58 protein-coding genes and 1 tRNA gene (2 of these 59 cut by a window edge) are annotated in these 54,913 nt (G+C 76.3%); 31 read left to right on the top strand and 28 right to left on the bottom strand.

Features of this window, described 5'->3' with window-relative positions; all coding sequences use genetic code 11:
• Positions 1 to 1,442, bottom strand: the 5' portion of a protein-coding gene (locus ACI79Z_RS13050; RefSeq protein WP_387985971.1) for a mannitol dehydrogenase family protein. 112 nt of this gene lie to the left of the window's left edge; 1,442 of the gene's 1,554 nt are visible here — the first part of the coding sequence; its start codon is at positions 1,440 to 1,442; the stop codon falls past the left edge of the window.
• A gap of 504 nt (positions 1,443 to 1,946) precedes the next feature.
• Between ACI79Z_RS13050 and ACI79Z_RS13045 the strand changes: the two genes are divergently transcribed.
• From ACI79Z_RS13045 to ACI79Z_RS13035, 3 genes are all read left to right on the top strand, one after another.
• Positions 1,947 to 2,852 carry a M23 family metallopeptidase gene (locus ACI79Z_RS13045; protein ID WP_456902867.1) on the top strand — a complete coding sequence of 302 codons (906 nt, stop codon included), beginning with the start codon at positions 1,947 to 1,949 and terminating at the stop codon, positions 2,850 to 2,852.
• A 95-nt stretch (positions 2,853 to 2,947) separates the two neighbouring features.
• Positions 2,948 to 3,020: transfer RNA gene (locus ACI79Z_RS13040), tRNA-Ala, on the top strand.
• A 484-nt stretch (positions 3,021 to 3,504) separates the two neighbouring features.
• The gene (locus ACI79Z_RS13035; protein ID WP_456902866.1) at positions 3,505 to 4,356 is read left to right on the top strand and encodes an ANTAR domain-containing protein; all 852 of its coding nucleotides are present in this window, start codon (positions 3,505 to 3,507) and stop codon (positions 4,354 to 4,356) included.
• 317 nt (positions 4,357 to 4,673) lie between these two features.
• On the opposite strand, the gene ACI79Z_RS13030 is transcribed toward ACI79Z_RS13035, so the two are convergent.
• The gene (locus ACI79Z_RS13030) at positions 4,674 to 5,369 is read right to left on the bottom strand and encodes an ANTAR domain-containing protein (protein WP_456902865.1); all 696 of its coding nucleotides are present in this window, start codon (positions 5,367 to 5,369) and stop codon (positions 4,674 to 4,676) included.
• A 445-nt stretch (positions 5,370 to 5,814) separates the two neighbouring features.
• On the opposite strand from ACI79Z_RS13030, the gene ACI79Z_RS13025 reads away from it, so the two are divergent.
• Positions 5,815 to 7,086, top strand: a complete 1,272-nt coding sequence (locus ACI79Z_RS13025) for a PP2C family protein-serine/threonine phosphatase (protein WP_456902864.1) — start codon at positions 5,815 to 5,817, stop codon at positions 7,084 to 7,086.
• Positions 7,087 to 7,101: 15 nt separating this feature from the next.
• On the opposite strand, the gene ACI79Z_RS13020 is transcribed toward ACI79Z_RS13025, so the two are convergent.
• Positions 7,102 to 7,533, bottom strand: coding sequence for an ATP-binding protein (locus ACI79Z_RS13020; protein WP_387985948.1), 432 nt, complete (start codon positions 7,531 to 7,533; stop codon positions 7,102 to 7,104).
• A 102-nt stretch (positions 7,534 to 7,635) separates the two neighbouring features.
• Positions 7,636 to 7,953: a hypothetical protein gene (locus tag ACI79Z_RS13015; RefSeq protein WP_387985945.1), complete on the bottom strand. Its 318-nt coding sequence runs from the start codon at positions 7,951 to 7,953 to the stop codon at positions 7,636 to 7,638.
• A gap of 286 nt (positions 7,954 to 8,239) precedes the next feature.
• On the opposite strand from ACI79Z_RS13015, the gene ACI79Z_RS13010 reads away from it, so the two are divergent.
• The gene (locus ACI79Z_RS13010) at positions 8,240 to 9,790 is read left to right on the top strand and encodes a phospholipase D-like domain-containing protein (RefSeq protein ID WP_387985942.1); all 1,551 of its coding nucleotides are present in this window, start codon (positions 8,240 to 8,242) and stop codon (positions 9,788 to 9,790) included.
• 11 nt (positions 9,791 to 9,801) lie between these two features.
• Here the strand turns inward: ACI79Z_RS13010 and ACI79Z_RS13005 are convergent, their stop codons facing one another.
• From ACI79Z_RS13005 to ACI79Z_RS12995, 3 genes are read right to left on the bottom strand one after another with little or no spacing between them, the layout of a single operon-like run.
• Positions 9,802 to 11,103 (bottom strand): hypothetical protein, encoded by a 1,302-nt coding sequence (locus tag ACI79Z_RS13005; RefSeq protein WP_456902863.1) that lies wholly within the window; start codon positions 11,101 to 11,103, stop codon positions 9,802 to 9,804.
• Positions 11,100 to 11,513 (bottom strand): cupredoxin domain-containing protein, encoded by a 414-nt coding sequence (locus ACI79Z_RS13000; protein ID WP_387985936.1) that lies wholly within the window; start codon positions 11,511 to 11,513, stop codon positions 11,100 to 11,102. Before ACI79Z_RS13000 ends, ACI79Z_RS13005 begins: the two co-directional genes overlap by 4 nt.
• Complete coding sequence (locus ACI79Z_RS12995) at positions 11,510 to 13,411, bottom strand: hypothetical protein (RefSeq protein ID WP_456902862.1); 1,902 nt, start codon at positions 13,409 to 13,411, stop codon at positions 11,510 to 11,512. The genes ACI79Z_RS13000 and ACI79Z_RS12995 overlap by 4 nt, the downstream gene beginning before the upstream one ends.
• A 72-nt stretch (positions 13,412 to 13,483) precedes the next feature.
• Here ACI79Z_RS12995 and ACI79Z_RS12990 point away from each other — a divergent pair, with 72 nt between their 5' ends.
• A complete protein-coding gene (locus ACI79Z_RS12990; protein ID WP_456902861.1) occupies positions 13,484 to 14,248 on the top strand; it encodes a MerR family transcriptional regulator in 765 nt (254 codons plus the stop codon).
• 10 nt (positions 14,249 to 14,258) lie between these two features.
• Here ACI79Z_RS12990 and ACI79Z_RS12985 read toward each other — a convergent pair whose 3' ends face one another.
• A complete protein-coding gene (locus ACI79Z_RS12985; protein ID WP_387985928.1) occupies positions 14,259 to 14,456 on the bottom strand; it encodes a hypothetical protein in 198 nt (65 codons plus the stop codon).
• A 77-nt stretch (positions 14,457 to 14,533) separates the two neighbouring features.
• On the opposite strand from ACI79Z_RS12985, the gene ACI79Z_RS12980 reads away from it, so the two are divergent.
• From ACI79Z_RS12980 to ACI79Z_RS12960, 5 genes are all read left to right on the top strand, one after another.
• The gene (locus ACI79Z_RS12980; RefSeq protein ID WP_456902860.1) at positions 14,534 to 15,424 is read left to right on the top strand and encodes an arginase family protein; all 891 of its coding nucleotides are present in this window, start codon (positions 14,534 to 14,536) and stop codon (positions 15,422 to 15,424) included.
• Positions 15,425 to 15,464: 40 nt separating this feature from the next.
• Complete coding sequence (locus ACI79Z_RS12975; RefSeq protein ID WP_456902859.1) at positions 15,465 to 16,241, top strand: SDR family NAD(P)-dependent oxidoreductase; 777 nt, start codon at positions 15,465 to 15,467, stop codon at positions 16,239 to 16,241.
• 12 nt (positions 16,242 to 16,253) lie between these two features.
• Positions 16,254 to 16,781 (top strand): methyltransferase domain-containing protein, encoded by a 528-nt coding sequence (locus ACI79Z_RS12970; protein WP_456902858.1) that lies wholly within the window; start codon positions 16,254 to 16,256, stop codon positions 16,779 to 16,781.
• A 33-nt stretch (positions 16,782 to 16,814) separates the two neighbouring features.
• On the top strand, positions 16,815 to 17,990 hold the full coding sequence (locus ACI79Z_RS12965; RefSeq protein WP_387985917.1) for an acyl-CoA dehydrogenase family protein: 1,176 nt from the start codon (positions 16,815 to 16,817) through the stop codon (positions 17,988 to 17,990).
• 115 nt (positions 17,991 to 18,105) lie between these two features.
• A complete protein-coding gene (locus ACI79Z_RS12960) occupies positions 18,106 to 18,801 on the top strand; it encodes a response regulator (RefSeq protein WP_387985915.1) in 696 nt (231 codons plus the stop codon).
• Here the strand turns inward: ACI79Z_RS12960 and ACI79Z_RS12955 are convergent.
• From ACI79Z_RS12955 to ACI79Z_RS12935, 5 genes are all read right to left on the bottom strand, one after another.
• Positions 18,783 to 19,004: a hypothetical protein gene (locus ACI79Z_RS12955; protein ID WP_456902857.1), complete on the bottom strand. Its 222-nt coding sequence runs from the start codon at positions 19,002 to 19,004 to the stop codon at positions 18,783 to 18,785. The genes ACI79Z_RS12960 and ACI79Z_RS12955 overlap by 19 nt on opposite strands.
• 73 nt (positions 19,005 to 19,077) lie before the next feature.
• Positions 19,078 to 20,256 carry a sensor histidine kinase gene (locus ACI79Z_RS12950; RefSeq protein ID WP_456902856.1) on the bottom strand — a complete coding sequence of 393 codons (1,179 nt, stop codon included), beginning with the start codon at positions 20,254 to 20,256 and terminating at the stop codon, positions 19,078 to 19,080.
• 188 nt (positions 20,257 to 20,444) lie between these two features.
• Entirely contained in the window at positions 20,445 to 21,173 is a 729-nt protein-coding gene (locus ACI79Z_RS12945; RefSeq protein ID WP_387985907.1) for a DUF3618 domain-containing protein, read from the bottom strand.
• Positions 21,174 to 21,224: 51 nt separating this feature from the next.
• Complete coding sequence (locus ACI79Z_RS12940) at positions 21,225 to 21,812, bottom strand: phage holin family protein (protein WP_387985905.1); 588 nt, start codon at positions 21,810 to 21,812, stop codon at positions 21,225 to 21,227.
• A 2-nt stretch (positions 21,813 to 21,814) separates the two neighbouring features.
• On the bottom strand, positions 21,815 to 22,669 hold the full coding sequence (locus ACI79Z_RS12935) for an ATP synthase subunit B family protein (RefSeq protein ID WP_387985903.1): 855 nt from the start codon (positions 22,667 to 22,669) through the stop codon (positions 21,815 to 21,817).
• Positions 22,670 to 22,970: 301 nt separating this feature from the next.
• On the opposite strand from ACI79Z_RS12935, the gene ACI79Z_RS12930 reads away from it, so the two are divergent.
• A complete protein-coding gene (locus tag ACI79Z_RS12930; protein ID WP_456902855.1) occupies positions 22,971 to 23,813 on the top strand; it encodes a siderophore-interacting protein in 843 nt (280 codons plus the stop codon).
• Positions 23,814 to 23,819: 6 nt separating this feature from the next.
• Here the strand turns inward: ACI79Z_RS12930 and ACI79Z_RS12925 are convergent, their stop codons facing one another.
• From ACI79Z_RS12925 to ACI79Z_RS12915, 3 genes are all read right to left on the bottom strand, one after another.
• Positions 23,820 to 24,614, bottom strand: coding sequence for an enoyl-CoA hydratase/isomerase family protein (locus ACI79Z_RS12925; protein WP_387985898.1), 795 nt, complete (start codon positions 24,612 to 24,614; stop codon positions 23,820 to 23,822).
• A 4-nt stretch (positions 24,615 to 24,618) separates the two neighbouring features.
• The gene (gene ypfJ / locus ACI79Z_RS12920; protein WP_387985895.1) at positions 24,619 to 25,542 is read right to left on the bottom strand and encodes a KPN_02809 family neutral zinc metallopeptidase; all 924 of its coding nucleotides are present in this window, start codon (positions 25,540 to 25,542) and stop codon (positions 24,619 to 24,621) included.
• Between the two features lie 97 nt (positions 25,543 to 25,639).
• Complete coding sequence (locus ACI79Z_RS12915; RefSeq protein WP_387985892.1) at positions 25,640 to 26,485, bottom strand: formate/nitrite transporter family protein; 846 nt, start codon at positions 26,483 to 26,485, stop codon at positions 25,640 to 25,642.
• Positions 26,486 to 26,611: 126 nt separating this feature from the next.
• Here ACI79Z_RS12915 and ACI79Z_RS12910 point away from each other — a divergent pair, with 126 nt between their 5' ends.
• Together ACI79Z_RS12910 and ACI79Z_RS12905 are read left to right on the top strand one after the other, a co-directional pair.
• Positions 26,612 to 26,992, top strand: a complete 381-nt coding sequence (locus ACI79Z_RS12910; protein ID WP_387985890.1) for a hypothetical protein — start codon at positions 26,612 to 26,614, stop codon at positions 26,990 to 26,992.
• Positions 26,993 to 28,216 carry a glutathionylspermidine synthase family protein gene (locus ACI79Z_RS12905; protein ID WP_387985888.1) on the top strand — a complete coding sequence of 408 codons (1,224 nt, stop codon included), beginning with the start codon at positions 26,993 to 26,995 and terminating at the stop codon, positions 28,214 to 28,216.
• A 3-nt stretch (positions 28,217 to 28,219) separates the two neighbouring features.
• Here ACI79Z_RS12905 and ACI79Z_RS12900 read toward each other — a convergent pair whose 3' ends face one another.
• The gene (locus ACI79Z_RS12900) at positions 28,220 to 28,801 is read right to left on the bottom strand and encodes a dihydrofolate reductase family protein (RefSeq protein ID WP_456902854.1); all 582 of its coding nucleotides are present in this window, start codon (positions 28,799 to 28,801) and stop codon (positions 28,220 to 28,222) included.
• 50 nt (positions 28,802 to 28,851) lie between these two features.
• Here ACI79Z_RS12900 and ACI79Z_RS12895 point away from each other — a divergent pair, with 50 nt between their 5' ends.
• A complete protein-coding gene (locus ACI79Z_RS12895; protein ID WP_456902853.1) occupies positions 28,852 to 29,298 on the top strand; it encodes a nitroreductase family deazaflavin-dependent oxidoreductase in 447 nt (148 codons plus the stop codon).
• An 88-nt stretch (positions 29,299 to 29,386) separates the two neighbouring features.
• Positions 29,387 to 30,349 (top strand): ABC transporter substrate-binding protein, encoded by a 963-nt coding sequence (locus ACI79Z_RS12890; protein ID WP_456902852.1) that lies wholly within the window; start codon positions 29,387 to 29,389, stop codon positions 30,347 to 30,349.
• On the opposite strand, the gene ACI79Z_RS12885 is transcribed toward ACI79Z_RS12890, so the two are convergent.
• Entirely contained in the window at positions 30,346 to 31,824 is a 1,479-nt protein-coding gene (locus tag ACI79Z_RS12885; protein WP_456902851.1) for an FUSC family protein, read from the bottom strand. The genes ACI79Z_RS12890 and ACI79Z_RS12885 overlap by 4 nt on opposite strands.
• 89 nt (positions 31,825 to 31,913) lie before the next feature.
• Between ACI79Z_RS12885 and ACI79Z_RS12880 the strand changes: the two genes are divergently transcribed.
• Complete coding sequence (locus ACI79Z_RS12880) at positions 31,914 to 32,429, top strand: DUF2127 domain-containing protein (RefSeq protein ID WP_456902850.1); 516 nt, start codon at positions 31,914 to 31,916, stop codon at positions 32,427 to 32,429.
• Here ACI79Z_RS12880 and ACI79Z_RS12875 read toward each other — a convergent pair.
• Genes ACI79Z_RS12875 through ACI79Z_RS12860 form a run of 4 tightly spaced genes read right to left on the bottom strand, consistent with a single transcriptional unit; the run spans position 32,365 to position 35,677 of the window.
• Positions 32,365 to 33,336, bottom strand: a complete 972-nt coding sequence (locus ACI79Z_RS12875; protein ID WP_456902849.1) for an aldo/keto reductase — start codon at positions 33,334 to 33,336, stop codon at positions 32,365 to 32,367. The genes ACI79Z_RS12880 and ACI79Z_RS12875 overlap by 65 nt on opposite strands.
• Before the next feature lie 42 nt (positions 33,337 to 33,378).
• On the bottom strand, positions 33,379 to 34,446 hold the full coding sequence (locus tag ACI79Z_RS12870) for a winged helix DNA-binding domain-containing protein (RefSeq protein WP_456902848.1): 1,068 nt from the start codon (positions 34,444 to 34,446) through the stop codon (positions 33,379 to 33,381).
• Between the two features lie 29 nt (positions 34,447 to 34,475).
• Positions 34,476 to 35,114, bottom strand: coding sequence for a hypothetical protein (locus tag ACI79Z_RS12865; RefSeq protein ID WP_456902847.1), 639 nt, complete (start codon positions 35,112 to 35,114; stop codon positions 34,476 to 34,478).
• Positions 35,115 to 35,146: 32 nt separating this feature from the next.
• Positions 35,147 to 35,677: a GNAT family N-acetyltransferase gene (locus ACI79Z_RS12860; protein ID WP_387985837.1), complete on the bottom strand. Its 531-nt coding sequence runs from the start codon at positions 35,675 to 35,677 to the stop codon at positions 35,147 to 35,149.
• Between the two features lie 59 nt (positions 35,678 to 35,736).
• On the opposite strand from ACI79Z_RS12860, the gene ACI79Z_RS12855 reads away from it, so the two are divergent.
• The 4 genes from ACI79Z_RS12855 (at position 35,737) to ACI79Z_RS12840 (ending at position 38,813) form a co-directional block, all read left to right on the top strand.
• Complete coding sequence (locus ACI79Z_RS12855) at positions 35,737 to 36,315, top strand: class I SAM-dependent methyltransferase (protein WP_387985835.1); 579 nt, start codon at positions 35,737 to 35,739, stop codon at positions 36,313 to 36,315.
• Between the two features lie 83 nt (positions 36,316 to 36,398).
• Positions 36,399 to 36,824 (top strand): DUF1801 domain-containing protein, encoded by a 426-nt coding sequence (locus ACI79Z_RS12850; protein WP_456902846.1) that lies wholly within the window; start codon positions 36,399 to 36,401, stop codon positions 36,822 to 36,824.
• Positions 36,825 to 36,940: 116 nt separating this feature from the next.
• Entirely contained in the window at positions 36,941 to 37,147 is a 207-nt protein-coding gene (locus ACI79Z_RS12845) for a three-helix bundle dimerization domain-containing protein (RefSeq protein WP_387985830.1), read from the top strand.
• Positions 37,148 to 37,193: 46 nt separating this feature from the next.
• Entirely contained in the window at positions 37,194 to 38,813 is a 1,620-nt protein-coding gene (locus ACI79Z_RS12840) for an ABC-F family ATP-binding cassette domain-containing protein (protein ID WP_456902845.1), read from the top strand.
• Positions 38,814 to 38,870: 57 nt separating this feature from the next.
• Here ACI79Z_RS12840 and ACI79Z_RS12835 read toward each other — a convergent pair whose 3' ends face one another.
• Entirely contained in the window at positions 38,871 to 39,728 is an 858-nt protein-coding gene (locus ACI79Z_RS12835) for a DUF4190 domain-containing protein (protein ID WP_387985824.1), read from the bottom strand.
• Positions 39,729 to 39,916: 188 nt separating this feature from the next.
• Between ACI79Z_RS12835 and ACI79Z_RS12830 the strand changes: the two genes are divergently transcribed.
• The gene (locus ACI79Z_RS12830) at positions 39,917 to 40,306 is read left to right on the top strand and encodes a hypothetical protein (RefSeq protein ID WP_387985822.1); all 390 of its coding nucleotides are present in this window, start codon (positions 39,917 to 39,919) and stop codon (positions 40,304 to 40,306) included.
• 105 nt (positions 40,307 to 40,411) lie between these two features.
• Here ACI79Z_RS12830 and ACI79Z_RS12825 read toward each other — a convergent pair whose 3' ends face one another.
• Complete coding sequence (locus ACI79Z_RS12825) at positions 40,412 to 41,617, bottom strand: amino acid deaminase/aldolase (protein ID WP_456902844.1); 1,206 nt, start codon at positions 41,615 to 41,617, stop codon at positions 40,412 to 40,414.
• Positions 41,618 to 41,721: 104 nt separating this feature from the next.
• Between ACI79Z_RS12825 and ACI79Z_RS12820 the strand changes: the two genes are divergently transcribed.
• Both ACI79Z_RS12820 and ACI79Z_RS12815 read left to right on the top strand, forming a co-directional pair.
• Positions 41,722 to 43,041 (top strand): D-arabinono-1,4-lactone oxidase, encoded by a 1,320-nt coding sequence (locus tag ACI79Z_RS12820; RefSeq protein ID WP_456902843.1) that lies wholly within the window; start codon positions 41,722 to 41,724, stop codon positions 43,039 to 43,041.
• A 1-nt stretch (position 43,042) separates the two neighbouring features.
• Positions 43,043 to 43,633 carry a TetR/AcrR family transcriptional regulator gene (locus tag ACI79Z_RS12815; RefSeq protein ID WP_456902842.1) on the top strand — a complete coding sequence of 197 codons (591 nt, stop codon included), beginning with the start codon at positions 43,043 to 43,045 and terminating at the stop codon, positions 43,631 to 43,633.
• Between the two features lies 1 nt (position 43,634).
• Here the strand turns inward: ACI79Z_RS12815 and ACI79Z_RS12810 are convergent, their stop codons facing one another.
• From ACI79Z_RS12810 to ACI79Z_RS12800, 3 genes are all read right to left on the bottom strand, one after another.
• Positions 43,635 to 44,525 (bottom strand): aldo/keto reductase family oxidoreductase, encoded by an 891-nt coding sequence (locus ACI79Z_RS12810; RefSeq protein ID WP_387985812.1) that lies wholly within the window; start codon positions 44,523 to 44,525, stop codon positions 43,635 to 43,637.
• 35 nt (positions 44,526 to 44,560) lie between these two features.
• Positions 44,561 to 45,769: an MFS transporter gene (locus ACI79Z_RS12805; protein WP_387985809.1), complete on the bottom strand. Its 1,209-nt coding sequence runs from the start codon at positions 45,767 to 45,769 to the stop codon at positions 44,561 to 44,563.
• A 181-nt stretch (positions 45,770 to 45,950) separates the two neighbouring features.
• Positions 45,951 to 47,132 (bottom strand): alcohol dehydrogenase catalytic domain-containing protein, encoded by a 1,182-nt coding sequence (locus ACI79Z_RS12800; protein WP_456902841.1) that lies wholly within the window; start codon positions 47,130 to 47,132, stop codon positions 45,951 to 45,953.
• A 592-nt stretch (positions 47,133 to 47,724) separates the two neighbouring features.
• Between ACI79Z_RS12800 and ACI79Z_RS12795 the strand changes: the two genes are divergently transcribed.
• From ACI79Z_RS12795 to ACI79Z_RS12770, 6 genes are all read left to right on the top strand, one after another.
• A complete protein-coding gene (locus tag ACI79Z_RS12795; RefSeq protein WP_456902840.1) occupies positions 47,725 to 48,726 on the top strand; it encodes a M23 family metallopeptidase in 1,002 nt (333 codons plus the stop codon).
• A gap of 141 nt (positions 48,727 to 48,867) precedes the next feature.
• Positions 48,868 to 49,797 carry a cation diffusion facilitator family transporter gene (locus tag ACI79Z_RS12790; protein WP_456902839.1) on the top strand — a complete coding sequence of 310 codons (930 nt, stop codon included), beginning with the start codon at positions 48,868 to 48,870 and terminating at the stop codon, positions 49,795 to 49,797.
• Positions 49,798 to 49,865: 68 nt separating this feature from the next.
• Positions 49,866 to 50,828: a cytochrome c oxidase assembly protein gene (locus ACI79Z_RS12785; RefSeq protein WP_387985799.1), complete on the top strand. Its 963-nt coding sequence runs from the start codon at positions 49,866 to 49,868 to the stop codon at positions 50,826 to 50,828.
• Positions 50,829 to 50,907: 79 nt separating this feature from the next.
• Positions 50,908 to 51,411, top strand: a complete 504-nt coding sequence (locus ACI79Z_RS12780) for a metallophosphoesterase family protein (RefSeq protein WP_387985797.1) — start codon at positions 50,908 to 50,910, stop codon at positions 51,409 to 51,411.
• Positions 51,408 to 52,634: an MFS transporter gene (locus ACI79Z_RS12775; RefSeq protein WP_456902838.1), complete on the top strand. Its 1,227-nt coding sequence runs from the start codon at positions 51,408 to 51,410 to the stop codon at positions 52,632 to 52,634. The genes ACI79Z_RS12780 and ACI79Z_RS12775 overlap by 4 nt, the downstream gene beginning before the upstream one ends.
• Before the next feature lie 29 nt (positions 52,635 to 52,663).
• On the top strand, positions 52,664 to 53,515 hold the full coding sequence (locus tag ACI79Z_RS12770) for a putative RNA methyltransferase (RefSeq protein ID WP_456902878.1): 852 nt from the start codon (positions 52,664 to 52,666) through the stop codon (positions 53,513 to 53,515).
• 72 nt (positions 53,516 to 53,587) lie between these two features.
• Here ACI79Z_RS12770 and ACI79Z_RS12765 read toward each other — a convergent pair whose 3' ends face one another.
• Positions 53,588 to 53,866, bottom strand: a complete 279-nt coding sequence (locus ACI79Z_RS12765; protein ID WP_387985792.1) for a GlsB/YeaQ/YmgE family stress response membrane protein — start codon at positions 53,864 to 53,866, stop codon at positions 53,588 to 53,590.
• Between the two features lie 202 nt (positions 53,867 to 54,068).
• On the opposite strand from ACI79Z_RS12765, the gene ctaD reads away from it, so the two are divergent.
• Positions 54,069 to 54,913: the start of an aa3-type cytochrome oxidase subunit I gene (gene ctaD / locus ACI79Z_RS12760; protein WP_387985789.1), read on the top strand. It continues 913 nt past the right edge of the window; 845 of the gene's 1,758 nt are visible here — the first part of the coding sequence; it begins with the start codon at positions 54,069 to 54,071; its stop codon lies beyond the right edge, outside the window.

The following is a 54,913-nucleotide window of genomic DNA, read 5'->3' as shown; positions in this document are numbered from 1 at the left end:
TCGCCGAAGACCGGCTCGTCGGTCAGCAGCAGGCGCGGGTCGTCGCCGCCGGCGCGGGCCAGGGCCTGCAGGTGCGGCCCGCGGTCGTCCTCGATCGGCAGCGACCGGCCGTGCTCGTCGACCTGCTGCAGGTAGCGGACCCAGCCGGCGAGGGCCAGGGTCAGCAGCGCGTGCGGGCGGTCCTCGGCCAGGGCCTGGCGCAGCGAGGGCAGCAGGTGGTGCGGCAGCTTGGTGGACCCGCGGCGGCACAGCCGGGACAGCCGGTCGGCGATGGCCGGGTTGGCGAAGCGCTGCAGCAGCGTGGCCTTGTACTCGTCGAGGTCGATGCCCTCCGGCACGGGGATCAACGGGGTGACCTCGTCGTCCATGAGCCGGGCGGCGTACGCGGCGAACACCGGGTCGCCCATGAGCACGTCGATCCGCTCGTGCCCGGCCAGCGTGCCGAGGTAGCCGAGCGCGGAGTGGCTGGCGTTGAGCAGCCGGGTCTTCATCAGCTCGTGGTCGGTGACGTCGCGGACGAACCGGACGCCGACCGCGTCCAGCGGCGGGCGGCCGTTGCAGAAGGAGTCCTCGATCACCCACTGGGAGAACGGCTCGGTGACGACCGGCCAGCGGTCGTCGATCCCGTGCCGGCGGGCGAGCGCCTCGCGCTCCTCGGGCGTCGTCTGCGGGGTGATCCGGTCGACCATGCTGCTGGGGAAGGCGACGCGGTCGGTGATCCACCGGGCGAGGACCTCGTCGCGCAGCGCGGCGAACCCGGTGACGGCGGTGCGGGTGGCGTCGCCGTTGCGGTGCAGGTTGTCGCAGGAGACGACGGTGAACGGCGCCGTGCCGGCCCGGCGGCGGCGGTCGAGGGCCTCGACGAGGAAGCCGAAGACGGTGCGCGGGGCGCCGGGGTGCGCGAGGTCGTGCCGGACGTCGTCGTCGGGGGCGAAGACGCCGGTGGTGGGGTCGAGCAGGTACCCGGCGCCGGTGATCGTCATGGTGACCACGCGGGTGCGCGGGTCGCTGAGCCGGTCGAGGACCGCGTCCGGGGCGTCGGGGGCGAACAGGTAGTCGGTGAGGACGCCGACCACCCGGGCGCGCTCGCCGTCGGGGCTGCGCTCGACCACGGTGTAGAGGTTGTCCTGCGGCGCGAGGGCCTCCCGCAGCCGCCGGGCGCGCAGGCCGACGCCCACGACGCCCCACTCCGCGGAGATCCGCTGCTGGGCGACCTCGTCGAAGTAGATGAGCTGGTGGGCGCGGGAGAACCCGCCGACGCTCAGGTGCACGACCGACGGGATCAGCGCCGCCCGGTCGTAGGTGGGGACGGTGAGCCGGGCCCCGTGCTGCTCGAGCGTCGCCGCGGTCAGCGGCCGGACGCGGCCGACGGGGAGTGCCGTCGGCTGCGCGGCCGTGCCGGCCCGCGGGAGGTGCCGCGGGAAGCGCTCGGGCTGTGCCATCGAGGCATCGGTCCTTCCTGTCGGTGCTCGGCCGGCGCACGACCGGCCGCCCCCGCGCGCGGCACGGGACGATCATGGGACCACGCCGGCCGATCCGGGTGCACCTCCAGGGGCGGAGGGTCGCGGTGAAGCCGTCGTGCGGTGCGTCGCGCCGGTGGGTCGCGACACTGCCCGCGGAGTGTGCTCACGCGGGCACCTGGCGTGGGGGCGTCGGCCCGGCGGTCTCGTCGGACCGGCGCGGGCTGCTCCACGCCGGATGAGGTCATGTCCCCCGGAGGACCACGGCGTAAACACAGCAGCCGCGCGTGACACAGCGCACACGGCGTGTCACGCGCGGACACGCCGCACTCGGGGTCACGGCGAGGTCACGGTGTGTTTGTATCGACACGACTCGATCGGGCCCGCACGGGCCGCTTCCCACGAGCGAGCGGGGTACGCGCCTTGGCCAGTCACCGGAGTGATGCGGGTCTGCTGACCCGTCCCGCCAGCGGCTCCCTCGCGGCGGTGCCCGGTCCCCGGACCGGCGACTCCTGGACCGCGGCGGACCACCCGGTGTCCCCGCTGCGCGGCTTCCCGCCGGTCCGCCCCGCCGGCGTCCCCGTCCCGCGGTCCGCCGCCGAGGCCGCCGACGACGTCCCCGCGCCGGCCACCACCGCCCTGCCCGTCCCCGCCGCGGCCGCCGGACCGGCCACCACCGCGCTCGCCGCCCCGCGCGCCCGCCGTCGCGGCCTGCGCGACCGCCGTCCCCAGCTGCTGCTCGCCGCGCTCGTGGCCGGCGCGATCGGCGCCGGGGTCGTCGGGGTGCCCGGCGGGTCCGGGGCGGAGGCCGGGTCCACGGCGGTGCTCGGCGCGCAGATGGAGCTGGCCACCGGCGAGGAGTCCCTCGAGGTCATGCCGATGGCCTCGATCACCGAGGCGGAGGCGCAGGCGCGCCTGCAGGAGGTCGCGGCCAGCCGCGCGGAGCGGGCCGCGGCCGAGGCCGCCGCCGCGGAGGCCGCCCGCGAGGCGGCACGGCCCAAGGCCGTGCTGCCGGTCGACGGTGCGCGGTTCACCAGCGGCTACGGCTCGCGGTGGGGCACCTTCCACTACGGCATCGACCTGGCCGCCCCCATCGGGACGCCGGAGTACGCGGCCGTGGACGGCGTCGTCGTCCGGGCCGGTGCGGCCAGCGGTTTCGGCCTGGCCGTCTACGTCCTCCACGAGAACGGCGACGTCACCGTCTACGGCCACATGGAGGAGATCCTCGTCGAGCCCGGCCAGTACGTGGAGGCCGGCGAGACCATCGCGCTGCTGGGCAACCGCGGCCAGTCGACCGGGCCGCACCTGCACTTCGAGGTGCACCAGGGCGGGATGGACGGTCGCAGGATCGACCCGGTGCCGTGGCTGGCCGAGCGCGGGGTCGAGGTCTGACCCGCGACGCGCGGGACGCCCCCCCGCCGCAGGGGGCCGTGCCGGACGTCGTATAGTTCTCCGTGGCCCGAGCGAGACCGGGCGGGCCGAGGAACGGGGCTGTGGCGCAGCTGGTAGCGCACCACACTGGCAGTGTGGGGGTCAGGGGTTCGAGTCCCCTCAGCTCCACCCGTGTGACCAGGCCGTCCTCCCTCGGGAGGACGGCCTGAGTCGTCTCTGGTCGCAGTCGTGGTCGCCGTTTGATTCCACGAGCAGCGCGGCGCCCGTGCGGTCGGCGGCCTCACGGGCCGGTGCCGGCACGACGTGCTTCGTCCAGGCGTCGTGGTCCGTCCTCGCGTCGATCGGCCGGCCGTTCGGGCGTGCCCGCTCCTGGGCTCCTGGTGGACGAGCCCGCCGCCCCGGACGCGGTGCACGGCGTGCCGGACGGTGAGGGTGTCGTCGAGCAGGTCGTCGTCCTCCGACGCCGGCGGCAACGCCCCATCCGCTCGGGGACGGGACCCCGACGGGCGAGTACGTTGCCAGCGGCGCCGCATCAGCGGCCCCTGACAGGTCATGCAGGTGGCCTAGCGGATCACGGGCCACCCGTCACGGGCGACTCACTCCGGGGTCGAGGACCTCCGTCGACCAGCCGGACCTGACGGAGCGGACCGCGATGAGCCCCGACGACGATCAGCGGCCGTCCGAGCCTCTGGACGTCCACGACGCCTTCGCCGAACTCGGGCAGCTGTCCTTCAGCGACACCTCCCTGGACGCGATGCTGCAGAGGATCGCCGACCTGGCCAAGCAGGTCATCCCCGGCGTCGCGGAGGCCTCGGTCAGCCTGGTGGAGAACGACAAGGCCACCACCGCCGCCTTCACCGGCAAGCTGGCGCTCGACCTCGACGAGTCGCAGTACGGTCGCGGCTACGGTCCCTGCCTGGAGGCGGCGGTCGGTGAGGAGATCCGCGCGATCACCGACGCGCGCGAGGAGAGGCGCTGGCCGGACTACGCCCAGGTGTGCGTCGAACGCGGCTCCCTGAGCTCCATGTCGGTCCCCGTACCGGTACGACAGACCGTCCACGGTGCACTGGACCTCTACGCGGTCGAGGCTGCCGCGTTCGACGACGAGGCCAGAGACGTCGCTCGAGCGTTCGCCTCCTACGTCGCCGTGGCGGTGCACAACATGCACCTCTACGAGAGCACCCGCGAGCTCGCCGAGAACCTGGACCGGGCGATGCAGACGCGCGCTGTCATCGAACAGGCCAAGGGCATCCTGATGAGCCAGCGACGCTGCAACGCGGCCGAGGCCTTCCAGTTGCTCGCGACCGCCTCGCGGCGGTCCAACCGCAAGCTCCGCGACATCGCCCAGGCCGTCGTCGACGGTGCGAGCCGCACCCGAGCAGCGAGGCCTAGCCGGCTCGACGACGTCCCGGACGTGTCCCCGGCAGGTCGGGCTCGGAGGTGCCGCTCGCGGACAGGCGGAACCCCCGGGGGAGCAGGACCGTGTGCGTCGCCGTGCTCGTGAAGGCGTGCGAGACGCGTGCAGGCGAGCCGGCCGGTGGCGCTCCGTCAGGAGGGTCGGAGCTGCGGCGTCCGGTCTGATCCACCTGGTCCGTTCCCCGTCGGCGAAGTCGCCGGCCGTCTTCGGCGCGTGAGTCGGCGAAACGGGCGCAGCTGCATCGTCCGTCGGCCGGTCCCGTCGCTCGCGTCGGAGGCAGGCCACCGCGCCGGCGCCTCGGGTGTGCGGAGGGCGGCCCCGCCACCCCGGGTCTGGAGTGGCGGGGCCTGACCGCGGCACGCCCCCCGGGTGGCCGCCGCGGCTGCTCGGGGTGCAAGCAGACGCTATGCGTCTCGCCAGTGCACCGCCTGCCCAGTGGATCGTGGGGGCCGGGCTGGGACGAGCGGCAGTTCGCCGGTGAGGACGAGGCGCTCGGCGATCTCGCGGACCTTGACGTTCCTCCTCATGGACACCGTGGCGAGGGCTTCGAAGGCCTGATCGGGGGTCAGCCTGTGGCGCTCGATCAGGATGCCCTTGGCCTGCTCGATGACCGCTCGGGACTCGAGCGCGATCCGGAGGTCGTCGGCCGTCTGCCGGGCCCTGCGGTACGCCTGGACGGTTCCGGCGGCGACCGCCGCGTAGGGGGCGAACCCGGTGGCCACCGCTCGGCTGGCCTCGTCGAAGGCCTCCGGCCTCCGGGCGTAGACGTTCAGCGATCCCGCGACCTGCTCCTCCCCGGCGAGGACCAGGGGCACGGCCAGCAGACTGAGGACGCCGTGCTCGGCGACGTAGCGGCCGTAGTCGGGCCACCGGCTGTCCACGCGGGTGTCGCTGATCTCGACCAGGACGCCGTCGTGGGCGGTGTGCAGGCACGGCCCGTCCCCGCGGCGGTACTGGGCCTCGTCGAGGCCGAGGGCCAGTGGCCCGGTGTCGACGACCGTTCGCGGCTCGTCCCCGATCAGCAGCGTGACCGATGCCTCCGGGTCACCGGGCATGACCCTCTTGGTGAGGTCCGCCATCGACTGCAGCAGGCTCTCCATGGAGAGTTCCTGCAAGGACCTCTGGCCCAGGTGCTCCAGGGCCTCCGCTGCTCTCGTGGACCGTTGCTTCCCGCTGTGGGCCACCGCAGGCCTCCGGTCTGATCGATACCGGGGCACGACCTCGGCGGCGAACCCCACGGTGGGCTCCGCATCTGGGCTACGCCGCTGCCTGACGCAACATCGACGCCCGACGCCGGGCGCTGGAGGTGACCCTATCCGACTGCCTGGCCGGCACAGTGGCGGTCTCGGACGTCGTCGGGCGTCCTCGAACCGCCTCGGTGACGTCGGGAGACGGCAGGGCCTCAGCCGGGCGCGGGTCCGCCGACGTGGTCGCAGTCGTGGTTGCAGCTGGGTCGGACCTGCGGCGACACAGGTCGGACCCTCGTCGTCGTACGGGGTCGGCGCGGCCGCACGGCAGCCGGGGACTCCTCCCTAGAGTTGCCCCATGTCGATGCGGCCGGTCTCCGGCCTCGACGTCGGCGTCCTGCTCGAGCGGGTCGAGGGGACGGCGCCGATCGGGGCCCTGCAGGCCGCGGCGGAGGCGCTCGCGGAGATGCTCGGGGCGCGGGACCTGACCTTCCTCATCGCCGACTTCAGCGGCCGCGCCGTCGTGCGTCTCACCACGGGGATCGCCGGAGCCGAGGGCGGTCGCTCGCAGGCGGGCGCGCACGCGGAGACCCTGCCGCTGTCCGGCACCGTCTACGACCGCGTGCTGCGGACCCAGGAGGTCGACGTGCGACCGCTCGACGACGGGGCCCTGGTGGTCGCCCCGGTCAGCGACCGGGGGGACGCGATCGGGCTGCTGGAGCTGGTCCTGCCGGCGCACCCGGACCCGGCGGTGGTCGCCGACGTCGCCGCCGCCGCGCACGCCCTGGCCTACGTGGTCATCGCCGCCCGCCGGTACACCGACGTGTTCGAGTGGGGTCAGCGCACGACCCCGTTCTCCCTGGCCGCGGAGATCCAGCGCCGGCTGCTCCCGGCGTCCTACACCTGCGAGGCCGGGCAGTTCACCCTCGCCGGCTGGCTCGAGCCGGCCGCCTCGGTGGGCGGGGACACCTTCGACTACACCCTCAACCAGGACTCGCTGCACGTGTCCGTCACCGACGCCGTCGGTCACGAGGTCCGGGCCGCCCTGCTGGCCACGCTGCTCGTGGGCGCCCTGCGCAACGCCCGCCGGAAGGGCCTGGACCTCGCCGGGCAGGCCCGCTACGCCAACGACGCCCTCGCCGACGACGCCGCGGCCGGGCAGTTCGTCACCGGGCAGCTCCTGCGCGTGGACCTGTCGTCCGGGACGGCCGTGGTCGTGAACGCCGGTCACCCGCTGCCGCTGCGGCTGCGGGACCGCAGGGTGCAGGAGATCGGCCTGGACGTCGAGCCGCCGTTCGGTGTCGTGCCCCGCGCGTCCTTCCGGCCCCAGGAGCTCCGGCTGGTACCGGGGGACCGCGTGGTCCTCCTCACCGACGGGATGCAGGAGCGCAACGCCGCCGTCCTGGACGTCGCGGCGGCCCTCCGCGACACCGCGGACCTCCACCCCCGGCAGGTCGTCCAGGAACTGGGGGCCGCGGTCCTGCGCGCGACCGGCGGCGACCTCCGCGACGACGCCACGGTGGTGTGCCTGGACTGGTACGGAGGTCCCCCGCGCCGGCGGGACAGCGCGCACGGCGCCGACGCCGGCCGCGCCTCGTCGGCGCGGTCGCCCCGCCGCCCGGACGCCTGACCGCGGGCGCGGACCTCACCCGGCGCCGAAGCGGGCCCAGACGTGCTTGCGGTCGTCGGCGACGGTCCACCCGCGGTCGACGCTGAGGTGGGCGACCATGCGCAGGCCCATGCCGCCGAAGGCGGGATCCCGGTCGGCCGCGGGCTCGGGTGCGGTGCGCGGATCGCCGTCACTGACGTCGAGCAGCACTCCCCGCCCCGTGCGGACGGCGAGGACCCGCACGGGTGCGCGGCCGTGCCGGAGGCCGTTGGACGCCAGTTCGTCGACGGCCACCACGAGGTCGTCGACGACCGCTCCGTCCGCGTCGGACCCCTCGGCCCCGCCCGCCGCCCAGACCCGCAGCTGCGCCCGTACGGTGCGCAGGTCCGCGGCGTGGGAGATCTCGCACTCGTAGCGGGGTCCCGTGGTCTCGGGACACGGCCGCCGCGGCCAGGGCTCCAGGTCCATGGGCTCGTTCCGGTCCGGGGATGTCCCGGCAGCAGTGCCCCGTCGCCGGCGTTCCGAACCCGTCCGGGTCGTCGCGCGACCGTCCGTGCCCGTCGTCGGGTCTCAGGACGGCCGGTCCGCCCCGCGCTCGGCGGCGCGGTCGCGCTCCCGCGACGCGAACTCGCGGGCCTCGCGGGCCTCGCGGCGGAGCCGCTCGCCGTCCTCCGGGCGGGTCTCGGCGAGCTGGTCGAGGGTCTCGGCGAGCCGCGTCTCGGTGTCGGCGATGGTGCGGGAGGTCCGGGCGAGCGCGTCGGCCAGTGCCTCCTTGCGGAGCAGGAGGTCCTCGGCACGGCGCCGCACGGCCTCGGCCCGCCGGGCGAGGTGCCGGGTCCGGTCGACCTCGCCGGCGGGGGGCGCTCCGCCGTCCCCCCGGGGCTCCACGGCGGACAGCGTGACGCACCGGCGTGCGCCGCGGCACCGTCCGCTGCGTCCCGCGGCGACGATGTGGGCGTGCGCCGCCGCCGAGCAGACCGCCGAGGTGCAGCGGCTGGTGGGCCTCGGCGCCGAGCGCGTGGACGGGACGCCCACCCCGACGATCCCGACCCCGTCGTCCTCGCCGACCCCGAGCGCGACCGGTTCCGCGTGGTCGACCGGGCGCACGGCTGACCCCACCCCGGACGGGGGAGGGTGCGGCGCGGCCGCTTGCGCAGGTCGGCAGACTGCCGGGGTGATCGAGAGCGCCGACGCCGCCGGGACGACCGCACGCATCCCCTCCCTCCCGGCCGCCCGGACCGCTCCGGTCCCCGCCCCGTCCGACGACACGCTGCTCGTCCCCGGGGAGACCTGCTGGCGGATCGAGCGCGCCGACCGCCACGCCGTCTTCGTCGACGCCGCCGACTACTTCGCCACCCTCAAGCGCGCGGTGCTGCGCGCCGAGCGCCGGGTGCTGTTCATCGGCTGGGACTTCGACCCGCGCATCCGGATGGACCCGCGCACGCCCGGCCGCGCCCGCGACGACCGCCTGGGCCGCGTGCTCGAGCACGCCGTCCGCGCCAACCCGCGGCTGGAGATCGGCGTCCTGCAGTGGGACCTCGGCATGGTGGTGGCGCTCACCCGCCGCATGGCCCCCATCGTGCTGCTCGACCGGCGCACCCCCGACCGGCTGCGGTTCACCGTCGACACGCACCACCCGCTCGGCGGTGCGCACCACCAGAAGATCGTCGTCATCGACGACTGCCTGGCCTTCGCCGGCGGCATCGACGTCACCGCCGACCGCTGGGACACCTCCGAGCACCGCGACCGCCACCCGCTGCGGCACCGGCCGCACACCACCCGCCTGCGCGGGCCCTGGCACGACGTCACCAGCCTGGTCTCCGGCCCGGCCGCCCGCGCGATCGGCGACCTCGCCCGCGAGCGCTGGGAGAGCGGCACCGGGGAGCACCTGGAGCCGGTGACCGACGTCGAGGCCTGCTGGCCCGAGGAGGTCGAGACCTTCCTCACCGACGTCGACGTCGCGGTCTCGCGCACCCGCCCCGAGTACGGCGGCGCCGAGCTGGTGCACGAGATCGAGCTGCTGTGGCTGGCCGTGGTCGCGGCCGCCCGGCGCACCGTCTACGTCGAGACGCAGTACTTCGCCAACCGCCGGGTCGCCGAGGCGATCGCCGAGCGGCTGCAGGAGCCCGACGGGCCGGAGTTCGTCGTCGTCCTGCCGCGGTCGGCCGACGGCTGGCTGGAGAGCAAGGCCATGGACACCGCCCGGGTGAAGCTGTTCGACCTGGTCACCCGCGCCGACCGGTACGACCGGTTCCGGCTGCTCGTGCCGGTCACCGAGGAGCGCCGGCCGATCTACGTGCACGCCAAGGTGACCTGCCTCGACGACCGGCTGCTGCGGATCGGCTCGGCCAACCTCAACAACCGCTCGATGGGCCTGGACACCGAGTGCGACCTGTCGATCGAGGCCCGCACCGGCGACCCGCGCCACGACGAGCTGGCCGCGGCGGTCCTGGGCATGCGCCACCGCCTGCTCGGGGAGCACCTCGGGGTCGCGCCGGAGGAGGTCGCGGCCGCGGTGGAGGAGCACGGCGGGTCGCTGGTCCGCGCCGTCGACGCGCTGATGCGGCCGGCCGGGCGCTCGCTGGTCGCCTTCGAGGCGCCGGAGCTCGACCCGGTGGAGCGGCTGCTCGCCGAGACCGAGCTGCTCGACGCCGAGCACACCCCGAACCGCTGGCGCCGGGTGAAGCGGGCCTTCGCCGGCCGCCGGCGCCGCCAGCGCGGCTGAGCGCGGGCGGGTCAGAAGCCGAACAGCAGGCCCAGGCCCGCGACGGTGAACAGCACCATCACCAGCACCAGCGGCAGCTGGTCCGACGCCGGGGCCCGCGGCGCCACGCGCAGCACCTTCTCGTGGGCCAGCAGCACGCCGACGACGTGGCCCAGCACCACCGCGCCGACCTGCACCCAGGCGATGACGTCGGGGCTCACCGCGCGCAGGTCCACCACGTCGGCCGCCGTGCCGAACAGGTCGGCGCCGGTTCCGAACGGGTCGCTGGCGAGGATCCACGTCGTCTGCCCGTCGAGGGCGAGCAGCGAGAAGTAGTGCGCCACGGTGTAGCCGACCGCGATCGGCACCACCGACGCCGCGTACAGCCGGGGCTGCGGGCCCAGCGGGAGGCGGCCGAGGCGGCCCGAGAGCCGGGTGCCCAGCAGGTACAGGACCGCGACCAGCGCGGTGCACGCGACCAGTCCGACGGTGCCCGAGGCGGTGTCGCCGGCCGCCCCCGGGCCGGTCTGCCACCACGCGGTGCGGGAGAGCCCGTCGAAGCCGGTGGAGCCGAGCAGCACCACCACGACGGCGGCCAGTCCCGGGGAGTCCGGGCCGGCCATCGCGTTGGTCAGCGGCGAGCGGACGACGACCACGCCGTCGTCGCGCCGGCCGACGACCGACAGCCGGCCGAGGACGGCCGAGTACACCTCGAAGCCGTCGCCGCGGGCGAACCACCCCTCGCCGAACCAGGCCGCCGCGGCCAGGTGCACGACCGCGTGGGCGGCGAGGAAGACCGCGACCGCGACCGGCTCCGACCGGCCCGGGTACACCAGCTCCAGCCAGACGAAGGCCAGCAGCGAGCCGGCCGCCGGCCACAGCCCCAGCGCCGGCAGCCGGTCGGCGCCGCGCGGCGGTCCCGTGAGCACCCGCAGGCCGCGGGCGAGCAGCCGCAGCGGGTTGAGCACCCGCCACACCGGCCCGAGCAGCAGGCTCACCGGCACCAGCCCCACCCAGAAGGTCACGTAGAGGACCCAGGGCGCGAGGTTGTCCGCCGTGTCGTCGGGGCCGGCCAGCGCCACCGCCAGGACGAGCACGGCGACGGCGAGCGCGACCGCCTGCAGGCCCCGGCGCAGCGGAGCGCTGTCCGCGGCGCGCTGCACCCAGGCCGGCAGCGGGTGCCCGGAGGCGGCGTCGCCGAGCCTCGGCCGGCGCCAGAACAGCAGTAGGACGGTGAAGCTGACCAGGATCGCCGCGCCCGCGCCGTAGAGCGCCAGGCCGAGGGGGAGCGGCAGGTCGGTGCGCGACCCGACGCCGTGCGCGAGGACGGTCACCCGACCTGCAGCGACAGCAGCACCGTGCCCGTCCCGTGCAGCTCCACCTCGAACACCCCGGGGATGTCCGCGGTGAACCGCACCGTCGCGGGCGTGCCCGGGGCGAGCGCGGCCTCCAGGTCGTAGCCGTGCACGTGCACCTCGTCGGCGGCGTCACCGGTCACGGTGAGGGTCACCTGCTCCCCGAGGGGGACGGGGACGCGGCCGGTGTCGCCGGTGGCCCGCCCGCCGGCGACCTGCACCGCGAGCGCGCGGCCGGCCGGGGTGGGTGCGGCCGAGGACGGGGCCGGGGGCGGGGCCGAGGACGGAGCCGCCGTCGCCGACGGCGCGCCCGCGTCGGACGGTGCGGTCCCGGCACAGCCGCTCAGGGCCACGACCGCGAGAGCGGCCAGGGCCAGGCGGCGGGTCACCGGCCGGCCCCGCTCGGCGCCGGGGCCGTGCTGCCCACCGGCCGGTCGGGGGACCGCTCGCCGGCGCTGCCGCGGCGCGAGCAGCGGGCCACGCCCCAGGAGATGGCCGCGACGATCGCGATCGTGCAGGCCAGGACCACGAGGTTGGCCACGGTCCACAGCCCGCCGCCGGCGTCCTTCAGCTCCCGCTGCAGCAGGTCGACCTCCGGGACCGCCGCGCGGGTGACCCCGTCGGTGGCGGCGATCTCGCCGGCCGGGATGGCCGGGTCCTCGGGCAGGTAGACCGGCACCGCGGTGAGCACGCGGCCGTCGTGGATGCGCAGCATCGTCTTCCAGTCGTCGTGCACCGGCACCGGCTCGGTGGTCCGGTACTCACCCGGCCCGGTGCGCTCGAGGTCGGTGACGACCAGCCCCTGGCCCTGCCACGCGGTGATCTGCACCCACGCCGGGTCGTCGAGGGCGTCGGCGGGGTCCAGCCGCACGGTGACGTGCGCCGTCCGCGGGTCGGTGGTGACGTCCTCGATCGCGAGGGTGGCCTCGAGGTCGCCGGGCACGGTCGCGACCAGCCCGTTGGCCACGCCGCCGGCGAGGGCCAGCAGGCCCAGGACGAGCACGCCGCGCGCCACGGCGGGGCGCGGCAGCCGGCGGCGCAGGCCGAGCGCGAGCAGCGCGCCGATCAGCCCGCCCGCGACGCCCCCGACGACGGCCATGAGGGTGCCCTCGACCAGGACGTCGCCGTTCCACTCGAGCACCTGGGTGACCCGGGTCCACAGGCCCTCGACCGCCGTGCCGACGGTCCCGACCAGCACGCCGGCGACGGCGCCGAAGGCCAGCGGGCGGCGGGCGAGCGGCCAGGCCAGCGCGAGCAGTTCCACCAGCAGCGCGGAGCCGAGGTAGAGCGGGAACTGCGGCGTGATCTCGCCGAGGACCGGGCCGACGACGACGGCGATCGTGCCGCGGACGACGAGGAAGAACCCGGCGGCGGCCAGCGCCCCGCCCCGGCCCATCCAGAGCCGGGCGGCGACCAGCGCGGCCCCCGCGGCGCCGGCGATCATGAACGGCTCGAGCACCAGGCGGAACTGCGGGACGTCGAAGTCGAACTCGCCCTGGAACACCGACAGGCCCAGCAGCAGGCCGCCCATGGCCGAGGCCCGGCGGAGGAACCGGGCGCGGTCGCCCCCCTCGCGGCCGCCGTGCACCCGGCCACCGTGCACCCGGCCACCGTGCACCCGGTCGCCGTGCACCCGGTCGCCGTGCACCCGGTCGCCGTGGCCCTCCGTCTCCAGCACCAGCAGCCCGACGATCGACAGGCCGGCGCCGCCGATGAGCATGAGGTGGGTGGGGCCCCACAGCGTGACGTCCTGGCCGAACAGGCGGTGCCAGACGTCGTCGAGGGGGAAGCCGAGCAGGGCGTAGAAGCCCGCGGCGGTGAGCAGCACGCCGCCGACCGGGACGTCCCAGCCGCGGACGAACCGGACGGCGGCCGGGCCGGGGCGCTCGTCCAGCGGCATGGAGCAGGCCAGCACGCCACCGGCGAAGACCCCGAACAGGCCGAACAGGATGAGGTAGTGCGCGGGGTTGGCCAGCGGGCCCTCGTCGCGGCCGACGCCGACGTGCAGCGCGATGTCCCACATCATCCCGAGCAGCGCGACCAGCAGCGACGCCGTCGTCAGCACGGTCGGGAGGGCGACCCAGCCGGGGACGTGGGTGGCCCGGCCGAGGGCGCTCCCGGCGCGGGCGAGCACCGTCGTCCGGCGGGTGCGGTGGGCCCACACCAGGCCGAGCAGGACGGCGGTGAGGGCGAACCCGATGGCGGAGGCGAGCACGACCTCGCCGACGGCGGCACCGCCGGCGGGACGGTCCTCCACGGCGAGCAGCACTGGTCCCAGGGACGTCACGCCGCTATAGAACACTGATCGACGTCACATGGCAAAGTGGCACATCACCTACACCGTTACGATCGGGTCCTGATGGAGGCTGAGGAGCGGGCTGCCGAGCACGACGGCGAGCGGGAGATGACGGTCGACGAGCTCGCCGCGCGGGTGGGCATCACCGTGCGCAACGTGCGGGCGTACGCGGCCCGCGGGCTGCTGCCCCCGCCCCGGCTGGTGGGGCGCACCGGCTACTACGGCCCCGAGCACGTCGCCCGGCTGCTGCTGGTGCGCGAGATGCTCGCCGAGGGCTACTCCCTCGCCGTCATCGAGCGGACGCTGGCCACCGCCCCCGCCGTCGGCGGCTCGGCCACCCTCGCGCTGCACCGCGCGCTGCTCGCGCCCTGGCTGCCGCCGGAGCCGGAGGAGACCACCGCCGAGGAGCTCGCCGCCCGGGCGGGCGTGCCGGTGGACCCGGCCACCGTCGACGAGATGGTCCGGCTCGGCCTGGTCGAGCGGCTCGACGACGGCCGGCTGCGGGTCACCGACCCGCCGCTGCTGACCGCGGGCCTGCAGGTCGTCCGGCTCGGCGTGCCGCCGTCGGCGCTCATCGCCGCCCAGGCCCGGGTCATCGAGCTGGTGCGGGAGATCGCGGCCACCTACGTCGGCATGTACGTCGAGACCGGGTGGCGCGCGCTGTTCGCGGAGGGCTCGCCGCCGGACCAGCTCGCCCGGGTGCGGGCCGTGGTGGACCGGCTGCAGCCGGCCGCCGCGCAGGCGCTGCTGGCGAGCTTCCGCACCGAGATGGCCGCCGCGGTCGGCGCCGCGGTCGAGGCCGAGCTCGGCGCGCTCGCCGAGGAGTGAGCCGGGTCGCCTACCCGTCGCGGCCGGCCGACGGCTCGTCGATGGGCTCGTGGGAGCCGTCGAGCCCGTCGCGCTCGCGGGCGGCCAGCCGCCGGTCGCGCACCACCACGGCGACGACGACCGCGACCAGGACCGCCGCCGGCACGGAGAACCCGGCGGTGGCGATCAGGCTCAGCCCGTCGGTCGCCAGGACGCTCGTGCCGGACACGTCCTCCATGTGACACCGATCGGTGTCACGGTGTCAAACCGGCGCACCCTGTCGGCACCCGGCGGTAGGACACCGCCATGAGCCCGCGCCGCCCGCTCGACCTGCTGGCCGCCCCCTCCAGCGCCGCGGCGCACTGGCCCGGGCAGGAGCGCGCCTGGGCGGCCCTCACCGCGGCGGGCCTGGCCGGAGAGCTCGGACGGGCCCGGGAGGTCGCCGTCCGGGAGCTGTTCCCGCCGGTCCGGTGGGCCGCCGGCCCGGCCCCGGCGGGGCGGGTGCGCGACGCCGCCCGCGTCGTCGCCGGCCTGGCCGCGGTGCGGGACGCGGTCGCCACGACGCTGGACGCCGGCCGGACGCCGGTCGTGGTCGGCGGCGAGTGCACGACGACGGTGGGGCTGGTCGCCGGTGCCCGCGCCACCGGCCGGTCCCCGGGGCTGGTGTACCTCGACGGCGGGGTCGACCTGCGCACGCCGGCCGACAACCCGACCGGCGTCGCGGACTCGATGGCGCTGGCCCACGTGCTGGCGCTGCCCGGGTGCGATCCCGACCTGCTCGCGGTCGGCCCGGTCCGGCCGCTGCTGGCGGTGGACGACGTCGTGGCGGTGGGCGCCCGGGACGCCGAGCCGGACGCGACGACGGCGCGCCGGATCGGCCTCGCCGCCGTCCCGGCCGACGAGGTGGCGGCCGACCCCGACGGCGCCGCCGCGGGGGCCGCCGCGGCGGTGGACGGGCCCGACGGCTTCCTCGTGCACCTCGACGTCGACGTCGTCGAGTTCCTCGACCTGCCGCTGGCCGACGTGCCGGACCACGGGCGGGGGCTGCCGCTCGAGGTCGTCGCCGCGGTGCTGCGCCGGCTGTGCGCCGAGGACGGCTTCCGCGGCCTGTGCCTCACGGAGGTCAACCCCGACCACGCGCCGGACCCGGGGGAGGTCGCCCGGCTGGTGGCGGTCCTCACCGCCGCGCTGGCCTGAGCCACGGTTCCGCGCGGGCGCCGCGGGGGAGGAGCAGGGCATGAGCGGTTCTGCGACCTTCGACTTCACCGGCTCCGTCGTCCTCGTCACCGGCGGCGGGACCGGCATCGGCCTGGCGATCACCCGGGCCTTCCTCGACGCCGGCGCCACCGTCGCGATCACCGGCCGCCGGCGGGACCGGCTCGAGTCCGCCCTCGAGGGCGTGCCCGCCGAGCGCGGCGCGGCGCTGCCCGCGGACGTCTCCGACCCGGCCCAGGTGCGGCGGCTGGTCGCCGACGTCGTCGACCGGTTCGGCCGGCTCGACGTCGTGGTCAGCAACGCGGCCGGCTACGAGAGCGGGGAGGTCACCGACCTCGCCGACGAGGCGTGGGAGCAGATGCGCGCCACCAACGTCGACGCGTTCTTCCACCTCGCCAAGGCCGCGCTGCCGCGGCTGGCGGAGTCCGGCGGCAACCTGGTCGCCGTCTCCTCGGTGTCGGGGCTGCGCGGCGACTGGGGGCAGGCCGGCTACAACGCCACCAAGGCGGCGGTGACCAACTTCGTGCGGTCGCTGGCGCTCGACTGGGGCCCGCGCGGCGTGCGGCTCAACGCCGTCGCCCCCGCGTTCACGTTCACCGAGCTCAACGCCGACGCCCCCCGCGACGACGAGTCGCTCGCGCCCTTCCGCAACCGCATCGCCCTGGGACGGCCCGGGGAGCCGGAGGACATCGCGCCGTCGGTGCTGTTCCTCGCCTCCGAGGGTGCGCGGTACGTCACCGGCGCGGTGCTGGCCGTCGACGGCGGCACCAGCGCCTCCACCGGCCAGGCCCACGTCTGAGAGGGCGCACGGGTGACCGCCCGCGCCGCCTCCGACCGGCTGGCGTTCGTCGCCGGCGTCGTCGCGGCGGCGCCGGGGGAGCGGGTGCTCGAGGTCGGCTGCGGCGCCGGCGTGCTGGTCACGGAGCTCGCGGCCGCGGTCGGCGACGGGCGGGTGGTCGCGGTGGACCGGTCGGCGCGGATGGCCGCCGCGGCCGCCCGCCGCAACCGGGAGGCGGTCGACGCCGGCCGGGTGCGGGTCCTCGCCGCGCCGCTGCTCGACGCCGACCTGGCCGGCGAGCGCTTCGACGCCGTCGTCGCCGTCGACGTCCGGGCGTTCTGGACGCCCCCGGCGCCGGAGTGGGACGTCGTCGCGCGGGTGCTCGACCCCGGCGGCCGCGTGGTCCTCGGGTTCTCGGTCATGCGCCCGGACGACCGGGACCGGGTGCGGGCGGCCGTGGCGCGGGTGGCGGGGGAGCGCGGGTTCGCGGTGACCGCGGCCGCGGAGGCGGCCACCGCGCCGTTCCCGACCGCCGCGGTCGAGGTGCGCCGTCCCGGGTAGGGGAGGGGCCACCCACCGACGGAGGACCCTGCGATGACCGACGAGCTGCCCGGCGACCTCTACGGCTACGAGACGCTGCTGGACGACGACGAGCGCAAGGAGCTGGCGGGCATCCGGCGCTTCCTGGCCGAGGAGGTCCGGCCCCGGGTCAACGACGCCTGGGCCGCGGCGGAGTTCCCGATGGACCTGGTGCCGCGCTTCGCCGAGGAGGGCATGGTCGGGCGCAGCTACGACCTGGAGCACCGGCCGCGCGCCTCCCGGCTGTTCACCGGGTTCATCGCGCTGGAGGCCGCGCGGGTCGACCCGTCGATGGCCACGTTCCTCGGCGTGCACAACGGCCTGTCGATGGGCTCGATCGTGCTGCTGGGCTCCGACGAGCAGCGCGCCCGGTGGGTGCCGGACATGGTCGCGCTGGACAAGGTCGGCGCGTTCGCGCTCACCGAGCCGCACGGCGGCTCCGACGTCGCCCGCGGCCTGGAGACCACCGCCCGCCGCGACGGCGACGAGTGGGTCATCGACGGCGCCAAGCGGTGGATCGGCAACGGCACCATCGCCGACGTCGTCGTGGTGTTCGCCCGCGACGTCGCCGACGACGCGGTCAAGACCTTCGTCGTCGAGAAGGGCACGCCCGGGTTCACGCCCACGAAGATGGAGGGCAAGTACGCCCTGCGCACCGTGCAGAACGCCGACATCGTCTTCGACGGCTGCCGCGTGCCGGCGGGGAACAAGCTCGAGCACGGCAACTCCTTCACGGACGTCAACCGGGTGCTCAAGCTGACCCGCGGCGGCGTCGCGTGGTCCGCGGTCGGCTGCCAGATGGGCGCCTTCGAGGCGGCGGTCGCCTACGCGAAGGAGCGCGAGCAGTTCGGCCGCCCGATCGGCGGCTTCCAGCTGATCCAGGACCTGCTCGCCCGGATGGCCGGCAACGTGACCGCGAGCCTCGGCATGGCGGTGCGGGTGTCGCAGCTGCAGGAGGAGGGCGTCTTCCGGGACGAGCAGGCCGCGCTGGCCAAGGCGTTCGTCACCGGCCGCGCCCGCGAGACGGTGGCGCTGGCCCGCGAGCTGTTCGGCGGCAACGGGATCCTGCTGGAGAACGACGTCGTGCGGTACTTCGCCGACGCCGAGGCCCTCTACTCCTACGAGGGCACCCGGGAGATCAACAGCCTGATCGTCGGGCGGGCGCTGACCGGGATGAGCGCCTTCGTCTGAGGAGGGCCCCTCGCGAGGGGGAGGCCGCCCCGCGCCCGGCTGCACGCCGCGGCGCGGGGCGCCGATGCCCTCCAGGAGACGGGCGGGACCGCCGCCCGCGGGCCGGGGAGGTGCGGTGGGCGCGCAGTCGGTGCTCGTCGTGGAGGACACCGAGGAGATCCGCGAGCTGGTGGCCACGGTGCTGGAGCGGGCCGGGCTCGACGTCCGCGCCGTCGGCTCGGGCGCGGAGTGCCTGGCCGAGGTGCGCCGGTCGGCGCCCGACCTCGTCGTCCTCGACCTCGGGCTGCCCGACGGCGACGGCACCGAGGTGTGCCGGCAGCTGCGCGCCGAGAGCGGCTGCTACGTCCTCATGCTCACCGCCCGCGCCGAGGAGGTCGACCTGCTCGTCGGCCTCGCCGTCGGCGCCGACGGGTACATGGCCAAGCCGTTCTCCCCGCGGGAGCTGGTCGCGCGGGTGCAGGCGATGCTGCGCCGCCCGCGCACGGTCGTCGCCGTGCCGGAGCCCGACGACGCCGTCGTCCGGCTGGCCGACCTCGAGGTCGACGAGGACACCCGCGAGGTGCGCGTCGACGGCGTCGTGGTCGACCTGACCCGCACCGAGTTCGACCTGCTCGCCGCGCTCGCGTCGCGGCCGGGCCGGGTGCTGCAGCGCGAGACGCTGCTGCGCGAGGTGTGGCGCACCGACTGGGCCGGCAGCCTGCGCCTGGTGGAGGCGCACATGTCCAACCTGCGCCGCAAGCTGACCGCCGCGGGGCTGCGGGCGGCGCAGATCCGCACCGTCCGCGGGGTGGGCTACCGGCTGGTGGCCTGACCACGCCGGGGCTCGGGGACCCGGCTGCCGGCGCAGCAGGTGGCCCGGGCGCGCAGCCGCCGCACCAGGACCGGGTCGGCCGCGGGGGACTGCGGGGCGGCGGGCGCCGCGGCGGACCCGGCGAGGAAGGCCAGCAGCCGGGCCGGCAGCTCGCCGCCCGGGCCCGGGGTCGTCCGCACCGTGTCACCGTCCTGCGTGCTCACGACGGGGAAGCCTGCCACCGGCCGCGCAGCCGGTCCGCGGGACCCCCGCGCGATCCGCGCGCGACCGGTGTGCTCAGCGCGGCAGCACCAGGGTCGCGGTGGTGCCGCGGCCCTCGGTGCCGGCGAGCTCCAGCCGCCCGCCGTGCGCCGCCGCGATGGCGTGCGTGATCGACAGGCCGAGCCCCACGCCCGGCACGCCGGCCCGCACGGCGGTGGTGGCGCGGGTGAAGCGGGTGCCCAGGGCCGCCCGCTCCGCGCCGGGGATGCCGACGCCCGTGTCGCGGACCTCGATGCGCACCTCGCCGTCGTCGGCGGTGCCGAGGCCCAGCTCGACCCGCCCGCCGCGGGGCGTGAACTTCACGGCGTTGGACAGCAGGTTGTCGACCGCCTGGCCCAGCCGCAGCGCGTCGCCGGGCACGACCGGCCCCGCGGAGGGCGCGGTCACCGCCAGCGCCACCCCGGCGGCGTCCGCGGTGACCCGTGCCGACTCCCCGGCGGCGCGCACGAGCGCGGCCAGGTCGACCTCGCCCGGCGTCAGCGCGAACCGGCCGGCCTCCACCTGCGCGGTGAACAGCAGGTCGCCGACGAGCCGCTCGAGGCGGGAGGCGTTGCGCTGGACGGTGGTCAGGTACCGGCGGTGGCCGGCGCCCAGCGCCGGGTCGTCGAGCACCAGCTCCAGGTAGCCGAGCACCGACGACAGCGGGGTGCGCAGCTCGTGGCTGACCAGGGCGACGAACTGGTCCTTGAGCCGCTCGGCCGCGCGCGCCTCGGTCGTGTCGGTGCCGACGAAGGTCCAGCCGGCGGGGCCGCCGTCGTCGTCGGCGCGGGGGGTGACCGCCACCGAGACGGTGCGCCGGGTGCCGTCGGCGGCCACGTACGTCCAGTCCCGGACGTCGCTGCCGCGCGCGGAGGCGACGGACACCAGCGCGTCCAGGCCGCGGCCGGCCAGCTCGGCGGGGTCGTGGAAGTCGGTGATCCGGCGACGGCGGACGACGTCGGCGCGGGGGAGCCCGAGCAGCCGCTCGGCGCCGGGGTTCCACACGCGGACGACGCCGTCGCGGTCGGTGCCGACGACGGACTGCTCGGTGATCGCGTCGACGACGCTGGTCATCGTGGCGGCGCGGGCGCGCAGCACGCGGGCGGCGACGGCGAGGTCCTCGCCGCGGGCGTCGACCAGCGCGGTGAGCGTGGCCCGCTCGGCCTGCAGCGCGGCGACCTGCGCGCGCAGCTCCGCGACCTCGGCGTCCGTCACACCGGCAGCGTCGGCCGCGGCCGGGCGCGGCTGCAGCGGGGGCCGGACCGGGTCACCCGGCGAGGGGAGACGCGGCAGCGCCCCGCCGGGACGGACCCGGCGGGGCGCTGCGCTGGTGAGGTGCGGGAACGGCCCCTCTGCGGGGTCCCGCCGCGAGCGTGCGAGCGGTGGGGCAGAGGGGTCCTTCCTCAGCTGCTGCTGGAGGCCTGGCTCTGCACGGACTCGCGGGACTGCTGGGCCTGGCCCTGCACGTCCTGCGCGGCCGACTGGCCCTCCTGCTTGACGGTCTGCGCCGCGTCCTGCGCGGTCGACCGGACCTCCTCGACGGCCTGCTGGGCGGCCGGCTTGAGCTGCTCGCCGACCTCCTGCGCCGCCTGCTTGGCCGGGGCGAGCAGCTCGTCCTTGTGCTCGCGGACCGCGCTCTCGGCCTGCTCGGCCAGCTGCCGCTCCTTCTCGGTGGCGGGCAGCAGGCTGGACACCAGCCAGCCGACGCCGAAGGCGATCAGCCCGGCCGCGAGGGGGTTGCCCTGCGTCTGGCGGATCACCGCGTCGGGGGCCTGCTGGACGGCGTGCGCCGCCTGGGAGGCGGCGTCCTGCACGGTGCCGGCCGCGGAGGACGCCGCGCCCTGCACGGTGCCGGCGGCGTTGGACGCCGCGCCCTGCACCGAGCCCACGGCGTGCTGCGCCATGCCGCGGGCGTCCTGAGCGGTGCCGCGCGCCGAGGACCGGGTGTCGTGGGCCGAGCCCATGACCTTGTCCTTGACGTTGGCGAAGCGGCCCTTCGCCGAGGCCATGCGCCGGTCGATGACGCGGGCGGGGTTGACCTTCTCGTTGAGGGCGTCGACGTCGTAGCTCAGCTCGCGACGCGTCTCCTCGATCTGCCGCCGGATGACGTCCGGGTCACTGCTGCTGGTCATGTCTGCTCCAGGGGGTGTGGTGGCCTGACCGGTCGGGTCGCGGGCCGAGGGTCAGTGGGGCTTGAGGGCGCCGGGGACCTGCTGGAGGGTGTCCACGGTCCGTTCGGGCTTCGGGTTCACCTGCCGGAACTTCTTGCGTCCCATGGCGTAGGCGACGGCCCCGATGACGCCCCAGATGACCGCCACGATCAGTGCGGCCAGGCCGGCGTCCATCACGTTCTCCAGCGCCCACCACAGGGCGAAGGAGAGGAACAGCACCGTCATGTAGCCGGCGAAGCCCGCGGCGCCGAACATGCCCGCGCCCTGGCCGGCCTTCTTGGCCTCGACCTTGAGCTCGGCCTTGGCCAGCTCGAGCTCCTGGCGCATGAGCACCGAGAGGTCCGTGGTGACCTCGCTGATGAGCTCGCCGACGGAGGTGCCGCCGACGTCGGGGCGGCCGGCCTCGGTCATCGGGGTGCCGCGCTCACCGGCGTGCGCCCCGTAGGACTGGGTCGGGTACTCCTGCTGGCCCGCGTAGTCCTGCTGGCCGGCGTAGCCCTGCTCGTAGCCGGGGGTCACGGCGTAGTTCGCCTGCGGCGGCTCCGGGGGGTAGCCCTCCTGGCCGCCCACCGGCGTGGCGCCGGAGTAGGGGGAGCTCATGGTCAGACCCCCTGGCCCGGGCGGCGGGTCGGGTCGTCCCACCCGGCGGGCGCCGACGGGGGCACCACGCTGCCGGCCGGCGGGACCGTGCCGTACGGCGGGGGCGGCACCGGGGTGCCGGGGGTGGCGGCGTGCTCGCCGTAGGAACCCGTCGTCGTCTCGTAGCCGCCGGTCGTCCCGTAGCCGGTGGTCGACTCGTAGCCCGAGTAGGTCGGGGCCGGGTCGACGTAGGTGCCGGTGGTGGAGGACGACGGCGTCGAGGCGAACTGCTGCGAGCCGGACGAGGAGCCGTTGCTGTGCGCGGCCTTGACGCCGCTGGTCAGCCGCCCGGCGAGGACGCCGGCGACGGCGGCGCCGAGCAGGAAGGTGCCGGGCCGACGGCGGGCGAAGGAGCGGACCTCCTCGAGCAGGTCGGCCGGCTCGCGGTTCTGCAGCATGTCCGCGAACTCCTGGACCTTGCCGGCGCCCTGCTGGATCAGGTCGCGGGCGGGGCCGGGGGCCGGGGCGTTGCCGTCGACCATGCCGCGCAGCTGCTCGGCCAGGCTCGACAGGCTCTGGCCGGCCTTCTGCTGCTGCGACACGACCTGCTGGCGGGCCTGGGTGCGGCCCTGCTCGACCAGGCTCTGCGCCTGCTGCTTGGTCTCGGCGACGACGTTCCTGGCCTGGTCCGCGGCGGTCGAGGCGACCTGCGAGCCGGCCTCCTTCGCGGTCTGGCCGACGTTGCGGGCCTCGTCCTTGGCGACGTCGGTGGTCGACGGCGAGCCCGAGCTGGTGGTCGAGGTCGTACTCGTCTCCCCGTAGCCGGTGGCGCCCGAGGAGGGCGGCGGCGGGAGGGGGGCGTCGATGGAGTGGGTCATCGTTCCTCCTGAGTGGATCTCGGTCGAGGCTGGCGCTACCCAGAAATGGATCACTCACACACGTCCCGGCGACGGCCGTCGCCGGGACGGATGCGGGTGGAGCAGGGCCGGCGATGCGTGGCGCCGGCCCGGTGAGCCGTGGGGAAGACGCGGTCGGGGAGCCGGCCGGCCCGGGCGTCCGTGCCCGGCGGCGTCGCCGTTCCCGCAGGCCACGGGCTACCCGGACGCACGGGTCCGAAACGGCGGCCGGGCTCTCGGGCGGCGCAGGTAAGGTGAGCCTTCCCTGATCCGAGGAGAGCTCATGGCCGACCAGTCCCCGCGCCGCAGGCGGACGCCCCGCATCGGCACCGTCGTGCGCACCAGCCGCGTGACGCCGCACGTCGTCCGCGTCGTCCTCGGCGGGGAGGGGTTGTCCGGCTTCGCGCCCGAGCACACCGACTCCTACGTCAAGCTGCTCTTCCCGCCGGCCGGTGCGCCCTACGCCGCCCCGTTCGACCTCGACGACGTGCAGGCCCGCCTGCCGCGCGAGCAGTGGCCCGCCACGCGCACCTACACGGTCCGCTCCTGGGACGCCGCGGCCGGGGAGCTGACCGTCGACTTCGTCGTCCACGGCGACCAGGGCGTGGCCGGCCCCTGGGCCCTGGCCGCCCGGCCCGGCGACACGCTGCAGCTGTTCGGCCCCGGCGGCGCCTACAGCCCGGCCGCCGACGCCGCCTGGCACCTCATGGCCGGTGACGAGACCGCGCTGCCGGCGATCGCCGCCGCGCTGGAGGCCCTGCCCGCCGGGGCGCGGGCGGAGGTCTTCGTCGAGGTGGCCGGGCCCGAGGAGGAGCAGGACCTCGCCACCGGCCCGGGTGTGCGGGTGACCTGGGTGCACCGCGGCGCGGCCCCCGGGGTGGCGCTGGTCGCGGCCGTCGTCGCGGCGGACCTCCCCGACGGCGACGTGCACGTGTTCGTGCACGGCGAGGCCGGCGCCGTCCGCGAGCTGCGCCGGTTCGTGCGCACCGGGCTCGGCGCCCCGCGCGAGCGGCTGTCGGTCTCCGGCTACTGGCGGGTCGGCAGCACCGAGGACCGCTGGCAGGCGGAGAAGCGCGAGTGGAACGCCGCCGTCGAGGCGGAGGAGCAGGGGCTCGGCGTCGCCTAGCGCCCCTCAGGGCGTCCAGGGGAAGCGCGGGGTGCGCCGCTCGGTGAAGGCGGCCACGCCCTCGGCGAGCTCGCCGGCGGCGATGGTCTCCCGGTACCAGCGGCGGGCCACCTCCTCGCCGTCGCCGCCCGCGGCCAGCGCGGCGGTGACCTCCTTGGCCGCGTGCTGGGTCAGCGCCGAGCGGCCGGCCAGCACCCCGGCGAACCGGCGCACCTCGCCGGCCAGGTCGCCGGCCGGCAGCAGCCGGTCGACCAGGCCGGTGCGCAGCGCGGTCTCGGCGTCGACCAGCTCCCCGGAGTACAGGAGGTAGCGGGTCGTCGCCGGGCCCACGAGCTGCATCAGCTGGCGGGTCGACGTCGGCGTGTACACGATGCCGACCTTGGCCGGGGTGACCCCGAAGACGCCGGTCGGGTCGGTGAACCGCAGGTCGCAGCAGGTGGCCAGCTCGACGCCGCCGCCGATGCAGTGGCCGCGGATCATCGCGATCGTCGGCCGCGGGAAGTCCCGCAGCGCCGCCTGCGCGGCGAGGTTGTCGCGGCGCAGGTGCGCCATGGGGTCGTCGGTGTCGGGCCCGCCGAGCAGGTCGGAGATGTCGGCGCCGGCGCAGAAGGTGGTCCCGGCGCCGGTGAGCACGAGCACCCGCACGGAGGGGTCCTCGGCCAGCCCGGCCAGCACGCGGGGGAGCGCTGCCCACATGCCGGCGGTGAGCGCGTTGCGCTTGTCCGCGCGGTCGATGGTCAGCACGGCGACGGCGCCGTCGCGGCCGACGCGCAGGTGGTCGGCGGGGTCGTTCGAGGTCACGCGCTCAGCCCAGGTCGTCCGTCGAGAAGGTGTCGCACTGCCGCGGGTCGCCGGTCTCGTACCCGGTCAGGAACCAGCGCCGGCGCTGCTCGGAGGAGCCGTGGGTGAAGGTGTCCTGGTCCACGGTGCCACCGCCGAGGTTCTCCTGGATGAAGTCGTCGCCGATGCGGCCGGCGGTGTCCAGTGCCCGGTCGACGTCGTCCTGGGTGATCTCGGCGATCAGGGGTGCGCCGGACTCGTCGGGGACCGTCTCGGCGTGGTTGGCCCACACGCCGGCGTAGCAGTCGGCCTGCAGCTCCAGCCGCACGGTGCCGCTGGCCGGGCCGGTCTCGCCCGGGGTCACCTGCCGGTTGGCGCCGAGCAGGTTCTGCACGTGGTGGCCGTACTCGTGGGCGAGCACGTAGGCGTTGGGGAAGGCCCCGCCCTCGGCGCCGAACTGGCTGCGCAGCGTGTCGAAGAAGGTCAGGTCGATGTAGACCAGCTGGTCGGCCGGGCAGTAGAACGGCCCGGAGCCGCTGGTGGCGCCGCCGCACTGCGTCTGCACCTGACCGGAGAAGAACACGGTGTCGGTGGGGACGTAGTCCGCGCCGAGCGCCTGCGACCAGTAGTCCTGGATCGAGTCGACGTCGGCGACGACGGCGCACTCGACGGAGGTGTTGGCGTCGCCGCTGTCGTCGCAGGACTGCTCGAGGGCGCTGTTGTCGGCCGTCTCGCCCTCGCCCAGGCCGCCGGACAGCGCGCCCAGCCCGGCCCCGGCGGTGCCCCCGCCGCCGCCGAGGACCTGGAACAGCACGACGACCAGGAGCCCGACGAGGCCGATCCCGCCGCCGCCGACCGCGAGCCCCCGGCCCCCGCCCAGGCCCCCGCCGCGCCCGCGCCGGTCCTGGATCGACGACGTGTCGAGGTCGCCGCCCTCCCTGTACCTCATCCGCTGCTGTCCTCCCGGTGCCTGGCCGTCGTCCGACCGTGCCACCGGCCCCCGCGCTCCGCGACCGGAGCGTCGGCCGCGGAGGAGAGGGGTGGGGTCAGGCGCGCTCGGCGGGCTCCGCGCCGGTGCGCGGGGCGGCGTCGCGGTCCTCGCGCAGGAACAGGTACCAGTACGACGTCCCGACGAAGACGACCGCGCCGACGAGGTTGCCCGCACCGGCCAGCAGCCAGTTGGTCAGGGTGTCGCCCCAGTTCGCGCCCTCGACGCCGGCGAACACCGCCGCCGGCAGGAAGAACATGTTGGCGACGACGTGGTCGAACCCCATCGCGACGAACGCCATGACCGGGAAGAACACCGCCAGGATCTTGCCCGCGACGCTCGAGGACGCCAGCGACATCCACACCGCCAGGCAGACCAGCCAGTTGCACCCGACGCCCCGCAGGAAGGTCTCCCACGCGGTGTGGTGGGTCTTGCCGTCGGCGATCTCCGCGAGCCGGGTGAAGGTCAGCTGCGCGCTGCCGGTGCTGTCCGGGTCGCCGATCACGCCGGTGGAGACGGCGAGGAAGTAGGCGACGAACAGGGCGCCGAGCAGGTTGCCGAACAGCACCAGCGTCAGGTTCCGGAGGACCTCGCCGGCGGTGATCTTGCCGTTCATCGCGCCCAGCGGGACCAGCATCATGTTGCCGGTCGCGAGGTCGGAGCCCGCGATGAGCACCAGCACCAGGCCGAGGGTGAAGGCCGCGCCCATGAACAGCGTCGGCAGCGTGCCCCACGTCTCGGCGGACAGGCCCGAGGAGACGGTGATCGCCACGAGCGCGCCGAAGGAGATGTAGGCGCCGGCGAGGAAGGCGCTCACCAGCACCCGGTCCCAGCTGCGGTGCACCTTCTTGGCGCCGGTCGCGCTGGCGACCCTGGCGACCTCGGCGGGTTCCTTCGCGGTCATCGCGCCTCCCGGGACGGCGGGCTCGTCCCGGGACGCTAGTGGAACAGCTCCGTCCGCGCCGCCCGGGGACGCCGACGCCGCAGGTCGGGCCTAGGGTCGGGCCGACGATCTCACGGGGAGGAGCCCATGGCGTTCGGCAACCGGGTGCGCAGCGCCCTGACCACCACGGTGCTGGCCACCGCCGCCACCGGCTTCCTCGCCGGCTGCGGGTCCGACGACGAGCAGGAGCAGGTCGCCTACTGCACCAACGAGGACGGCGAGATCGTCGACGACGACTACTGCGACGACGACTACCGCGGGGGCGGCGGCCTGTTCTTCCTCTACCTGGGCGCCTTCCGCCCCGGCCTGCCGGTCGGCACGGTGCTGCCCGCCGGCGGCACCCGCGTCAACCCCACCGACACCGCGGCCCGCCAGCGCTACGGGCTGCCCGCCACCGGCAAGGTGTCCGCCGGCCAGCGGGTGACCGGCGGCATCGGCTCGGGCGTCGGCGGCGGGTCGGGCTCCTGAGTGCGGCGCGTCGAGGGCGGCGTCGTCCGGCCCGGCTGGGAGGCCGAGGTCGAGGCGCAGGGGCTGGTCTACAACCGGACGACGACGCCGGGCGGTGAGGTCCGCAGCTACTGGCGCGAGGGCCCGTTCTACGACTTCACCGCCGCGGAGGTCGAGCGGCTCGAGAGCGCCGTCGCGCAGCTGTTCGAGATGTGCGTCGCCGCCGGCGACCACGTCATCGAGCACGACCTGTTCGACCGGATGGGCATCCCGCTGATCGCCCGGTCCGGCATCCGCGCCTCGTGGGAGGCCGAGCCGCCGAGCGTGTACGGCCGCTTCGACCTGCGCTACGACGGCGAGGGCCCGCCGAAGCTGCTGGAGTTCAACGCCGACACCCCGACCGGCCTGGTCGAGGCGGCGGTGACCCAGTGGAACTGGCACCTGTTCACCGGGCAGGGCCGCGACCAGTGGAACGCGCTGCACGAGAGGCTGGTCGCCGCCTGGCAGCGCAACCTCACCCGCTGGGAGCGGCGCACCGGGGTGCGGCCGCGGGTGCACCTGGCGTGGACCAGCGCGGAGACCTCCGGCGAGGACCGGATGACCGTCGCGTACCTCATGGACACCGTCGTCCAGGCCGGCTACGAGGCGGTCGAGGTCCTGGTCGAGGACATCGCGCTGGACTCCGGCGACGGCCGCTTCTACGACCCCGCCGGCCGCCACCTCGACGTCGTCTTCAAGCTCTACCCCTGGGAGTGGCTGGTCGACGACGAGTTCGGCGCGGCCGTCCTCGCCGACGCCGCCCGGCCGGGCGGCACCACGTGGGTCGAGCCGGTCTACAAGATGCTGTGGAGCACCAAGGCGCTGCTGCCGGTGCTGTGGCAGCTGTTCGGCAGCGACCCGGTGCTCGGGCAGTACCTGCTGCCGGCCTACTTCGCCGACGAGATGCCCTCGTCGTGGCGGGACTACGTGCGCAAGCCGCTGTGGGGCCGCGAGGGCGCCAACGTGCAGGTCGTCCGCGGCGGGCAGGTGGTCACCGCGATGCCCGGCCGGTACGGCACCGAGGGGTTCGTCGTCCAGGAGTTCGCGCCGCTGCCGGACTTCGCCGGCGTCGACGGGCCGCACCACCCGGTGCTCGGCGCCTGGGTGGTCGACGGCGAGCCCGCGGGCCTGGGCATCCGCGAGAGCGACGGGCTGATCACCGACAACCTGAGCTTCTTCGTCCCGCACACCGTGGACGCCCGCTGACCGTCACGCCGGCCGGTGGGTGAGCAGCGTGACCCCGCCGGCGAAGGTGCGGGCGCCGGTCGCGGCGAGCCGGACGTCGGCGCCGTCGGGGAACAGCCGCCGGCCGCGGCCGAGGACGCGGGGGTGGACGAACAGCCGGTACTCGTCGGGCAGCCCGGCGCCGATCAGCGCGTGGCACAGCGTGATGCTGCCGGTCACCCCGACCTCGCCGTCCCGGCCGGCCACCAGCCGGCGGACCTCCTCGACCGGGTCCCCGGACAGCACCGTGGTGTTCGCCCGGCCCGGGTCGGTGGGGGTGCGCGAGACGACGGCCTTCTCCACCGCGTCGAGGTGGGCGGTGATGCCGGTGGTGTCGCCGGCCTGGTGCGGCCGGTACGACCGCATGTCCTCGAACGTGCGCCGGCCGAGCAGGAGCACCGACTCGCCGGCCATGTGCTCCCGGACGACGTCGAGCTGGTCGGAGGCGTCGACACCGTCGTCCTGCGGCGCGAACCAGTCGTCGACGGCCTCCACCACACCGTCGACGGTGACGTTCTGCGTGACCACCAGCCGTGCCGTCCCGGTCTCCTCCCGTCGGGTCTCCACGAGGGACGACCGGCCGGGCGGCCCGGACTCGTCGGACCTACGGTCGGGACATGCCGCTGGAGGGTGAGTACGAGCCGAGCACGCAGCAGTGGGTCCGCGACCAGGTCGAGCGCTACGAGGCGACCGGCGGGCGCGAGGCCAACACGCTGCGCGACACCGGCCTGCCGGTCGTCGTCTTCTCGACCCGCGGGGCGACGACCGGGAAGGTCCGCAAGCAGCCGCTCATGCGGGTGGAGAAGGACGGCGTCTACGCGATGGTCGGCTCCCAGGGCGGGGCGCCGAAGGACCCGGCCTGGGTGGCCAACCTGCGCAAGCACCCCGACCAGGTGACCGTGCAGGACGGCCCGGAGCCCTGGGACGGCGTCGCCCGCGAGATCACCGGCGAGGAGAGGGCCGAGTGGTGGGAGCGCGCGGTGGCCGCCTACCCGCCCTACGCCGACTACCAGCGGAAGACCGACCGCGAGATCCCCGTCTTCCTGGTCGAGCGGAAGGGCTGACCCGCCCGCTCGACTGAGGGAAGGCTGCCCTAAGTTCACTCCCGGCGCCGGGTGGTCCGGCGCCGGGAGGAGGGCGACAGTGCTCTTGGTGAGGACGGGCCGGCGGATCGCCGGGACGACGGCGGGCGGGCTGCTGGCGGCGGCGCTGCTGACCGGGTGCGGGGACACCGACCCCGTGGCCGAGGCGGCGCCCGCGGAGGAGACGCGCACGGTCGAGCACGCGATGGGGGAGACCGAGGTCGCCGGCACCCCGGAGCGGGTCGTCGTCCTCGACACCGGTGAGCTCGACGCCGCCCTCGCCCTCGGCGTGACCCCGGTGGGCGCGGTCCGCACCGACGTCAGCGACGAGCTGCCCGGGTTCGTGGCGGAGGCCGGCGTCGACCCCGCCGACATCGCCGCCGTCGGCACGATCGCCGAGCCCGACCTGGAGGCGATCGCGGCGCTGCAGCCGGACCTCATCCTGTCCAACTCCGTGCGGCACGCCGACGTCTACGGGCAGCTGGCGCAGATCGCCCCCACGGTGTTCGCCGAGGCCATCGGGGAGAGCTGGCAGGAGAACCTGCTGCTCGCCGGCGAGGCGCTCGGCCGCCAGGAGCGGGCGCAGGACCTGCTCGACGAGTTCGCGGCGCGGGCCGAGGAGGTCGGCGACCTCTACGGCGACCCGGCGCAGACCGAGGTCAGCGTCGCCCGCTTCCTCGACGGCACGGTCATCCGCCTCTACGGCGAGGGCTCGTTCATCGGGTCGGTGCTGACCGACGTCGGCTTCGCCCGGCCGGAGCTGCAGCGGACGGCGGAGACCTTCGTCGAGGTCTCGCCCGAGCAGGTGACCCAGGCCGACGGCGACCTGCTCTTCCACGGCGCCTACGGGGCCGACGGCGCGACGGCGGCCGACCAGGTCACCGCCGGGCCGCTGTGGCAGTCGATCCCCGCGGTCGCCGGGGGGCGCGCGGTCGCGGTGGACGACGACCGCTGGTTCCTCGGCCTCGGGCCGCTGGGCGCCGGGCTGGTGCTCGACGACCTCGAGGAGCTCGCGCCCCGGCTGGCCGGCTAGGACGCGGCGAGCCGGCGGCCGAGGTCGGCGGCCACGGCGTCGTCGCCGCGGGCGCGGGCGCCGAGCAGGCCCCAGCCCAGGTCGGCCACGACCCGCGCGGCGTGCACCCGGGCGGTGAGCGCCGGCGTGGGCAGCAGCTCGGCCCGGGCGGCGGCCGACACCTCGGCCAGGTGGTCGAGTGCGGCGTGCAGCCGCCGGTCGTCGCCCGCGGCCGCCGCGGCGGTCACCTCCCGCACCGCCGCGGGCAGCCGCCGGCTCGACGCGCGCGGCAGCAGCGACAGCCCGACCGCCAGCGCGACGGCGACGCCGACGCCGGTCTCGGCCAGCCGCTCGACCACCAGGTGCCCGGCGGTGGGCGTCGGGTTGCCCAGGTGCACCAGCAGCAGCGCCAGCGGGGTGATGCAGGAGACGGCGAGCACGTACTGCGCGGCGACGAGCAGCTCGACGGCCAGCTGCAGCACCCCGGCCAGCGCGATCGCGACGCCGACCGGCGGGTCCAGCGCGACCAGCACCCCCGCGACCAGCACGCCCAGGGCCGTGCCGACCGCGCGTTGCAGTCCCCGGGTGCGGGTGGCGCGGGCGTCGGTGCCCAGCTGCACCGCGACCGCCGTCGTCACCGCCCAGTAGGGGCTGGACAGCCCGAGCGCGACGGCGGCCAGCCCCGCGGCGGCCGACCCGACGCCGAGGCGCAGCGCGGTCGCCGCGGCAGGGGCGTGCCACCACCGCGGCGGTGCCGGGTCGAGGGGCGGGGCGGTCGCCGGCGGGGGCGCGGCGGGCAGCGCGGCGAGGAACCGCCGCTCGACGTCGTCGAGGCGGGCGCGCAGCCGGCGGTCGCCGCGGCCGCTGCCGCCGCGGACCGCGACGTCGGCCAGGCGCACCGCCCGGGCCGCGCCCGCCGGTGGGCCGCCCACCCCTGCCCTCCCCACCGCGGACTCGGCCGCCTCCAGGGCGCGGCGCTCGGGGCCGGCCGGGTCCCACACCCAGGGCAGCATGCAGCCGGCCCAGGCCAGCGCCGCGCCGGCCGCGGCGGCGAGGGCGTGCGCGCCGAGCCCGCCCGGCGTGGTGCCGAGCGCGCTGGAGCCGCCGGCCACCAGGACGACGCCCAGCGGGCCGGGCGGGCCGACCCGCCAGACGACGCTCGCCGCGGCGGCCGCGGCGGCCGGCGCCGCGCAGGCCAGCACCAGCGCGACCGGGTGCCCGCCGGCCAGCGCGCCCAGGGTGCTGCTGGCCACGAGCACCACCGCGACGACGGCGACCACGCCCGCGCGGCGGCGGTAGGGCAGCGCGTGCCCGTAGACCGCGGTGAACGACGCCAGGCCCGCCGCCGAGCCGAGGTCCGGGCGCCCCAGCGCGACGCCGGCGGCCAGGGTCAGCACCAGGCAGGCCGCCGCGGTCACCCCGCGGCGCCCGCCGGCCCGCCACAGCGCCCGGAGCGGGGGGACCGGCGGGCCGAGCAGCGGGCGGACGGCGGTCACCCTCCCATCGTGGCCGTGCCCCGCGGGCCCGGCCGCGAGCCGCGGGCGTGATCCCGGTCCCTGGACGCGCCCCCTCCGGCTCCGGGACCATGCCCGGCACGACCACCGACCGGCTGCTGCGCGCCGCCCTGCTCCTCAAGGGACTCGACGGCGCGGTCGAGCTGCTCGCGGGCCTGGCGCTGCTCGCCGTCGGCCCGCGGGCGCTGGACGGGCTGACCCGCCGGGTCGTCGCGCACCACCTGCTCGGCAGCCCGGACGGCGCGCTGGCCGAGCGCGTCACCGCCGGGGAGGCCGCGCTGAGCGGCGGCGCCCACACCTTCGCCGTCGTCTACCTGACCCTGCACGGCCTGGTGAAGCTGGGCCTCGTCGCCGCGCTGCTGCGCGAGGTGCTGCCCGCCTACCCGGTCGCCGCCGCCGTGCTCGGGGCGTTCGGCGGCTACGAGGTGTACCTGGCCGTGGACCGGGGCTCGTGGGGGATGTGGGCCGCGGGCGGCCTCGACCTGCTGCTGACCGCGCTCGTGCTCCGCGAGTACCGGCGGCTCAGAAGCCGACGACGGCGTGCGGGCGGTACGGCTCCTCCAGGCGGGCGACCTCCTCGTCGGTGAGCCGCAGGTCGACGGCGGCGACGGCGTCGTCGAGGTGCGCGGCCCTGGTGACGCCGACGATCGGCGCGGTGACCACCGACTTGGCCAGCAGCCAGGCCAGCGCCACCCGCGCCCGCGGGACGCCGCGCTCGCGGGCCACCTCGGTCACCCGCTCGACGATCGCGCGGTCGCTGGCCTCGTCGTAGAGGCGGCCGCCGAACGCGTCGTTCTCCGACCGGTGCGTCGTCTCGTCCCAGTCGCGGGTCAGCCGGCCGCGGGCCAGCGGGCTCCACGGGATCACGCCGATGCCCTGGTCGGCGCACAGCGGGAGCATCTCCCGCTCCTCCTCGCGGTTGAGCAGGTTGTAGTGGTCCTGCATCGACACGAACCGGTGCCAGCCGCGCTCGCCGGCCAGGTGCAGCGCCTTGGCGAACTGCCAGGCCCACATGCTGCTCGCGCCCAGGTACCGGACCTTGCCGCTGCGGACGGCCGAGTCCAGCGCCTCCAGCGTCTCCTCGATCGGCGTGGCCGGGTCCCAGCGGTGGATCTGGTACAGGTCGACGTGGTCCACCTGCAGCCGCCGCAGGCTCGCCTCCAGCTCGCGCAGGACGGCCACCCGCGACAGCCCGCCGCCGTTGGGGCCCGGGCGCATCCGGCCGTGCACCTTGGTGGCCAGGACGACGTCGTCGCGGGTGGTGAACTCGCGGATCGCCCTGCCGGTGATCTCCTCGCTGGAGCCGGCCGAGTAGACGTTGGCGGTGTCGAGGAAGGTGACGCCGGCCTCGAGCGCCTTCCGGATCAGCGGCATCGCCTCGTCCTCGGGCAGGCTCCACGGCGTCATCCCGCGGTCGGGCTCGCCGAAGCTCATCATCCCGAGGCAGATCCGCGAGACCTCCAGGCCGGTGGCACCCAGGCGCACGTACTCCATGCCCCCACCCTTCCCCGGAGGCGCGGTGGTCGCCTCCCGGCGTCAGGGGAGCGCGGCGGCCAGCTCCGGCACGCGCTCGGCGACGCCCGGGGGGAAGGCGGTGAACGGCTCGGCGTCGGCGACCCGCTTCGCGCCCCTGCCGGTCCACCGCCACGTGCCCACCACCTGCCCGCCGCAGACCACGGTGGACCGGAACACCCCGTTGCCGCCGGGCACGATCCGGTCGGCGAACTCCGGCGGCACCGTGCAGCTGCGGTCGGCGTAGCCGAGGACGACCTCGTCGAAGCCGGGCAGCAGGTGGAGCCCCTCGGCGTCGGCGCGGCAGGCGGCCAGCCGCTCCGGGGTCTCCGGGTCGAGGTACGCCTCGGTGCCGCCGACGTCGACCGTCGCCAGCCGGTCCCGCACCGGCGCCAGGCCCGCGCGGGCGTCCCGGACCGTCGTGCCCGCCCAGCGCACCAGGTCCGCGACGGTGGCCGGCCCGTGCCCGGTGAAGAACCGCAGCGCGAGCTCGGCCAGCGCCTCCTCGCGCTCCAGGCGGCGCGGCGCGGGCACCCACTCGTCGAGCAGCACGAACGCCTGGTCACCGTCGTCGGTGGGGCCGAGGACCAGCGTCCCGGTCTGGGAGAGGTACCAGAGCGTGTGGTAGCCCCTCTGGCCCGCGACGTCGCAGCCGGCGTCGGCCAGGGTGGCGAGCAGCGCCTGCCGGCCCAGCCGCCGCCCGCCGGTCAGCGCGGCGACGGCGGCCTCCCGCGACCGCTCGAGGTCCTCCTCGGTCAGCCCGACGACCGCCCGCCGCTTCGCCGCGCCGGCCAGCACCCGCCCGCCGAGCAGCTCGAGCATCCAGGGCAGGTCCTCGGCGGCGACCAGGTGCAGCGTCCCGCGCATCGGCCAGGAGCGGACGACGTCGCCGGCGTCGAGGGCCGCGGTGACCCCCGCCCGGGAGCGGCCGGCGGTGCGCAGCGCCACCGACGTCAGCGCGCCGGGCAGGTCCTGGCCCTGCACCGCGCCGAGCGCCCGCACCGCCGCCGCGGCGTCGGGGAACGGCGGTCCGGCCACCCGCTGGGCCACCAGGCGCAGCAGCGCGACCTCCCGGGGCGTCACCGTGGTCATGCCGGGAGGGTGCCAGCAGGGGGTGACCGTCAGGCGTCCTGCCCGCGCTCGATCCCCAGCGTGGCGAGCAGGTCCTCGTGCAGCTGGATCCACACCGTGTGGCAGGAGTCGACCTCGGGGGAGTCCACCCAGCGCCGCTCGCCGTGGTCGACCCGGGCGAGCGCGGCGGCGTAGCGGTCGGCGTAGCCGTCCAGGCGCTGCAGGCAGCGGGCCAGGGGGTCGGTCACCGCGGCCAGGTCGCGGCCGAGCGTCCCCAGCGCCCGGAGCACGCGCTCGTCCCACCTCCAGTCGGTGTGGTCGTTGGCGGTCATCGGCTCGGTGCGGGTCGGCCGCAGCTGCCAGTCGGTGCACACCTTCCCGAACCGGCGGTTCAGCGGGACGAACCGGCCGTGGGCCTCGGTGACCAGGTCCCGTGCGCCGGTCAGCTCCAGCTCCGCGCCCATCCGCCGCTCGTCCTCGGCCCGGCCCGCCTCGGTCAGCGACCACCCGGCGCTGTCGGCGAAGCGGGTGTGGGTGACCCAGCCCCGGGTGGCGTGCTCGAGCAGGCGGTCCTCGACCTCGTCGCGGTCGAGCCCGTAGCGGTCGGCGATCCGCCCCGGGGAGGCGAAGCCCAGCACCCGGGGGCCGTGCAGCGCGAGGTCGTCGGGGTCGGAGACGTGTGCGGGCACGGGGCCATCCTCGGTCACGGCACCCGCGCCGGTCAGCGCTCCAGGCGCAGGTGGACCACGTCCTCGGCGTCGGGCTCCGTGGTCAGCGGGGTGAACCCGGCTGCGGCGGCCACCCGCAGGCTCGCCGCGTTGTCCGGCTCGATGCCCAGGACGAACTGCTCGACGTCGGCGGTCTCCGGCGCGGCGACCAGCGCCCGCAGCGCGGCGCTGCCGTGGCCGCGCCCCCGGCGCGCCGGGTCGACGACGTAGGCCACGCCCATCGTGCGGCGCCCGTCGGTCGCGAGGACCCGCTCGGCCACCGGGTCCCACGTCGTCCACCGGTCGTAGACGTCCCCACCGATCTGGGCGACCGGGCGGCCGGTGTCGTCGAGCGCGACGAACGAGTGGCTGCGCAGCACCCGGCGCCCGCGGAACTCCTCGGTCCACCGCGTGCCGCGCAGGGCCATCTCCCGCACCGGCCACTCGCGGCCGCCCAGCCGCCGCCGCGTCGCCTCGTCGTCGAACCAGGGCGTGACGGCGGGGAGGTGCTCCGGCTCGAAGGGGACCAGCCGGAGGGTGCTCACCCGCCCACCCTGACCCCGACCCGGACGGCGCGCACGTCGTCGCTGCCACACTCCGGCCCGTGCAGGCCGAGGACTGGGACGCGCGCTACGCCGAGCGGCAGCAGTGGTCGGGGGAGCCCAACCCGCTGGTCGCGGCGCTCGTGGCGGACCTGCCGCCGGGCGACGCCGTCGACCTGGCCGCGGGGGAGGGGCGGCACGCGCTGTGGCTCGCCCGGCGGGGATGGCGGGCGACCGCCGTCGACTTCTCGGCCACCGGCCTGGCCCGCGGGCAGGCGCAGCCGGACGCCGACCGGGTCACCTGGGTGACCGCCGACGTCACCACCTGGACGGCGCCGCCCGCCTCCCTGGACCTGGTGCTGGTCGCCTACCTGCACCTGCCGGACCCGCCGATGACCGACCTGCTCCGCCGGGCCGTCGGCTGGCTGCGCCCCGGCGGGCGGTTCCTGCTGCTGGGGCACGACGCCGAGAACGTGACCGCGGGCGTCGGCGGGCCGCAGGACCCGGCGATCCTGCACAGCACCCGGCGGCTGGCCCCGGTCGCCGGCCTGCTCGCCGTCGACCGGCTCGAGCAGGTCCGCCGGGAGACGCCCGCCGGCACGGCGCTGGACACCCTGCTCTGGGGACGGCGGCCCGCCTGAACCCGGGAGGACCCCCTGCCCCTCGCCGCTCGCACGCTCGCGGCGGGACCCTGCAGGGGGCCGGGGTCGATACCGTCCGGTCCGTGACCGACACCGTCGAGGAGTGGTTCGCCGCGGCCGGGCCGCGCGAGGCCGAGCTGCGGCGGGTGGACGCCCTGGTCCGCGAGGCCGCGCCCGGGCTGGACCGCGAGCTCGTGCCGGCCGGGTCGGGGCACGTGCTCGGGTACGGCCTGCTGCCCTACCGGCCGCGCTCGGCCAGGGAGACCACCCGCTGGCCGCTGGTCGCCCTCGCCGCGCAGAAGCGGCACCTGTCGCTGTACGTGTGCGCCGTGGTCGACGGCAAGTACCTGCCCGAGGCGCGCGCCGCGCGGCTGGGGAGGGTGTCCTGCGGCAAGAGCTGCGTCCGGTTCACCTCCCTGGACCGGATCGACCGGGCGGAGCTCGCCGCGCTGGTGCGTGACGCCGCCGCCGTCACGTCCTCGGGCGGCAACGCCTTCTTCGTGTCCTGACCGACACGCCGCAGCGGTCCTCGGAGGGGGACGAAGGTCCCTGTTTAACACGCGTCCCACCCGCCACCGTGGACGCCGTACCCCCGCACGGACCGAACGAGGAGTCCCGCGCGCCCATGACGCCGATCGAGCAGCTCCCCGCCGACCCCAGCGTCGAGCAGGCCGTCACCCGGCTCGTGGACGAGTTCGGCGCGCGGTTGCGACCCCAGGTCGTCGGCAACGTCGTGCGCATGTGCCGGCAGGACCTCAGCGGCGTGCCCGTGACCGCCCTGCCGGAGATGGTGGAGCGGCTGGCCCGGACCCGCCTGCAGGCCGTCGGCTGAGGGAGGCCCTGCCGAATCCGGTTGCCCGGCCCCGGACGATGTCGGGGTGGGCTACGTCGACGTGAGCGGGGTCCGGCACACGCTGCCGGGCGGCCGGGTGCTGCTGGACGACGTCTCGTTCCGGATCGGCGAGGGCGCCCGCGCGGCGCTGGTCGGCGAGAACGGCGCGGGCAAGACGACGCTGCTGCGGATCGTCGCCGGTGACCTCGTGCCCGAGGCCGGCGCCGTCGCCCGCAGCGGCGGGCTCGGCGTCATGCGGCAGTTCATCGGCTCGGTGCGCGACGACACCACCGTCCAGCGCTTCCTCGTCGACCTCTCCGCGCCCGCGGTGCGCGCCGCCTGGGACGCCGTCGAGGCCGCCGAGCTGACCCTCATGGAGACCGACGACGAGCCCGCGCAGCTCGCCTACGCCGACGCGCTCGCGCAGTGGGGCGACGCCGGCGGCTACGACGCCGAGGTCACCTGGGACACCGTGACCGTCGCGGCGCTCGGCGTCCCCTACGACCGGTGCAAGTACCGCGAGCTGTCCACGCTGTCCGGCGGCGAGCAGAAGCGGCTCGCCCTCGAGGCGCTGCTGCGCGGGCCCGAGCAGGTGCTGCTGCTCGACGAGCCGGACAACTACCTCGACGTCCCCGGCAAGCGGTGGCTGGAGCAGCGGCTGCTCGAGACGCGCAAGACGGTGCTGTTCGTCAGTCACGACCGCGAGCTGCTCGCCACCGTCGCCGACCGGGTGGTCACCGTCGAGGGCGGGACGGCGTGGGTGCACGGCGGCGGGTGGTCGTCCTATCCCGAGGCCCGCGAGGCGCGGCACGAGCGGATGGCCGAGCTGCGCCGCCGCTGGGAGGAGGAGCACGAGCGCCTCGTCGACCTGGTCCGCACGCTGCAGCAGCAGGCGGCCAACTCCCCGGACATGGCCTCGCGGTACCGGGCGATGCAGACCCGGCTGGCGAGGTTCGAGGCGGCCGGGCCGCCGCCGGACCGGCCACCGCAGCAGCGGGTGACAATGCGGCTGCGCGGCGGGCGCACCGGCGTGCGGGCGGTCGTGGCCGAGCAGCTGGAGCTGACCGGGCTCATGCAGCCGTTCGACCTGGAGGTCTGGTACGGCGACCGGGTCGGCGTCCTCGGGGCCAACGGCGCGGGCAAGTCCCACTTCCTGCGGCTGCTGGCCGGCCAGGACGTCGCCCACACCGGGTCCTGGCGGCTCGGGGCGCGCGTCGTCCCCGGCTCCTTCGCCCAGACGCACGCGCACCCCGACTGGCAGGACCGGACGCCGGTGGACCTGCTGTGGCACGGCGAGCCCGGCCGGCCGGGCGTCGACCGCGGGCGGGCGATGGCGGTGCTGCGCCGCTACGGGCTCACCGACTCCGCCGACCAGCCGTTCCGGACCATGTCCGGCGGGCAGCAGGCGCGGCTGCAGGTGCTGATGCTCGAGCTGTCCGGCGCCACGCTGCTGCTGCTCGACGAGCCCACCGACAACCTCGACGTCCTGTCCGCCGAGGCGCTGGAGGAGGCGCTGGCCGCGTTCGACGGCACCGTGCTCGCGGTGACCCACGACCGCTGGTTCGCCCGCTCCTTCGACCGGTTCCTCGTCTTCGGCTCCGACGGCCGGGTGTACGAGTCGGACGAGCCGGTGTTCGACGAGACGCGGGTCGCCCGCGCCCGCTGAACGACACCGGCCGGACCCCCGTCGTGGGGGGTCCGGCCGGTGGCGGGGGAGCGGGGACTACGGCAGGGCGTAGAAGACGCGGTCGTCGGAGTCGAAGCTCATGGTGGGCTCGACCGACAGCTGCCCGCCGGCGACGGCGGCCGGCGGCACGTCCATGCAGAACTGGAAGGTGTCCGACCCGCCCGGGTTGAGGGTCGGGGCGTCCATCGCGTCGTCGGCCAGGACCGCCGTGCACTCGGCGTCGCTGTACTGCCGGGCGTCGGACCCGTGGAAGACGGCGGTCAGGTCGAAGCCGGGCATGCCCTCCGTCTCGCCGGTGTAGGTCACGCTCAGCTGGGCGAGCACGTACTGGCCGGTGGCCGGCTCGTTGAAGTCGTTGGCGGCCTGCACGGACGCGTCGGCGTCGAGCTCGACCGCGTCCACGGTGACCTGGTAGTCGCCGACCTGGGCCGGGACGCCGAGCGGCACGACGTCGGCGGCCGGGGCCTCCTCGGGAGCGGGCTCGACCAGCCCCGCCGTCCCGCCGTCGGGCAGGGCGCCGTCCGACGGGACGGCGCTGCTGAGCTCCTCGTCGAGGCTGTCGGCGACCTCGTCGATGACGCTGGCGTAGAAGGCCTGCGTCGCGATCACCACGGCGATGGCCACCAGCGAGGTGACGAGGCCGGTGACGGCCAGCCCCTTGCCGCGGTGGGTGCCGCGCCGGGCGCGCAGCAGCGCGGGGATGCCCAGCGCCAGGCCGACGACGGCCACCACGGCGGCGACGTTGTTGATGATCGGCACCCAGCTCAGCAGCAGCGCGATGATCCCCAGGACCATCGACGCCACGGCCAGGCCGGCGCCCTTCTGCTGGGGGACGTACGGCGGCTGGACCGGAGCGTAGGGCTGCTGGTACGGCGCCTGCGGGGGGTGGGACACGGAACGGCTCCTCGCGGGGGCTGGGCGGAATCGGATCGAGACCGTGTCGTTCTTCGGCCGGACCACGCCCACGAGTGACCCGAACCGCCCGGAGGCACCCCGGCCGCCGCAGGAGCACCACCCGTCCCGAGGGCGCGGACCGGGGCAGGGGCTCGTGCCTGTCAGGCCGTCCTGACGGAGGATGGGTCATGGACCTCGACGACCTCGAACGGCGGCACACCCTCGCCAGCGCCGTCCGCCGCTACGACGAGTTGCGCACGCGCGACTCGCTGGCCGACCCCGACGACCCGGCCGGACCGCGGCCGCTGACCCGTGAGGAGGCGCTGGAGCTCCTGGCGCTGGGCGAGGTCGTCGCCCGGCGGGCGGCCCAGGGGCGCCAGCTCACCGTCCGGACGGCGCGGGCGACCGGTGCGTCGTGGGCGCAGATCGGCCGGGCGCTGGGCGCCACCCGGCAGTCGGCGTGGGAGGCGCACCGGCGCTGGATCGACACCCAGGTCGACCACCCGGACGGCTCGGGCGGGCTCACCGAGGACGAGGCCGCCGAGGCCCGCGCCCTGCTCGCCAACGACGCCGACTGAACGGCTCGGCTCCGGCGATCACCGGAGGTGTGCACGGCCGGCCGGCGCGTCCCGCCGTGTCGCGTGCACGCACCCGGTGATCACGCCGAGCGAGCGAGTCGGGGCTCAGCCGAAGGACCGGCCCTCGCCGCGGTAGGTGGGGACGGCGCCGGCCAGCCGGTCCCCGGCCAGCGTGTGCAGGACCTCGACGTGCTCGCACACCTCGCCGGCCTTGGCGTGCCGGAACCAGACGCGGTCGCCGACGGCGAGCCCGTCGGCGTCCGGGCCGCGCAGCGGCGTCTGCACCTCCCCGGCGCCCTCGGTGCCGAGCACCCGCAGCCGCGGCGGGTGCACCGGGCGCGGCAGCCGGTCGGCGCCGGGTGGCCCGGAGGCGATCCACCCGCCGCCCGCGACGGTCACAGTCCCGCGCGCGGGGCGGCGGGTGACCGGCAGCGCGAACAGCAGCGCCGGCCGGCCGCGGAAGGCGCGGTACCCGTCGAACAGCGTCGGCTGGTACAGCCCCGAGCCCGCGGCGACCTCGGTGACCGACGGGTCGGCCGCGGTCCGTTCCAGGCTCCCGGTGCCGCCGCCGTTGACGAACGCCAGCGGCGCCACGGCGGAGACGGCGGCCACCGCGGCGGCGCGGCGTCCGGTCAGCTCCCGCACCGACAGCGCCTGCACCCCGCGCACCGCCAGGCCGCGCAGCGGGCGCCCGGGCGGCGCGTCCGGCACGCCCGCGACCTGGGCCTCGTAGGCCATGAGCCCGACCAGGGCGAAGCCGGGCCGGTCGCACACCGCCCGGGCCAGCGCCGCGGCGGCCCCGGGGTCGTGCACCGGCGACCGGCGCACCCCCACGTGCAGCCGCCCGGCCCGCAGCGACGCGTCGAGGTCCAGGCAGATCCGCACCGGCGGCCGCGACCCGGCCGGCGCCACCGCGTCGACGGCGTCGAGGTGGTCGGGGGAGTCGGCCATCAGCGTCACCCGCGCGGCGAGCGCGGGGTCGGCCACCAGCGCGCGCAGCGCCGCGCGGTCCACCGAGGGGTAGGCGACGACGACGTCGTCGGACACCGGGTCGTCACCGCCGGCCAGCCAGAGCGCCTCGGCCAGCGTGTACGCGAGCACGCCGGCGAAGCCCGGCCGGGCCAGCACCCGCCGCAGCACCGCCCGGCTGCGCACCGACTTGCTCGCCACCCGGACCGGACGCCCGGCGGCGCGGCGGACCAGGTCGGCGGCGTTGGCGTCCAGCGCGTCGAGGTCCAGGACGGCCAGCGGCGGGTCGAGGTCCGCGGTCGCCCGGTCCAGCCGGGCCCGGGCTGCGGCCGGGGAGGTCATGGCGCGGCAGCATCCTCGCGGTCCGCCGAGTGGGTCAAGCGTCCCAGTCGCTTGACCGAGTCCGGCGGGCACGGGACGCTGCCGCGCACGACGGAGGAGGCGGCGTGGGCACCTGGCGCAACTGGGCCGGCAACCAGCGGGCGGACGGCGTGACCGTCGTGCACCCGGCGGGCACCGGGGAGATCGCCGCCGCGGTCCGGAGCGCTGCCGACGCGGGCCGCCGGGTCACCGCCCTGGGCAGCGGCCACTCGTTCACCGGCATCGGCCGCCCGGAGGACGTCGCGCTGGCGCTGGACCGGCACGCCGCGCTGGTCGGCGTCGACGACGCCGGGCTGGTCACCGTGCAGGCCGGCATGCCGCTGCACCGGCTCAACGCGGAGCTGGCCGCGCGCGGCTGGGCCCTGACCAACCTCGGCGACGTCGACCGGCAGACCGTCGCCGGCGCGATCTCCACCGGCACCCACGGCACCGGCGCCCGGTTCGGCGGGCTGGCCACGCAGGTCCGCGCGCTGGAACTGGTCACCGCCGACGGGACGGTGCTGCGCTGCGCGCCGGACGAGAACCCCGACGTCCTCTCCGCCGCGCGGGTCGGCCTCGGTGCCCTCGGCGTGCTGAGCACCGTGACGCTGCAGGCGGTGCCGGCGTTCGCGCTGCGCGCCGAGGAGGACACCGCCGCGCTGCCGGACCTGCTGGCCGACTTCGCCGGCTTCACGTCCTCGACCGACCACGTCGAGTTCTACTGGTTCCCGCACACCGACCGGTGCCGGACCCTGCGCAACACCCGGGTGCCCCTCACCGAGCTCGCGCCGCGGGGCCGGGCGCGCGCGTTCTGGGACGACGAGGTGCTCGCCAACGCCGGCCTCGCCGCCGTCGTCGCCGCCGGCCGCCGGGTGCCCGCGCTGGTGCCGACCCTGGCGCGGTTCTCCGCCGGGGCGCTGGGCGCCCGCACGTACACCGACGTCGCGCACCGGGTCTTCGTCTCCCGCCGGCGGGTGCGGTTCCGGGAGACGGAGTACGCCCTCCCGCGGGAGGCGGCCCCGGCCGTGCTGGAGGAGCTGCGGCGGGTGGTCGACGCCGGGCCGCACCGGGTGCCGTTCCCGGTCGAGGTGCGCGTCGCCGCCGCCGACGACGTCCCGCTGTCGACGGCGTACGGCCGCGACACCGCCTACGTCGCCGTCCACGTGCCCGCCCGCAGCGAGCCGGGCGGGTACTCCGCCGCGTTCGAGGCGATCGCGCTGGCCGCCGGCGGGCGCCCGCACTGGGGCAAGGAGCACGGCCTCGACGCCGCGGCGCTGGAGCAGCGCTACCCGCGGTTCGGCGAGTTCGCCGCGCTGCGCGCGCGGCTGGACCCCGCCGGGGTGTTCACCAACGCCCACCTCGCCCGGGTCCTCGGTCCGGCCGGGCAGCCCGCCGGGCAGGCCTGAGGTGCCCCGGCTGCCGGCCGGGCAGCGGCGCGCGGCCCTGGTGGAGGCGGCCCTGCGGGTGATGGCCCGGGACGGCCTGGCCGCCGGCACCACCCGCGCGGTCGTCGCCGAGGCCGGGATGCCGCTGGCCGCCTTCCACTACGCCTTCTCCTCGCGCGACGAGCTCCTGCGCGAGCTGGTCACCCGCGTGGTCGGCCGCGAGCTGGCCGCCGCCACCGCGGGGCTGGACCCGGCCGCGGGCCTGGCCGGCTGCCTGCGCGCGGCCGCCGCCGGCTACCTCGACCACCTCGAGCGCGAGCCCGGCGCCGAGGCGCTGATGCTCGAGCTCACGCTGCACGCGGTCCGCGACCCGGCGCTGCGGCCGGTGGCCGCCGCGCAGTACCGCGCCTACACCGCGGCGGCGACCCGCCTGCTGGAGGAGGCCGCCGCCGCGACGGGCGCCACCTGGCGGCGGCCGGTGCCGGAGCTGGCCCGGCTGCTGGTCACCGTCGTCGACGGCGCGACGACGACCTGGCTGGTCGACCGCGACACCGCCGCCACGCGCGCGGTGCTCGAGGCCGCGGTCGACCAGCTCGCGGCCTGGGGCAGGTGACTCAGAGGTCGACGTCGGGCTCGCCGGTGCCGCCGATGCGGTCGAGCTCCTCCATCTCCAGCGGCCCCAGGACCCGCGCGCCCGCCTGCAGGTTCTCCTCGAGGTGCGCCACCGACGACGTCCCCGGGATCAGCAGGACGTTGGGGGAGCGGGCCAGCAGCCACGCCAGCGCCACCTGCATCGGCGTGGTCTCCAGCCGCCGCGCCACCGTCTCCAGCGCCGCGGACTGCAGGGGCGTGAACCCGCCGAGCGGGAAGTAGGGCACGTAGGCGACGCCCTCGCGGGCCAGCGCGTCGAGCAGCGGGTCGTCGTCGCGGTGCACGAGGTTGTAGTGGTTCTGCACGCACACCACCGGCGCGATCGACCGCGCCTCGGCGAACTGCTGCGTCGTCACGTGGGAGACGCCGAGGTGCCGGATGAGCCCCTGCTGCTGGAGCTCGGCCAGCGTCTCGAACGGCTCGGCCAGCGAGCGCTCCGCCGGGGCGTGGCCGGGCATGCGCAGGTTCACCACGTCGAGCACGTCGACGCCGAGGTGGTCGAGGTTGTCGTGCACGGCCTGCGTCAGCTCGTCGGGGGAGAGCGCCTCGGGCCACGCGCCGTCCGGCGTCCGGCGGGCGCCGACCTTGGTGACGATCGTGAGCTGCTCGGGATAGGGGTGCAGCGCCTCGCGGATGAGCTCGTTGGTCACGTGCGGGCCGTAGTAGTCGCTGGTGTCGACGTGGTCCACGCCCAGCTCCACCGCCCGGCGCAGGACGGCGACGGCGGCCTCCCGGTCGGCCGGCGGGCCCATCACCTGCGGGCCGGCCAGCTGCATCGCGCCGTAGCCGATGCGGTTGACCGTGCGGTCCCCGAGCGGAAACTGTCCCGACCTCTCGGCCGTCGTGGTCGTCATGCCCGCCTCCTACCCGGGGAGTCCGGGGGAACCCGTCAGGCCGCCAGCCGGCTGCCGACCTCCGCGTGCCAGCGGCCGACGTCGGCGCTCACCCGGGCGGTCTCGCGTCGGTCGGCCCGCCGGGCGACCAGCGCCAGGCCGCTGCCCAGGAGCGCGAGGGCCGCGCCCACCCACATCGGCGCGGTGTAGCCCAGGCCCAGGGAGATGACCAGCGCGCCCAGGGCCGCGCCGACCGCGTTGGCCACGTTGAACGCCGCCTGGTTGGCCGCCGACACCAGGCTGCCGCCGGACACCCGCGCGGCCACGATCACGCCGTTCTGCACGACCGGACCCATCGCGAAGGCGACCGCGCCGAACAGGACCAGCACGACGACGGCGGCCGCGGGGGTGCGGGCGAGGAAGGCGAAGGCGGCCAGCAGCAGCGCGGTGGCCAGCAGCCCGGCGACCACGAACGTCCAGCCGAACCGGTCCCCGAGGCGGCCGCCGGCCAGCGTCCCGACGGTGGTGCCGACGCCGAACAGCGCCAGCACCGGCGTCACCCAGCCCTCGGGCAGGCCGGCCAGGTCGGTGAGGATCGGGCTGACGTAGCTGTAGACGGAGAACAGCGCGGCGAAGCCCACCATCGTCAGCACGAGCACCAGCCACACCTGGGGGCGGCGGAAGGCGGCCAGCTCGGCCCGCAGGTCCCCGCGCTCCCCGGTGCCGGCGGGCAGCCAGGCCAGCAGCCCGGCGATCGTGACCAGCCCGATGACGGCGATCGCGGCGAGCACCAGCCGCCAGCTCAGCTGCTGGGCGACGAACGTGCCGAGCGGGACGCCGACGACGTTGGCCAGCGTCAGCCCGACCATCATGAGCGAGATCGCCTGCGTGGCCCGCTCCGGCGCGACCAGCCGCCGCGCGGCCACCGCACCCACGCCGAAGAACGACCCGTGCGCCAGCGCGGTCAGCACCCGTGCCGCGGCCAGGGTCTCGTAGGTGGGCGCCACCGCCGACAGCGCGTTGCCGACGACGAACACGACCATCAGCGCGACCAACGTCTGGCGCGGGGAGAACCGCACGCCGAGCGCGGTGAGCGTCGGCGCGCCGAGGACGACGCCGACGGCGTAGGCGGAGATGAGCAGGCCGACGGCGGACACCGAGACGCCGAGGCCGTCCGCGATCTCGGGCAGCATGCCCATCACGACGAACTCGGTGGTGCCGATGCCGAAGGCGCCGATGGCGAGCGCGAGCAGACCGCGGGGCACGGGAGGACTCCAGGGGACGACGGCGGGAGGGGGAGCGTGCGGACGTCGTCGTCCGTGCTGGCCCTGCGGGGCGGGTACTACAGGGAGGCGGGTACCGCAGAGAGGCGGGTACTACAGAGGGGCAAGGCACCGGCCGCGCAGGACATGCCCCGCGCGGCCGGTGGGTGTGCTCACACCCGGGTCAGGGCTGCAGCAGCACCTTGACCGCGCCGTCCTTCTTCTCGCGGAAGTCGGCGTAGGCCTGCGGCGCCTGCTCCAGCGGCACCCGGTGGGTGGCGAAGTCGTCGACGCCGAGCGGGTCGCCGTCGACCAGCAGCGGCAGGATGTCGGGCACCCAGCGCCACACGTTCGCCTGGCCCATCCGCAGCTGGATCTGCTTGTCGAACATCCGCATCAGGGGCAGCGGGTCGGTGGCGCCGCCGTAGACGCCGGACAGCGAGATGGTGCCGCCGCGGCGGACCGCGTCGATGGCGGTGTTCAGCGCGGCCAGCCGGTCGATCCCGGCGACCTGCATGACCTTCTCCATGATCGCGTCCGGGACGACCGCGGTCGCCTTCTGCGCGATCTGCGCCAGCGGGGAACCGTGCGCCTCCATGCCCACGGCGTCGATCACCGCGTCGGCGCCGCGGCCGGCGGTCGCGTCCTGGATCTGCTGGACGACGTCGTCCTTCTTCGTGGAGCGGATCACGTGCGTGCCGCGGGCGGTGGCCCGCTCGAGCCGCTCGGGCACGACGTCGGAGGCGTACACGTCCTCGATGCCCAGGTGGTGGGCGATCCGGGTGCACATGTCGCCGATCGGCCCCAGACCCAGCACCAGCAGCGTGCCGCCGGGCGGCGTCGCGGCGTACTGCACCGCCTGCCAGGCGGTGGGCAGGACGTCGGAGAGGTAGACGAACCGGTCGTCCGGCGGGCCGTCCGGGACCTTGATCGGCAGCGTGTTGCCGAACGGGACCCGCAGGTACTCGGCCTGGCCGCCGGGCACCTGCCCGTAGAGCTTGGTGTAGCCGAACAGCGAGGCGCCGAAGCCCTGGTCGCGGTTCTGGGTGGCCTCGCACTGCGACTGCAGGCCCTGCGAGCACATCCAGCAGGTCCCGCAGGAGACGTTGAACGGGACGACGACGCGGTCGCCGGGCTTCACCGCGGTCACCGCGGAGCCGACCTCGCGGACGACCCCCATCGGCTCGTGGCCCATGACGTCGCCCTTGGTCATGAACGGCGCCATCACCTCGATCAGGTGCAGGTCGGACCCGCAGATGCCGCTCGAGGTGATCTCGACGAGGACGTCGGTGTCCTCCTGCAGCGTGGGGTCGGGGACGGTGTCCACCTGTACGTCGGCACGTCCGTGCCAGGTCACTGCGCGCACGAGATCCTCTCCTCGGGTCGTCCGCAGGGAGCGCTGTCGATCACGCCTGTCCAGGGCCTTCTGCCCGGTGTGGGCCTGATCGCCCCTCGTTCAACGCTCAACCGGCGTGTTCATCACTGTCCGTCACATCAGTTCTACGCAGCGTCGAATGACAACGGTGCAGCTCCGTGGCCCGCGCCACACATCCGGCCCTCCGTACCCAGGTCCGCAGATCACGTAACGGTCACGGCGTGTTTACATGGGCCCCGCCCGCTCCCCCGGGCACGGCACGACGTCCCTGTCCCCGACGGAAGTCAGGTGCATGACCGAGCTCCACCCGGACCGCCTCCTCGACGGAGGGACGGCCGCGCAGCCCGCGGCCGGCACCCCCCTCCGGCAGGCAGTGGCAGCGTCGCCCGACCGGCGACCCGCCGACGCCGCGACGACGGCCCCGCGGCCCACCCCGTACCGACGTCAGGGGAAGACGTCGCCGGGCGGGGACCGCACCGAGTCCCGATCCGAGTCCCGCCCCGCCCGCCGTCCCGGCCCCCGGCCCACGCCGTCGCCGCGGACCTCGCCCGAGGAGACCGCCGCCGCGACGCCCGCCCCCGCGGTGGCCGGCCTCGAGGTCCGCACCGTCGTCGCCGGGACCGGGCCCGCGCAGGCTCCCGCCGCCGCCGAGCCCGCCGAGGTCCTCGCCGTCGCCGACGCCGCCGAGCTGGCCGAGGCCGCCGGCGCCCAGGCGCTGGCCGCCGTCGCGGCCGCCGGCGCCGACGACACCGGCGCCGACGGGCCCGAGGGCGCCGGCGCCGGTGGGGAGCGGGTCCCGGTCACCGTCGTCGCCGGCCACGGCCGGCACCGGGCGATGGCCCGTCTGCTGCGGCTGCCGCGCCGCCGGCCCGCCTTCTACCTCGCCGCCGCGCTGGTCGGCGCGGTCGGGGTCGGCTCCTTCTCCGTGGGCGACCGCGTCGCCCAGGCCGACGGCCCGGAGGCGGTCAGCCACTCGGTGAGCGTGGCCGAGGAGCTCGGCATCGCCGACCAGGACCTGCCCGCGGCCGCCGAGGCCGCGACCCTGCGCTCGGACGCCACCCTGCTCGGCGCGGTCACCGCCAGCCGCAACGCCCGCGAGGCCGAGGAGGCCGCCGCGGCGCAGGTCCAGGCCGACGCCGACCGCGCCGCCCAGGAGGCCGCCGCGGCCGCGGCCGCCGAGGCCGCCCGGCCCAGGACCGTGCTGCCGGTCGACGGCGCGCGGCTCACCAGCGGCTTCGGCGCGCGCTGGGGCACGCTGCACGCCGGCATCGACCTCGCCGCGCCCATCGGCACGCCGGAGTACGCGGCCGCCGACGGCGTCGTCCTCGAGGCGGGCCCCGCCAGCGGCTTCGGCCTGGCGGTGTACGTCCAGCACGAGAACGGTGACGTCACCGTCTACGGGCACATGGAGGAGATCCTCGTGCAGCCCGGCCAGGTGGTCCGCGCCGGCGACACCATCGCGCTGCTGGGCAACCGCGGCCAGTCGACCGGCCCGCACCTGCACTTCGAGGTGCACGTCGGCGGCATCGACGGCGAGCGGATCGACCCGATCCCGTGGCTGCGGGACCGCGGCGTCGCCATCTAGACGCGAGGACCCCGCCGCCCCGCCCCTCGCAGGCCCGGGGCGGGCCCCGTGCAGCGGGGCCGGCACGACACGCGCCCCCTCCCGGCAGGTCCGGGCAGGGGGCGCGTGCCGTCGGAGGACACTGGAGGGGGAGGTGGGCCGATGGGAGCCGGGCACGGGCACGCGCACGCGCACGGGCACGCCACCGTCGCGGCGGCCTCGCGCGGGCGGCTGGCCGTCGTCCTCGGGCTCACCCTCGCCGTCCTCGTCGCCGAGGTGGTCGGGGCGCTGGTCTCCGGCTCGCTGGCGCTGCTCGCCGACGCCGGGCACATGGCCACCGACGCGCTCGGCGTGGGCCTGGCCCTCGGGGCCGTGACGCTGGCCCAGCGCCCGGCCCGCGGGCGGCGCACCTTCGGCTGGCAGCGGGTGGAGATCCTCGCCGCGGTGGCCAACGGGCTGCTGCTCGCCGGCGTCGCGGTGTTCGTCCTCGTCGAGGCGGTGCGGCGGATCGGCGACCCACCCGAGATCACCTCCGGCGTCGTCCTCGCCGTGGCCGCCGGGGGCCTGGCCGCCAACCTCGCCGGGCTGGCGCTGCTGCACCGCGGCCGGCGGGGGTCGCTCGCCGTCCGCGGTGCGCACCTGGAGGTGCTCGGCGACGCGCTGGGGTCGGTGGCCGTCCTCGTCGCGGCCGGCGTCGTCGCGCTCACCGGGTGGACGCCGGCCGACACCGTCGCCGCGCTGCTCATCGGCTGCCTGGTGCTGCCGCGGGCGTGGGCGCTGCTGCGCGAGTCCCTCGACGTCCTGCTCGAGGCCGCGCCCCGCGACGTCGACCTCGACCGGGTCCGCGCGCACGTCCTCGGGGTGCCCGGCGTCATCGGCGTCCACGACCTGCACGCCTGGACGATCACCTCCGGCCTGCCGGTGCTGTCCGCGCACGTCGTCGTCACCGACGCGGCGCTGGCCGCCGGGCACGGCGGCCGGGTCCTCGACGCGCTGTGCGCCTGCCTCGGTGACCACTTCGACGTCCCGCACTGCACCTTCCAGATCGAGGCCGAGGCGCACGCCGGCCACGAGGCCCCCGTCCACGACTAGGAGGCCGCCCCTGGTGGGGGCGCCGGTGGGACAGTGGGAAGCGCACGACCGACGGACCGGAGGTACAGGTGGAGCACGGGCACCACTCGGGCATGTGGGTGCCCGACGAGCCACCCACGTGGGGACGGGTCTTCCTGCCCCACCTGGACGCGTGGTCGGTGCTGCCGGTCCTCGCCCTGCTCGGCGTGCTGGCCTACCTGGTCGGCCTGGTCCGGCTGCGCCGCTCGGGCGTGGCCTGGCCGTGGTGGCGCACGGCGTCCTGGGTGGCCGGCTGCCTGTCGCTGTTCGCCGTCACCGGGACCTGGCTGAACGGCTACGGCATGGTGCTGTTCAGCGTGCACATGGCCCAGCACATGGTGCTGTCGATGGTCGCGCCGCTGCTCCTGCTGCTCGGCCGGCCGGTGACGCTGGCGCTGCGGTCGCTGCCGCGGGGGAGGGGAGTGGCCGGCGTCCCGCGGGCGCTGCTGCTCGACGCCCTGCACAGCCGGGTCGCGCGCTTCCTCTCGCACCCGCTGTTCACGCTGCCCCTGTTCCTGGTCAGCCTCTACGGCGTCTACTTCACGCCCGTCTTTGACGCGCTGATGGGCGACCCGTTCGGGCACCAGTTCATGCTCGCCCACTTCACCGTGACCGGGCTGCTGTTCTTCGGGCCGATCCTCGCCCAGGACCCGTGGCCCCGGCAGGTGGGTCACGCCGGCCGGATGCTCGAGCTGCTGATCCCCATGCCGCTGCACGCCTTCTTCGGCGTCGCGATCATGATGTCGACGTCGCTGGTGGTGCGGACCTTCGCCGACCCGCCCGCCGGCTGGGGCGTCGACCCGCTCGCCGACCAGAACGCCGCGGGCAGCATCGCGTGGTCCTTCGGCGAGCTGCCGACGGTGCTCGTCCTCGTCGTCGTCCTGTTCAGCTGGATGGGCTCCGAGGAGCGCCGCGGCCGCCGGATCGACCGCACCGCCCGGCGCACCGACGACGCCGAGCTCGAGGCCTACAACGCCCGGCTCAGGCAGCTCGCCGCCCGCTCCGGGTCCTGAACGCGGCACCGTCCGCGGCCCCGGCGCGGAACGGGTCGGCCCCCGGGGCGGCGACCCGGCGCCCTGCCACCATGGGGCCGTGTCCGTCTCGCTGGTGGTGACCGCCGACACGCACCTCCCGAAGCGGGCCCGTGACCTGCCCCGCTCCCTCTGGGCCGCGATCGAGGCCGCGGACCTCGTCGTGCACGCCGGCGACTGGGTCGACGTCGCCCTGCTCGACGCCCTCGAGTCCCGCGCCCGGGCCCTGCTCGCGGTGTACGGCAACAACGACCACGGGGCCCTGCGCGAGCGGCTGCCGGAGGTGGCGCGCGCCGAGGTGGGCGGGCTGCGGGTCGCCGTCGTCCACGAGACCGGCGACGCCAAGGGCCGCGAGCGCCGCTGCGCCGCGCGCTTCCCCGACACCGACGTCCTGTTCTTCGGGCACAGCCACATCCCGTGGGACACCACCGCGGACACGGGACTGCGGCTGGTCAACCCCGGCTCGCCCACCGACCGGCGCCGGCAGCCGCACGGCACCTTCGTCACCGCGGTCGCCGACGGCGGGGCGCTCACCGAGGTGGTCTTCCACCCGGTCGCCCGGTGACGGCCTCCCCACCGGCGTCCCCTCCCGCCGCCCGCTGGCGTCACCTGGCCGTCGGCCTGACCGGGCTGGTCGCCGCCTGCGCGGCGCAGAACGGGATGCCCTTCCTCACGCTGGCGCTGCGGGAGGAGGGGCTCTCGCTGCCGCAGGCCGGCCTGCTGGTCGCCGCGCCCACCGCCGGCCTGGTGTGCGCGCTGCTGCTCTGGGGCGTGCTGGCCGACCGGTACGGCGAGCGGCTGGTGCTCTCCGCCGGGCTCGCGGTCGCCGCCGTCGCGCTGACCGGCGCCGCGCTGGCCGACGCCGCCGTGCCTACCGGCCTGTGGCTGCTGCTGGCCGGGGCGGGCAGCGCGTCGGTGCACGCGGCCAGCGGCCGGCTGGTGCTGGGCTGGTTCCCCCCGGAGCAGCGCGGGCTGGCGATGGGCGTCCGGCAGGCCGGGCAGCCGCTGGGCGTGGGCCTCGCCGCGCTGACGCTGCCGCGGCTGGCCGCCGACGGCCCCGGCGGCGCCTTCGCCTTCCTCGCCGCCGGCTGCGCGGTCACCGCCGTCCTCGTCGGCCTGCTCGTCCGCGACCCGGCCCGGCCGCCGCGCACCGCCGGCGCCCCGCGGCCGGCCTCGCCCTACCGCGGCCCGGTCCTGTGGCGGGTGCACGCGGCCAGCACCCTGCTCGTCGTGCCGCAGTTCGCCGTCGCCGGGCTGGCCTTCGACTGGCTGGTGCGCGGCGCCGGCTGGAGCGCGGCCGGCGCCGGGACGCTGCTGGCGGTCGCGCAGGCCGGCGGGGTCGCCGCACGCCTCGGCGCGGGCAGCTGGTCGGACCGGGTGGGCAGCCGGCTCGGGCCGCTGCGGCAGGTCGCGGGCGCGGTGGCCGTCGTCGTCGGGGTGCTCGCCGTCGTCGCGGCCCTGACGCCGGGCCTCCTCGGCCCGGGGGTCGCCGCGGCGGCGGTGGCGCTGGCGGCGGTCGCCACGGTGAGCCCGAACGGGGTGGCGTTCACCTCGGTGGCCGAGCAGGCCGGCAGCGCCTGGGCCGGGCGCGCGCTGGGCGCGCACAACACCGCGCAGAACCTGGCGGCCGCGCTGACCGTCCCGCTGGCGGCGCTGCTCGCCGACGGCGGACCCGGCTACCCGGCGGCGTTCGCGCTCGGTGCGGTCGCCGCCGCGGCCGCGGTCGCCGTCGTGCCCGCCCGGACGGCCGAGCCGGCGCCCCCGCCGGTCGCGGTCGGTGTGCCGTGAGCCGGTGGCGCCCCTGGCCGCCGCGGGCGGTGGCCGTGCTGGCCTGTCCCGTCTGCGGCGCGGAGCTGGCCGCGCTCCCCGGCGACGCCGGCCTGCGCTGCCCGGCCGGCCACTCCTTCGACCGGGCCCGGCAGGGCCACGTGACGCTGCTGCCACCGGGCCACGCGCCGCCGACCGGGGACACCGCCGCGATGGTCGCCGACCGGGCGGAGGTGCTCTCCGCCGGGACCTACGCCGGGCTCACCCGGGTCCTGGCCGGCGCGCTCGCCGCGGGGGAGGGGCCGGTGGACGCCGTCCTCGACCTCGGCGGGGGGACCGGGCACCACCTGGCGGGCGTGCTGGACGCGCTGCCCGGCGCGGTCGGCGTGGTGCTCGACGCCTCGCGGTACGCGGCCCGCCGCGCGGCCGGCGCCTCGCCGCGGGCGCTCGCCGTCGTCGCCGACACCTGGGCCCGGCTGCCGGTCCGCGACGCCGCCGTCGACCGGGTGATGGTGGTCTTCGCGCCGCGCAACGGGCCGGAGACCGCGCGGGTGCTGCGCCCGGGCGGCCGGCTGGTGGTCGCCACGCCGGCGCCGGAGCACCTGGCCGAGCTGGTCGGCCCGCTGGGGCTGCTGCGGGTGGACCCGGAGAAGGAGGCCCGGCTGTCCGCGGCCCTGGAGCCGCACCTCGTGCCGGCCGGCCGCGTGCGGCACCGGGAGGAGCTGGAGCTCGACCACCGCACCGTGACCACCGTCGTGGGGATGGGGCCGCACGCCCGGCACCTGGCGCCGCAGCGGCTGGCCGCCGCGGTCGCCGCCCTGCCGCCGCGGGTGCGGGTCACCCTCGCCGTCGACGTCACGACCTGGGCGCTGCCCGCGGACGCAGGAGGGGCCCGGCCGTGACGGCCGGGCCCCTCCTGGGCGACCGGGCGCAGGGCTCTCGTGGCCCCCGGGGCGCCGGGAGCCCTGCGTCGGTCAGATGCGGGTGCGGCTGCGTCCGCGGGTGGCGAAGACGTAGACCAGCAGCACGATGATCGCGCCGATGATCGAGCCGATGATGCCGGCGGCGCCGATCTCGAAGCCGTTGCCGCTGATCAGGCTCCCGAGCAGGTTGCCGACGAAGGAACCGATGATGCCGAGGACGATCGTCATCCCGACGCTCATGGACTGCTTGCCGGGGACGACGGCCCGCGCGATGAAGCCGGCGATGGCGCCGACCACGATCAGCACGATGATGTTCCAGAGAAGCTCCACGGGGGACCTCCTGAGGGGATGGCCGGGTGGCCGAGGCGCTGGGATCTCCAGGCTCGGACGGTGCTGTTCCCCTGGTGAGCAGGGCGGAAACGCGTCTTGATCATGACGTGACCTGGTCGTCACCCGAGAGGGGGGCGCCGTCACCGGCGCGCCCGCCCGGACGGGCCCGACGGGCCCGTCGCCCTCGGTCTAAGCTGCGCTCGTGACGATCGCGCCTGCACCGATCGTGAGCCGGCCCAGCCCGGCTCGCGAGGTCCAGCGGGGTGCGCGGCTCTCGAACCTGCTGCGGACCACGGACCACAAGACCATCGGCCTGATGTACATGGCCACCTCGTTCGCCTGGTTCATCGTGGGTGGCTTCATGGCCATGCTGATCCGCGGTGAGCTGGGCCAGCCCGGGCTGCAATTCCTGTCGCCCGAGCAGTACAACCAGCTCGTCACGATGCACGGCACGATCATGCTGCTGATGTTCGCGACGCCGCTGTTCTTCGCGTTCTCGAACCTCATCATGCCGCTGCAGATCGGCTCGCCGGACGTCGCCTTCCCGCGACTGAACGCCTTCTCGTTCTGGCTGTTCTTCTTCGGCAGCCTCATCGCGGTCTCGGGCTTCTTCACGCCCAGCGGCGCGGCCGACTTCGGCTGGTACGCCTACGCCCCGCTGTCCGACGCCGTGCACTCCCCGGGCCCCGGCGCCAACCTGTGGTTCTCGGGCCTGGCGGTCAGCGGTCTCGGCACGATCCTCGGCGCGGTCAACTTCACCGCCACGATCGCCTGCCTGCGGGCGCCGGGCATGACGATGTTCCGGATGCCGATCTTCACCTGGAACACGCTGGTCACCAGCCTGCTGGTGCTGCTGGCCTTCCCGATCCTCACCGCGGCGATCTTCGGCATGCTGGCCGACCGCAACCTCGGCGCGCTCGTCTACTCGGACGAGAACGGCGGCCCGATGCTGTGGCAGCACCTGTTCTGGTTCTTCGGCCACCCCGAGGTCTACATCATCGCGCTGCCGTTCTTCGGCATCATCACCGAGATCATCCCGGTGTTCGC

The organism is Geodermatophilus sp. SYSU D00663, assembly GCF_054050655.1.
Note: the sequence above shows the minus strand (reverse complement) of the source record. Positions and strands in the feature narration are given on the sequence as shown.

Excerpts from the sequence above, each read along its gene's own strand:
- ypfJ (WP_387985895.1), bottom strand. The coding sequence starts at position 25,542 with ATGAGGTACAGGGAGGGCGGCGACCTCGACACGTCGTCGATCCAGGAC.
- ACI79Z_RS12980 (WP_456902860.1), top strand. The coding sequence starts at position 14,534 with ATGAGCCCGCGCCGCCCGCTCGACCTGCTGGCCGCCCCCTCCAGCGCC.
- ACI79Z_RS13035 (WP_456902866.1), top strand. The coding sequence starts at position 3,505 with ATGAGCCCCGACGACGATCAGCGGCCGTCCGAGCCTCTGGACGTCCAC.
- ACI79Z_RS12880 (WP_456902850.1), top strand. The coding sequence starts at position 31,914 with ATGCCCGGCACGACCACCGACCGGCTGCTGCGCGCCGCCCTGCTCCTC.
- ACI79Z_RS12935 (WP_387985903.1), bottom strand. The coding sequence starts at position 22,669 with ATGACCCACTCCATCGACGCCCCCCTCCCGCCGCCGCCCTCCTCGGGC.
- ACI79Z_RS12790 (WP_456902839.1), top strand. The coding sequence starts at position 48,868 with ATGGGAGCCGGGCACGGGCACGCGCACGCGCACGGGCACGCCACCGTC.
- ACI79Z_RS13030 (WP_456902865.1), bottom strand. The coding sequence starts at position 5,369 with ATGGAGAGCCTGCTGCAGTCGATGGCGGACCTCACCAAGAGGGTCATG.
- ACI79Z_RS12940 (WP_387985905.1), bottom strand. The coding sequence starts at position 21,812 with ATGAGCTCCCCCTACTCCGGCGCCACGCCGGTGGGCGGCCAGGAGGGC.
- ACI79Z_RS13020 (WP_387985948.1), bottom strand. The coding sequence starts at position 7,533 with ATGGACCTGGAGCCCTGGCCGCGGCGGCCGTGTCCCGAGACCACGGGA.
- ACI79Z_RS12930 (WP_456902855.1), top strand. The coding sequence starts at position 22,971 with ATGGCCGACCAGTCCCCGCGCCGCAGGCGGACGCCCCGCATCGGCACC.
- ACI79Z_RS12975 (WP_456902859.1), top strand. The coding sequence starts at position 15,465 with ATGAGCGGTTCTGCGACCTTCGACTTCACCGGCTCCGTCGTCCTCGTC.
- ACI79Z_RS12965 (WP_387985917.1), top strand. The coding sequence starts at position 16,815 with ATGACCGACGAGCTGCCCGGCGACCTCTACGGCTACGAGACGCTGCTG.
- ACI79Z_RS12875 (WP_456902849.1), bottom strand. The coding sequence starts at position 33,336 with ATGGAGTACGTGCGCCTGGGTGCCACCGGCCTGGAGGTCTCGCGGATC.
- ACI79Z_RS12870 (WP_456902848.1), bottom strand. The coding sequence starts at position 34,446 with ATGACCACGGTGACGCCCCGGGAGGTCGCGCTGCTGCGCCTGGTGGCC.
- ACI79Z_RS12825 (WP_456902844.1), bottom strand. The coding sequence starts at position 41,617 with ATGACCTCCCCGGCCGCAGCCCGGGCCCGGCTGGACCGGGCGACCGCG.
- ACI79Z_RS12915 (WP_387985892.1), bottom strand. The coding sequence starts at position 26,485 with ATGACCGCGAAGGAACCCGCCGAGGTCGCCAGGGTCGCCAGCGCGACC.
- ACI79Z_RS12810 (WP_387985812.1), bottom strand. The coding sequence starts at position 44,525 with ATGACGACCACGACGGCCGAGAGGTCGGGACAGTTTCCGCTCGGGGAC.
- ACI79Z_RS12895 (WP_456902853.1), top strand. The coding sequence starts at position 28,852 with ATGCCGCTGGAGGGTGAGTACGAGCCGAGCACGCAGCAGTGGGTCCGC.
- ACI79Z_RS12910 (WP_387985890.1), top strand. The coding sequence starts at position 26,612 with ATGGCGTTCGGCAACCGGGTGCGCAGCGCCCTGACCACCACGGTGCTG.
- ACI79Z_RS12990 (WP_456902861.1), top strand. The coding sequence starts at position 13,484 with ATGGAGGCTGAGGAGCGGGCTGCCGAGCACGACGGCGAGCGGGAGATG.
- ACI79Z_RS13025 (WP_456902864.1), top strand. The coding sequence starts at position 5,815 with ATGTCGATGCGGCCGGTCTCCGGCCTCGACGTCGGCGTCCTGCTCGAG.
- ACI79Z_RS12945 (WP_387985907.1), bottom strand. The coding sequence starts at position 21,173 with ATGACCAGCAGCAGTGACCCGGACGTCATCCGGCGGCAGATCGAGGAG.
- ACI79Z_RS12845 (WP_387985830.1), top strand. The coding sequence starts at position 36,941 with ATGACGCCGATCGAGCAGCTCCCCGCCGACCCCAGCGTCGAGCAGGCC.
- ACI79Z_RS12830 (WP_387985822.1), top strand. The coding sequence starts at position 39,917 with ATGGACCTCGACGACCTCGAACGGCGGCACACCCTCGCCAGCGCCGTC.